The following is a 48,734-nucleotide window of genomic DNA, read 5'->3' as shown; positions in this document are numbered from 1 at the left end:
TAATTTAAGTATTACAACGGGTGACGGTAATGACTCATACAATATCAATACATCAAGTGGTGCTGGAGATATAAATCTTACTTCTGGAAATGGTAGTGATACGTATAACGTAATAGATAACTCTGGCAATTTGAATATTACATCAGGTGACGGTAATGACTCATACAATATCAATACATCAAGTGGCGTAGGAGATATAAATCTTACTTCTGGAAATGGTAGTAATACGTACAATGTTACAGATAACTCTGGCAATTTGAATATTACATCAGGTGACGGTAATGACTCATACAATATCAATACATCAAGTGGCGCTGGAGATATAAATCTTACTTCTGGAAATGGTAGTAATACGTTCAATGTTACAGATAACTCTGGTAATTTGAATATCGTAACTGGTAGTGGTAATGATACCTTCTACATAAATACTGCTAGTGGTGTTGGGCAAGTAAATATTACCGTTGGCGATGGAAACGATATATTTAACTTTAATTCTAGTGCGAATTTAAATGTGAGTTTGGTAGATACTCATTCAGGAAATGATTTGTTTAATATTTCTCAAAATAGTCATATAGATATTAATAATTTTTCTACAACAAATCATGATCAGTTATCTTTGGCAAACATAATATCTGGTTCAGTAGATACTGGACATGTTCAAAATTGGATAGAAATTGTAGACAATGGTAATGGTGGAAATAGTAAAAACTCTGGCTCCTATGAATTGTTTGTAAATGAAAATCATAATTGGGTTGATATAGCCACTCTTAATTTGGATAGCAATGCTAATTCTAATAAGCCTAATTTTTATTATGATTCACAAAACCATACTATTCACTATGAATCCACGACATCATCCTCATCCGATGTTCATTTGAGTATTACGCCAAAAAATCATGATTAAAAAATATGTTGATTTTATTTTGGATAAGTCTGAAATTATTAGGTGTATGTTATTCATATAAGTCCTTTATCATTGAATTTTAAAAACTGTTATATTATTAAGAGTTTTAAGTATATAAATATATAACTAAGCTTATATGTTGTTAGGCTAGGAAGAAAAGAGAATTGAAAATATAAACTTTTAATAAAGTAGAATATGTGAATATGAGCATCTTCATACAAAATGATTTAGAATTTAATTGATTAATTTAATTTTTATTAATTAACAATTTTTTATAGCAATTTATGAACTGGTTTTGTATGAATTTACTATTTAGCACACAGTTGTTAGAGATTTGGTTGATTATTATTTTATAGCTTGATGAACTAATGTTTTCAAACAATTGAAGACTCTCTACTTTACTATATATGTAATTATCGTCGTAACCTATTAGATTGTACCTTTTAGCATCCAAGCGAGAAAGCCAACTTATATTATTAGGATCAGTTTCTTCCATTTTTTTTAAAAGTGAAGTATCTATATTCATTTCTTTTAGGTAAGAATTAATTCTTTTATATATTATCAAACTATAATCAGAAGATGCTTTTGACAAATATACTGGTATATTTTTTTTTGATTTTACATCATAACTATTTATAGAAAATCTGTGTATTCCTAAGCTTAATTCTGGCGCGTCTCTAACTACACCACTAGCGAATATCAGAACGCAAGCGCTCGCACATTTTTTAGTAACAAAAATTTGAGCGTTAAAGTTACGTAAAATTTTACCCATTTTCATTGCAATATCAACATCACCGCCTGGGCTATCGAGAAACACAATAAGACCAGCGGGTATTGCACTAAAATCATTTGATAAATTAAGTTTTAAAAATCTCTGATATAAAGTTTCATCAATACTACCGCTGATAGTAATAATTTTTATTTGAACAGAGTTCGCATTCAGTGTGTATAGTGAAAGTAATAGAGTAAACAAAATTAAAAAAATTTTATTTATCATTGGTTATCTCAATTAATAGCTTACTTAAGATCGATATGTCGCCATTTAATACATATTTTTTTAAATTTGTTGAGTGTTTTTTGGTTTTATAATCTGAAATTGAGTCACATTCATGTAGTAGTTTTAATGTTGCGTTTATGTATTCACTAACTGTATTTGTTATTGTCCAATCAGGGAACCCAATTCGTCTAAATAATCCTTCGTCAATGTGTTCATGAACTTGTTCGCCAGTTTTGCAAATACCAATTTTTTCTACTAAAACTGTATCTATGAGTCCATTAGTATTTCCAAACGGAAAGGGATTAATAAATAAGTCAGAATCAGCAATTTTTGACAGATAGTCAGAATAACTTTGTTGTCCATGGATAATATAACTGCAATTAAGTAATGTATTAAAAACTTTACTTATATATTTGTGTGAAATTCCTCTTACGTTACCTATAAGGAAATTAAAATTAATTTTTTTTACTGATTTTTTACTAATTTCATTACATGTATTTAAAAATACATAATTAATTTTCATGGACGTAGCACAAACTGTTATATTTTTATTTTTTAAATTAGTTTTATTTCTTTTAAATAGAAATTTCTCATTGAAATCTGGGGGATATCTATAAGGCATAGCATTTTTCGGTAAACGGAGAAGTTTCTCTGAAAACACTTCTTCTTTCCCAATAAAATCTTCCTCAACTACAACATAATCAATATGTGAGGAAAAGGTTGTTGCGGGATGTCCTAAACCTATAAATTGAAATTTAGCAATTCTTAGATTTGATAACCAGACTGTTAATGGAAACATGCCAACACTTGGCATATAAATAAAAATTGGATTCTCTTGTAAAGCCAAACCTTTTATAAACTTTATTTGGTTTAGTACTGTCGTTTTAGGTATTGATATATATTTATTAAAAGATTTAATGGTTGTTTTATCAACCATTTCTGAATAACCGATTCCAATAACCTCAAATTTATCTTTTAAGCCTTCGATGGATTTTGAATGTGTTCTATAAATAGAATGTGAGCTTGTGAACCATTCAACAATTACGAAAATTTTTCTTTTATTTGAATTAGTGAAATTTTGAATATCAGTAATGTTGTTTTTATGTAATAGGTTAAGAATAATTTTATTAATTATTTTTTTTACCCCATGTTTTTTTGGAGTAAAAGCGTAACTACAATGCATATAAACATCATGTAAAATAGATTGAGGTATTAAATCAATATTAAAATTTTCTTCATGTTTTGAATCCAAATACTCAAGAATTTTTTCTCTTTTTAAAAAACCCTCCTTAGTGATAATTATTCTATTACTGAGTATAGAGAAACACCAGGATAGGGTTAATTCTTTATTAATAAGCCATAGCTCATCTAAAGAAAAATCATGACTAGAATCTGGAAAACATAATAAAAGTATTGAATAAAATTGTTCTTTTTTTATAGATATTGAGTTGGTATTTTTTTTTGTGATTAAATTTATTAAATGATCTGCATTTTTTAAATCACTTGCACCATATAATATTGCAAGCCATCTTTGTAGTGATAGCAGTTGAATTTTTTGATTATTTGTTATGAAATCTGTTTCTGATATGAATAAATAGTTTAAACTTCCTAAAATTCTTGAAATAATGTAATTTTGTATTAAATCTTTATTTGGTAAATTTAACTTAATAGAAGTATTTACTATTGGCCAGTTGCCATGTGTTTTATCAAAATTCGATAATAAATCTATTAAAATACTAACAGCAGTACTTTTATTGTAAATACAGTCATGTTCAAATTGTTCAATATTGAAAGTATCCATATTTTTAATTTGATTCTGGATTGAAAATTATTTCTTTTAAAATTTCCGCCACTTTTTTATTTTTAAGAATTATTCTGTTTTCATCAGTATCTACTAAATTTGTGTTTTTTAGCTCATCAATCGAATCACTTATGTTACTCAGATAAACAATTCTTTTATGTGCAAGTCGATAAAGTATTTCAAGTGACTTGGCTGTTAAGGATGAAATTATCCTAGATAGTTCTGAATGGTAGTGTTGAATATTCTTATTATACTGATTAATTTTAAAAGAATAGGATTTGGTATTATCCCATTCGTTGTTTTGAAATTCAAAATATTTTATTTTTATTTTGCCTTTTATATTTATATTAATTTCAGACATAATCAAACAAAAACCCAAACTCTTGTCATCTTTAATATCAATATTTTCTAATATTTTATTGGCTTCATATTCTGAGTTGAAGCCTACTAAATTAAGGATTAATTTATTTGTTTTATTTATTGCTTTTAAAAGGAATATAACCTTTTCTTTTTCTGATAATTCTGCTTTTTTAATTATTGAAATTACTGAACTATTTTCTATGATTTTATTATTAAGAAGTATCTGACCTAATAATGATTTATAAAATAATTCTTCATTTTTAAAATGTGGAAGTGATATACGAAGAGCAATTAAATTTTCATTATTTGAGATATTTTGAATCAAATCTTGAATTAATACAATTTCCGTATGATCAAGACAAAATATTTTGATTTGTAAATATTGGGTTGTTTTTATTTTTTCAAAAAGTATAGATACGTAATTATAGTAATTATGATTTTTGTATTTAGTTACGTCGTTTGTTAGATCTCTATATATAGTTCTATCTTTATCGTTAGTGATTTTTTGTTCTGAATAATAAAAAAGTGACTTGGTAAATTGATAGGTAATTTCATTTACAGAAATTTGATAAAGTTTTGATAATTTTGCTAATTTTATAGAATTCTCAATAGATTCTGTTTTAAATACTATATTTTTATCTTCAAGATAAACTTCTGGTAATGTAACTATTCCGAATTTTATTGGAATAGTAATATTGTTTTTCGACCATCTAGTAAGATATTGAGCTGCAATTACTGATCTATGACAGTCATCAGAGTGATCTTGCGGAAAACCAAATAGCATCACAATACCTACTCCTGGTATTGTTATTAGATTTCCATCAAATATTGAACATATTGTTTCAGCTTCACTTTTGAGTTGGTTTATTTGGTTATTTATTTTTATTATTGATGAAGTATTTTTGTCTATTTTTTCTAATTCTGGTACAAGCGATAATGACGAAATTAGCCTCCATGTAAATTTGTTATTTAAGACTTTGGTTTTCGGATTTTTAGTTACACTATCAGAGCTTGTTAAGCTATTTTGATACTTTATTAAAGCTTGAGTCCTGTTTTTTACATTTAGTTTTTTATATAGTTGAAATAGATGTTGTTTAACAGTACCCTCAGAAATTGTTAAAGTATTACCAATTTCAAAATTGGATTTTCCTTCCTTGATCAGGTTTAATATTTGCACTTGTCTTTTAGAGAGTTTCATATTATCTCTCCTTCATGCCTTCTTTAAAGGCAATATATATAGGACGAAGCACATATTCCAATACGGTTTGATTGTAAGTAACTATATCAGCCTGCAATGTCATACCAGGCTGTATAGGTAATTGTCTTGTTTTATCTCCAAGGTATTTTATTGGTACTGTTGCATAACATAAAAAGTAGGGAAGGTTTGTTTTGTCATCGATACTACTATATGCAGAGACAACTGAAATTTTTCCATTAATTACTCCATAACGCATAAAATCATACGTATCAAGTTTGAGCCTTACATTTTGTCCAACATTAATATGTCCAATATCATTGGTTGAAACATGGAGTTCAGCACGCAATGTGTCGTTTGAGGGTACTACATTCATCACAGTAGCGCCTGGCGGTATTACTCCCCCAATGGTTCTATATTTTAGATCCTGTACAATTCCATTTGAAGGAGATCTTATTTCAGTACGTGACAACCGATCTTCTAGTTTATTAATTTCAAATACTGTGCTTTCATAATCACCTTCTGTTTGTGCTAAAGATTTTTCTGCATCTAGTGAGCTTGTTTTGGGAACAAGATTTTGTTTTGCAAGTGTTGATCTTATATTGGCTAGCTCACTTAAGTACTTAACCTCGCTTTTTAATTTTTCACTTTTTGCTTTTAATGATTCTAAATCTGATTTGGCCGCAGTATCGTCCAGTAAAATTAACATGTCTCCTTTCTTTACAATGCTTCCTTCATCCACAAATATTTTGTTTATTCTTCCGCCATCTTGATGTTGTATCACTTGTACCGAGTCGCTTGGTACAATTTTTCCAATAGCTTTGGCTACTACATCAAGTCTTGCAAATGATGCCCAAATAATCGTAACTAAAATTAAGAATGAAATAAATAAGATTGTTCCTCTTAAATAGAATGGAGAAATAGCTTCTTCCAGTAAGATGCTTTTAGCTAGATAGTTTTCAGAATCATTGCCAAATATAATCTTTTTAATATTATTTCTTTTTTTCATGATTAGGCAGCCGGTTGTACTTTTAATAGAGCTTCTGGTGAGCCTGCAGCACGGATATATCCTTGTTGCATTACGATTAACGTATCTGCTAGACGCATGTGGCTTGGTCTATGTGTGATAAATATTACGGTTTTTCTTCCTTTGAAATAACTAATAGTTTCTATAAATTTATTATTACCAATTTCATCCAATCCAGCACCGGGTTCATCAAAGAGCATGATGGGTGCATCGGTTATATATGCTCTTGCTAATATTAGTTTTTGTCTTAAACTTGCTGGTAACTGTTCAGAGGTATTGTCTCCAATTCTGTAATTAAGACCATTAGGCAGTTTTTCTACTTGTTCTAATGCTCCAGCCCACTCTAAAACTTGTTTGATTTCATAATCAGTCGCATCAGGTTTTGCTAGACGTAGATTTTGACTTATTGTGGCTCTAAAAAATTGAGTATCTTGAGGAGCGTATCCAAAAAATCTTCTGAGTTCCAGAGGATCAAGTTGTCTGATATCTACACCATCGATAAGTATAGCTCCAGCTTGAGGTGGATACATTCCTAACAATAGTTTTAAAATTGTGGATTTTCCACCCCCGTTGGGCCCTGAAATTGCAACAACTTCTCCAGGTTTTACTGTGAAATCTGCTCCAATAAGTGCGGGATCAACATTTAAAGAATATCTAAAGGAAACGCGTGAGAATTGTACTTGTCCTTTTAAATCACGTGATATTGGCGATGTGGTTGTCTCAAATCGTTCTGCTTGTATATTCATCAGTGATTCAAGTTGTTTCCCAGCAGTTTTAATTCGGTCTATTCTTGGCATATTTACAAATAGAATTTGTAAAGGATTTAATACGCGCCACATAAAAAACATAGAAGCAACTAATACGCCTGGACCAAGGGTCTTATCTAAAGTATATGGAACTGTAATAGTGATGATAGAAAGACCTGATACCATCATAATAAGATAAGATAAACCTACTAGTGTGGCAGAAAGCTTTTCTGTTTTATAAGCAGATATTGTTGCTTCAGCAGAAATTTCCTTAAAACGTTTAAACCAAATGAAATCGCCTCCAGATTCTTTTATCGATCTCATTTTAGTAATCATTTCAATTGTGAATTGGTTTCTTTTAGTAGAATTTATACCACTTTCAAAAACAAGTTTTGAGCTGTAGGGCTCTAATGTCCAATATAATATAAAATAAGTTAATACAGTCACTACCAGAACAATCAATGCATAGTGATTAATTATTCCAAGAGCAATAGCTACGACTATTGTCGCAGGTATTTCTAACATGGTACTTGCTAGTGGACCGGTAAAAAGATCTCTTATTGCTTCAAAACCACTGATACGAGCTAATTGCGAGCCAACCGAGGCTCTTTCGCTTAGTATTGGTGATAAGCTAAAAATATGCCTGATTATTGCTGTGCCAAATAAATATTCTATTCTAGCTGCAATGTAAGATAGTATTTTAGCCCTGTGAACAATCAATATGGTTGAGCTTAAAAGAGCGAGTAATACTCCGAAAGCCAAATTGAATAAAATACCTATTGAACCTGCAGGAATAATATTATTATAAATGCTCATCATAAATAATGAACTAACGACTAGTACTAATCCAGATAATATTGAAGAAATTCCTGAATAAAGAATTAATGATCTAAATCTTAATGTTGATGTTTTAATCCATGTTGAGAATTTATTATTACTGTCAACTAATTTATTTTTTGTGAAAAAGTAAGCAATACCTGATTCGTCATAATTTGTAAGAATTTCAAAGCCTGAATTTATATTACGTTTTATTTTGATTTTGTTATCGTTAATCTCATAGATCACATAGGCTTCATTACTATTAGTAATGAATAAACAGGGAGTTTGTCTGCCATCTATTTCACTTATATTGCAATTGATTTTGTGTGGTAAAAACCCTAGTTGCGCCATTGAATTTTCGAACATAGGGATTGTGAAACTATCTTGAAAGTAGGGCAGAGATTCTACTAATTCTCTTGCAGACCTTCTCCAACCAAGTGCCTTTAATAATTCGGGTAACGAACTTGAAAGTGAGTTTGATTTTCTAAAAGTTGATTGAATTGATAAATCTATTCTTTTCCAATCTTCTATCGTGATTGGTTGGTGTATGGTTTCATTTGAAAACAAATGAGAGTTAACTATATTAGATACATTACTATCATTTTGATTAACCTTGCCTGGAATCAATTTTCCATTTATCAAGGTATAGTGAATATCAGCTAAGTTTTGAATAGACGGACGTTGTGTGACTATGATAATTGATTTTGTTTTTTTAGCAGATTGTAAATATTCTATTACTAGTTTTTCTCCTTCAGCATCAATAGATGAAGTTGCATCATCAAATAAGATTATTTCAGGATCATTGGTTAAACCTTTTACTAGAGATATTCTCTGACGAAAGCCAGGAGGCATCCCTTCAACAGCAGTATCTCCAACTTTGGAATCCCATCCTTTTGGAAGTTTTGAAACAAACTCACCTAATTTTAAAGTATTTGCTTTTTCTAGTGCGATACCAATTTTTTTATCGTCATAAAGACTTATGTTTTCTATTAATGTTCCTTCAAATAGTTGTGATCTCTGTGGTAAGTAACTAATAATATTTTGAAGGTTTGTAGCACCAATATTCTCAAGTGGTATGTTCTCGTATGTTACTGTTCCCGATGTAGGTTTGATTAATCCTGCAATTATCTGCATTAAGGTTGTTCTTCCACTTCCAGTAACACCATGTATACAGATTGTTTCCCCGTATGATATTTTTAACGAGATATTTTCAAAGATGGGTTTATCTGATTTTGGAAATATATAAGAAATATTTTTAAGTTCTAGTTGACCATGTAATACCTCTGGTTTAACTAGATCTAATGAATTAGGTAATGGCTTTTTACTTAATACTTGGTTTAACTCATCTCGCATTATTTTTTCTTGCTTATGTTTTGTCCATATACCTCCCAATCGTTGTATAGGTGAAATCGATCGACCACTAAGTAATAAGCACGCGGCTAAATCGCCAGTAGTCATCTTGGTTGTTATGACAAAATATGCGCCTAATGTAATAACGAGCATATTAAGTAGAGGGGAAAAAACTGTTCCAAGATTTAAAGCAATATCCATAGCAAAAGATAGGTTTTGCATACTTTTGGCACTTGTTTCTTGTAATTTTTCATAGCGTCTTAACATTAAAATTTCCATACCCATAGATTTTAATGTATGAATGTTTCCAAGAGTTTCTGCTAAAAAATTGGTTCTTCGTAAATCAATTTGGTTTTTGTCTTTTACTGTTTGATCATATTTAAAATTTGTTTTCCAAACTACAATGAAAAATATAAGATAGCCAAATAACACTAATAGCCCCATATAAACATTTATCAAAGCCATTACTAAAATATATAAAAATGTAAAGGGTACATCTATTAAGTTTTGAAACGTTTGGCCCGAGTAATAGGATTTTAAAGATTGAACTGCTTTGTAATATTCATTATGTACACCTATCCCTACCATTTCAAAATCATGGAGAGGCATTGCTAATAATCTTGATGTGATTGCAGTCATAGCTCTATGTTCAAATCTAGCTGCAATCCAAGATGAAATATGTGAACGAATAATTTTAATTAAAGACTCAAAGACTACTGCAATGATTGTCCCCGACATTAAAATTTTGAGTGTTTCTAAAGAACCATTAGCTAAGATACGATCATATACTTGTAACATGATCAGAGGAGTTGCTAATGCTAATATTGAAATAATTAAACTAGATAAAATAATCCAGACTCTGTCTTCTTTAAGAGGTGACATAGTATCTAGTATTAAAGTTGTTGGATTGTTTTTTGTATTGTTTTTTTTCATTGACTACTTCCAACAACATTTTTGTTTTTTAATGTACAGGTGTCGTTTTTAGATGTTAATCCACCACCTAATGCCTTGAATAAATTAACTGTAGATCTTAATTGATCAAATCTTGATTTGGCTTCGGCATCCTGCGAATTAAACACATCTCGTTGTACTACTTGTAATGAAACATAATCCATTGCACCTGATTGGTAAACTAGTGTGCTGAGTTTTAAAAGATTCTTTGTTTTATTTAAAGCTTTTTCTAGCTCCGCTCTCTCAATTGAGGTGATTTTGATCGCAGCTAAAGCATCTTGTACATCACGAAGTGCATTAATTATTGTGTTCGAATATTGAGCAATGAGTTCTCTGTTTTTCGCTTTTTCTAAATCAAGTTGATTTACCAGTTTTCCCCCGTCAAAAACTGTAGCAAAAGCGTTTATTGAAAATGAATACAACAAACTGTATGGACTCATGATTTGTGTAAGATTTTGTGATGCTTGACCATATTCATCTGTTAGGCTGAATGTCGGTAATAAGTTAGCTCTAGCAGCCTTAACATTTTCATTACTTGACTTTAATTGATACTCAATAAGTCTGATATCAGGACGGCGACATAATAAATCTGAAGGTATACCTAATTTTATTTTAGGAGGAATAATTCCCTGAAGTGTGTCTTTTTTTATATTGATATTATCAACAGATGTACCTAAAAGAATTGCCAAGTGATCTTCAGCTGTTTGTTTTTGTAGTTCTAGTGTAGCGATGGCGTTTTCTACTAAAACTATAGTAACCTCTTGTTGCTGAAGTTCAAGTTCTGTTGCTTCACCTGATTTTAATCTTGTTTGGATAGCTTGTTGAACACTATTGGCAATTTTTAAGTTATTGTTTGCAATTAAAATTCTTTCTCTTAATGAGAGAACCTCAAAATAGGTGGTTACAACATCTGATATTAAAGTAAGGGCTACCACATCCCTATTTTCTTTACTGGCTTTTAACAGTTCTAAGGCTGAATTTCTTTGGTAATGAAGTTTATTCCATAAATCTACTTCGTATGTAGCTCTAAACCCAAACTCATAAACATTTAGATTGTTATAATTTGAAAGAGATGTTGCTGTACCTGCACCTAGAGCAGGACCGCTTGTGGTTTCTCCAGCAAAAATTCCAATTGTAGGCATTAAATATGATTTTGCAATATTGGCATTTTTTTCAGCCTGATCAATTCTCGTAATCGCAATTTGTAGATCAAAATTTTTAGAAATAGCAGTTTCGACTAAATCATTTAATTCTGTTGAATTAAACTCTTTCCACCATAAGTCTTTCATTTTTGGAAACTTAGGGTTTGTTTGAACGATTTTATCGTCTTCTGATGGGGTTACTGTTAATTTACTCTCGTAGGTTTGATCTTTGTAAACTCTAGGTACCCATTGGACAAAATCATCGGGATTATCATTCTTTTTAAAGGCGTAAGCAAACGGAGTTGTACTATTACAACCGGTCAACATTACTATCTCTAAAAGTGAAATAAATAAGAAAAACTTTTTTTGCATTGCACCAAATAAAAAAAATGATATTAATTATGACATTATCAACTAAAAGTTATAAATTTAAAATAAACTTACTGTTCTAAGATTAGATCTGTAATTGATTAGTTCATAAGTTTTCTTTCTTATACCAATAGTTCTAACTGAAATTAATATAAATTTTGAAGTAATGAATTTTAACTAATTGATTTTATTGATTTTTTAAACAAAAATAATAAATTTTAATTAATAATAGATGACTTCAGATAAATGCTGATTTTTGTTGTAATTTTACAACGCATTATACTGTCTAAATTTTATTTACTTGTATATCTTTACAGTCTAAATGTAATAGTTGTAAATTCAAGTAAGTTATTTTTGAAAAAATTAATTTATGATTACAAGTAAACAGTTACTTGAATTAACAGGTATTTCAAGGGCTACTCTCAATAACTACATTTCACTTGGCTTTATTCCTAAGCCTCAAGTTATGTCGCCATTAGAAAACAATAATAGTTCAACAAAAAGAATAGGTTTTTTCCAAGATGAAGTTATAGAACGTATAAATGAAATAAAACATTTAAAAAAAAATGGACTCGGAATATCTGAACTTATAAATTATTTCAAAACAAAAGGATTATTAGTTTATAAAAATGAGGAAAAAATCCATATAGATACTGTTAATAATGTCACCATGTCGTTAGACAGTATAAATTGTCCAAGTTTAATGATTAATTATAACTTTGAGGTTGTTTGGTTAAACGACTCTGTTAAAAAACTTATATGGAACAATAAGTTAAAATTAGATGATAATACAAAATTAAGAAATATTTTCGATGTAATTAGCCAGGCAAATTTTTTTTTAAAAGAAGATACATATTTAAGCTTAATTGAATTATTTGTTTTTTTGGCAAAAACAAAATACAACAAGTCTCAAATAGAGTCAACTATTGTAAGTAAAACAAGTACTATTCTAAATATAATTTCAAATGCTTACGATAAAGATAGTGATTTTGATTCGGTGAGAGGGGTTTTACTGAAAGAAATTTTCATTGAAACTAATGAGAGTACTTCTAATATTTATAATATTGCAATTACTACTTTTCGTGAAGGTATTTTATTAGTATTTGTACCTATTGCTGAGTATTCAGATTCTATAATTAATTACCTTAGCCGCCGTGATCTCGTTATCAAAGAGTTATTGAAAAATAAAATCCCTACATTAACTTCTTTTGCTGTATTAGTGACAGACTTGCAGTCATCTACAAGAATTTGTGCAGAATTACCCGCAAATGAATATTTTGAATTAATTAATGAAATTTGGACATCATTAGACCCTATATTTAGACAGTTTTACGGTACCCATGGGAAGCATGTAGGAGATGGTTTAGTTTATTATTTCTTTCCCAAACCCGACTCCTCATATACGTTCAATGCAGTTCAGTGTGCAATGATGATTAAGAATGAGATGAGGAAAATTAATGAACGATGGAAGATAAAAAAGGGTTGGCTTAGAGACCTTTATTTAAATACGTCTATTCATGAAGGACAAGAATGGTTGGGTACATTTCAGACTTCAACTTCTATCGAATTCACGGTATTAGGTGATACTATAAATCAGGCTTCAAGAATTTGTGATTTTGCTAGATTTGGAGCAATATGGGCTAGTAAAAAATTAATGAGTCAATTAACTTTTGATGAGTTAAGTAAAGTACATTATGGTGTTTATAGGTTAAACAATCAAAATCAGCAAACTTTCATAAGTAATACTTACGCTCAAGTAGACACTTTAATTGATCTAAACACCCCAAAACACGACAAGTTAAAAGAGATAGCAACGTTAAGTATTACGGAAATACAATCAATCAGTTTATAAATCACCTTATACAGATTTAAATTAATACATAAAACTATAAGATAAAAATTGAGTGAAGGTAAATTATTTTAGGGTTTTCTTATAATAAAAGAGATAGTCAATTTGATTACTTAGAAACAGAAATCAGTTTTTATTATTAAAATAACTTCCTTCAAGTAAATAGCATTCATGTGATTTGAAAAAACCCATCAATTTCTCTGAATTGATACCTCCAATAATTAAGTTTGTGCTCACCATTTTTGCTAATTGTATAAATAGTATTAGAGAATGTATACTTTTCTCATTGGTGTAATCTTGTTGTTTTATATGTTTTTCAGAAATTTTTATTGCAAATAAGGGAACAGAGTTAATCGTCATTATCGTTATGGAGCTTTGTTCAAAATTATCTAGAATTATTTTTACTCCTAATTTACTGATATGCATAATGACAGGTAATAATAAATCCTGATTTTCATGAAATTCTTCATTACATATTGAAATGGCAAGTTTTGATGTGTTTAAAGAATAAATATTAATTAAATCTTCTAAGAAATTTCTAAATTCTGGATGCAATAAGCTTTTAGATGATAATTCAACTGAATAAATTACAGGCTCTTCATGAGGAGTGTTTGAAATTTTTCTAATTACTTGTTCCAGTAACCACTTCTGGATATCAATAATAATACCATTTTGTTTTGCTACATCATAAAAATCGTCAATAGTTATTAATTCATTAATATTTCGCTGCCAAAATAATTTAGTTTCAAGCAAATAAATTGAGTTATTTAGAGTGTTTATTACTGGTGTAAATGTAAAGTTAAATTTACTATTTACGATTGAATTTTGTAAATCTAATTCCAGTTTAGACCTTTTTGTGATTGTTTCTTGCATTTGTTTATCATAAAAGCGTATCTCGTTTCTTCCGATACTTTTTGATTCATACATAGCAAAATCGGCTTCTTTAATAATTTCTTCAGTATTGTTTTTTTGCTTTGAAAAAATACTAATTCCAATACTACAAGTTGAAAATATATCTTTTCCTTTTAGCTTGAATGGTTTGGTGAAGGATTTTTTAATGTGTTCAGCAACAATTTTTGTACTATTAATAGAGTCTATAACCGTATTTCCAGTATTTTCAATTAGAATGACAAACTCATCTCCACCAATTCTCGCTATCGTGTCAACTTCTCTAACAGTATTTTTAAATCTATTTTTAATTTGAATTAGTAAGTCGTCACCTGCATCATGACCTAGAGTATCATTAACATCTTTAAATTTATCTAAATCAATAAACATTAAAGCACTATAACAATTTAAACGATTATTCATTGCAAACGTCTGTTTAATTCTTTCGTTCAACATTCTCCTGTTTGGAAGTCCAGTTAACATATCTGTTAAAGCCATATTTTTGATATGTTCCTCATTAATTTTTCTGACGTCATCATTCCATAATATGCCATGTATTGCAGTTGGAATACCTTTTGAGTTTTTAATTAGCATTCCATGTGAAGATATATGGTGTACGGATTTATCTCTCCAAATTACTCTGAAATCAATATAGTATTTAGTACCATGCTTTTTTGATTGTTCAATCATTGTTAAATATTTACTTTTGTCATCCGGATGAATGATAGCCAATAACTCTTTTTCAGTTCCTTTGAATTGATCTTTATTAATATCTAATATTTGATATGTAGTGTCGTCATAGACCCGCAAGTTAGTCAGTAAATCTATTTTCCATGTACCCATTTGACCGGAATCAAGTGCAAATCTTAATTCTTTCTCAGAGTTTTTAAGTGCAATATTAATTCTATTTTTTCTTTCAATATAAAATATGAGTAAAGTACTCAGAAGAGAAGCTATAAATAAAATGATATAAAATTTGGTATTGTTTTTTCTTAAAATATCTTCTTTATTTGCTTTAAATACTAAAAGCCAGTTTCTTTCTCCAATATTTAGGCTTTTTTCAATTTTAAATAGATTCTGATCTTTAATATTTGTTTTGTTTAATATTGATGAATTAATGTTTTCATTTGACTGATATAAGAGTTCTTTTTTGTTTGTGTCTGTATTGTCATATAAACATAAAGACACATATTTAGGATTAATTTTATAAATTGCTCTACTAATTAGATCACCAATACGTAACACTACTAATGAAAAGCCTAATAAATCAGTTTTCCCTTGAGTTAGCGCATTTTTCTTATAAACAGGATAAAAGATTAATATACCAGTCTGAGTTTTCTGCTCTTGAACTAATTTAATACCTGCAGTTGCAATAATACTGTGACTATATTCTGATTTATTTAATGCTTTGCTTCTTTTGGGATTAGAATCCAAGCTAAAACCTAATGCATTTTCGTTTCCAACATATGGTTCTACATACAAGACAGGATAATAAATGGGTCTTTGAATATCAGTCTCTATTTTATTTTGATTTTTTCTGGTGAATCTAAAATTTGGTGAATTTTTTTTACCGATTGCTTCGTACAAAGGTCTCTCTTTATCATAAACCTTTGGAACCCATTCTAAGGCTTGAATTTCAGGGGTGTGAGAAATTAAATGTGTACTATAGTTTTTAAATTGAATATTAGATAAAGTGGGGTTAGAGTCAAAGGTACTTCCTAATAATTCGACATCGAGTAAACTATCGCTTATGTTTTTTTCAATTGAGAAGTAATCTTTATTGCTAATACTTTGAAAAGTATAATAAGCTTCATTAAGTTGATTGCGTTCTTCTTTTTGATATACAAAGAAAAGTATAGTTACAGTAACTATCAATACCAGAATACTAGGTAATGTTAATTTCATCTTAGAACTTTCTTTGTTGTACAGTTAGATAAATTTTTAAAATTGATTTGAATAAATTTTTAGTTACTTAAGTAAAGTAAATGATCAATTTTAAGATCTGTTAGTATTATTGAAAATTATAATTAATGACTCAAATCATAAAACAATATAAAGAAATAAATAAATAAGTCTATAGTAAGTCTGCAAAAAGATAAGTAGTCTTACTTCCTGCATTATATCAGATAAGTAATAATAAAATCTCTGTTTATGTTAATGATTAATATATGTTTTTCTTTATAAAATGACGTAATAAGGTATTTATTGATTTTATAAGCGTTTTAGTTACTGGTATTGTTACATTTTATTGGAATAATAGATATTTAACTTTACAAGAGCAGAATATGATTTAATTTTATTGTAAATTTAGATAAATTTGTTAATAAGGCATTATTCTAAATCTTGGTTAATTAATATCTTGTACTAAAGATAGTAACGTATCTACAACTATTGAGTCATATAAAATCCCTTTACCTTTTATTAGTTCTTCAAGGGCTTTTTCATGGCCAACTTTTTGTCTATAAGGTCTATTAGTAGCCATAGATTCATATACATCAGCCACAGCAATTATTTTAGCTTCAATGAGTATATCTCCTGAATGTTTTCCTTCAGGGTAGCCACTACCATTTAATCGTTCATGGTGTTGATAAACGATATCTGCAATAGGCCAGGGAAAGCTAATATTTTTTAAAATATTGTAACCTGCATTTACATGAGATTTTAAAATGTCTCTTTCTTCGTTTGAAATTTTCCCCGATTTATTCAAAAGTTCTTGTGGAACAGTGATTTTACCAATATCGTGCAATAAAGCAGATATTTTGATTGCCATTATTGTATCTTTATCTAAGTTTAATTTTTTCGCAATGTCGATAGCAATGTTTGAGACTCTACTTTCATGCCCCACTGTATATTGATCGTGAAATTCGTTTATTGTAGATATGAGGTTAACAATTTCAAGAAATAATTTATCTTGCTTTGCATTTTGCAGTTCATTTTCAAGAATATACCAGGATTCATTTGCTAATAATTTGGCTGTTTCAAGATCTAAATCTGTATACTTTTCTTCCTTATTTAATACTCCAAAGTATGTGACCATATCTTTGGATTCTACCATTGGAACAATTATAATTCTTTCGTTCTTGGAGTTTTGAAAATGTATATTTTGTTCTTTTTTATAAGTTTTAAGTTCATTGATTATTATTGCATTATCTTCGATTGTAAAATTTTTAATTAATGAGAATTCTTTCAAAAATTCATCACTTTCGTGGTTTCTAATAGTATCCCTTTGTTTAATATAATCAAGATAATAATCAAATTGATTGTTTGATTTATTATGAATTACTATAAATGCGGATTTACTCTTAGTTAATGTAATAAATTTTTCTTTTATATAGTTTATAAACAATTCAATATTATTAAATTCTTTTTTCTTTTTTGATAGTTCTAATACTAGTTGGTCACGTTTTGTTTTAAAAAGTAATGTTTCTTCTATTAATTGTTTGTGTGATAACTCTTTTATTAAAGTTAATGCATTAATAGAAAAAAAGTCATACATTGATAATATAATTTTAATTAATATTTCTTTTTCACTATTTGTTTTCTTATCAGCATTAATTTTGGCTTCTTCAATTGTAAGCCCACACTGTATTCCATATACTATATATGACAACTCTCTATCATGTTCTAGTATATGTTCAACTAGCCAGTTTGTGAGATAACCCAATAAATCGTTGATTATGTTTTCAGTTGGAGTATTGTCAGCATGAAGTTTTATAGCGTTAATTTTTTCAATAAATCTATCATGTGATTTTTTATGTAAGATCGCACTACTGTCGTTTTTTAAATACTTTTCCCACAGTGATTCCTCTGTTTTAAAATGATATTGGGTGTAATCAACTAATTTTTCAATAATGTCTTGTAATTCTGGTAGTTTTGAATTAAATGAGACATGTGTGGCGACTTCATTAAGAATTCCAACTAATTTTTCATGTTGTTTATCTATTTCTTCAATACCAATTTTAAAATATTCATTCCAAGGAAAAATATCAACAGATTTTTTTGTGTTTATAGGTTTCTTGGTATTTATCAATTGATTTTTATACATGTTTAAATCGCAATTAATATTTAAGATATGTAAGAGTTGATGATAACAATTTTTGCTAATAGGCTTAATTTAGTTAGCATCATTGCTCGTTCTATTACACATTTATTCTTTTTTCGATAAACTTTATAACTCATTATTAAGAATGTTTTAGAGGTTAATCTATTTTTAACTATAATAAACTAGTTATCTTGAAAATAATGAAATTTTTAGAATTTAGTGCTTTTCCTTTAACCTTTGACACTTTTTAATTTGTTTGTTAATTCTAAACGTATTAAGGATACTACTGATTCCCAATCATCATGCTTAGGTTGTCTAAATAATCTTACAGTTGGATACCAAGGCGAGTCATATCTATTTAGTAACCAACGAAAATCAGGAAAATAAGTGATCATTAGCCATACAGGCTTACCCATAGCTCCTGCTAAGTGTGCGACGCTTGTGTCCACACAAATTATAAGATCAAGACTTTCTATTAATGCAGCTGTATCTGAAAAATCCTTAAGCTCATGCTGATGTTGATGAATCTCTGGATATTGTTTAAGTAATTCAATATCAGATTCACGATACTCTTTTTGTAGCGAGTGCCATTCAATAGGTAATTTTAAAAGAGGAGTTAGTCGATTAAATGGAATACTTCTTTTTATATCATTATTATTTAATTTACTACCTGACCATACCAAACCCACTTTAAGTCGTTTATTATTATTTTTATCTTCCCAATATTTGGTTTTACTTTTAATTGAATATAAATAAGGATTTTTTGATGGAATTGTCTCAATAGTTGTCTTGAAAACATGTGGCAAACTCATAAGAGGGCAATAAGCATCAAAATTTGGTATTGGCTTTCCTTTGATAATTACAGTCATAGGACAATCTAGAGTGGCGATGACTGGTGCTAACGATGAAGGAACTAAAAAATTTATATTAGCTCCTAGCTCTTTTACTAGTGGTAAATAACGGCAAAATTGAATCGTATCACCAAATCCTTGTTCGTGATAAATCAATATTGTCTTTCCGTTAATATTCTCCTTACCTTTCCAATTAATTTTTTCCTTAGGGAAAGTGTAATAATTAGCTTTTAATTCATCTTTTTGAAATCGCCATTCGTATAACTCCCAACCTTGTAAATAGTAACCATATAAAAGTAGCAATAATGATTTGTTCCAGTTTGCTTTAATTGTATTAGGTTTGATATTTATAATATTGTTATAGTTTTCAAGAGCATTATCAAAAATTAAGTTTTTGTGAAACAAAACACCTTTATTAAAATATGCGTCTATATAGTCCCGTTTGAATTCTATAGCTTTGTCAAAATTATGGAGTGCCTCTTTTTCACGATTAATATCTTGATATACTGTACCTAAATTGTTATAAGCTGAAGAGAAGTTTGGTTTATAGTTAATCGCTTTTTGATAATCTATTATCGCTTCTTTAAATCGTTTTAGCCTAGCAAGTACTACTCCACGATTGTTATGTAACTCTGCACGATTTGGTTTTAATTTTATTATCTCATCGTAGTGAGCTAACGCTTCATCCAACCGATTAAGATTTATCAGTAAATTACCTTTGTTTTTATATGGATCTAAATTTTTTGGCTTGAGTTCAATCGCTTTATTAAAGTTATTGAGAGCCTCTTCGTTACAATTAAGACTAGAAAGAACCACACCCATGTTGTTATAAGCGTCTGCATAATCTGGCTTATACTCAATTGTCTTTGCATAATAGGTTAAAGCTTCTTCGAATCGTCCAATCTCTCTAAATATGTTGCCACAGTTGTAATGCGCGATAATATAATCTGGTTGTAGTGCTATTACTTTGTTATAACTAATAATCGCTTCTTCTAATCGATTGAGTAGTTTGAGTGTATTAGCTCGGTGAAAAATTGCTTCAACATAATTTGGTTTAAGTTCAATCGCTTTGTCATAACTCGCGAGTGCTTCATCTAATCGTTTTAGATCTTTAAGAGTATTACCACGATTATCATAAGCTTCAAAATAATTAGATTTGATTGTAATTGCTTTATCGTAAGAATTTAGTGCGTTATAAAATTGCTTTTGTGCATAATAAGCAACACCTAAATTATTATAAGCAGCAGCATTATTAGGGTTTATAGATAAGGACTTTTTCAGATATTCAACAGACCTGGATAAGTCATTAACTTGATTAAAGGCTGTACCTAATAGATATAATAAATTATCGTCTAAAGGGTTATTTTTTAAAATACTTAAATAAGCATTAATTGCATCTATAAAATGACCTGATTGGTGTAATTCATAGGCTTGCTTAAAATTCTGTTCCATTTTTTTTTAATATAAAACACGATAATCAAAAAACATCAATCTGTAACCTACGGTGAAAACTTACATTTAATAATATTAATATAAATAGCATAACTTACTTTTTAAAGTTAATCTCTCACTCAAATTAATTATGTTTTAATTGTTACATATTATCGATACGACTCTTATATAATTATATTTTTGTAATTAATTCCTTAAATTATGATTGTAAGACCTCGTCTAAATTGGTTCAGGATGTTGTTTGTAATTCGAGGTTCTGTCTTACCTAGAATACTTTTTCAATTAATAATAATGGCATTAATTTCAACAGCAGTCACATTTTCACAAGGTGACTTGTTTGGTTGGAAAGTAGGGCTTAATTTTGTTCCATTTACACTTATTGGTGTGGCGCTTGCTATATTTTTAGGTTTTCGTAACACGGCTAGTTATGATCGTTATTGGGAAGCCAGAAAAATTTGGGGATCTATTCTTAATGTAACCAGATCTTTGGCTAGACAGCATTTAATCTGGATTAAGAATAAGGAGAAAAATCAAATATTTGTGTATCATTTAATTGCTTTTGTTCATGGCCTACGCCATCAATTAAGGGGTACTAATGAAACTAATGAGTTAGAGCCTTTAATTAACAAGGAACTGTATACCAAACTAAAAGAAGCCCATTTTCGGCCAAATTTAATTTTATTGACATTGGGTGAAATGTTGGCGGATTCAGTAGAAAGAAAAATAATACACCCACAGCTAGCGGCTAATATTGATCAAAGCCTTAACCAATTAACTGCTGATCTTGGCGGTTGCGAGCGTATTGCAAACACTCCTATACCTTTTACTTATTCTGTAATTATTCATCGAACAGTTTATATCTATTGTTTTTTACTACCATTTGCACTTGTTAGTAGCATAGGTATACTAACACCGTTGGTAGTAACGTTTGTTGCTTACACTTTTCTTGCTTTAGATGCGCTCAATGATGAATTAGAGGATCCTTTTGGGTCAATGCCAAATGATTTACCTTTGGAGTCTCTTTCAAATGGTATCGAAATCAGTTTACGTGAAATGCTTGGAGAAACGGTTCTTCCAAAACCAATATGGCCTGAGAATTACGTTTTACACTAACTAAACAAATTTTGAATTAGATTTCTATCGATAATTTAACAATATGTAACATTTGAACAAAAAACTTATTGTTAGATTATCGGTACTAATAGAGTATATGTTTAAGTAAATTGTTATTAGTTGTCTACTGAATTCATAATTTAACTGATCTTGTCTTTACAACTTATATTTATAGGTGAAGTTATGACAAAAAAACTCATACTATGTTTAATAACTCTCGGACTTTTGTTTAGCTATAGTGCTTTTGCAGATGGTTGGCGAGGTGGTGAGGGCTGGCGCGGTGGCGAGGGCTGGCGCGGTGGCGAGGGTTGGGGTGGTGGAGAGGGTGGTTTTGAGGGTGCGGTAGGTGTGGGTGCTGCTGTGTTAGGTGGTTTGGTTGGCGGTATGTTGGCACAACAACCAGTTTACGCAGCTCCAGTAGCGCCAGCTCCTGTATATGCTCCTCCACCAGGATATTCTTATCCAGCTCCTCCAGGCTATGTTCAACAGCCAACTTATGCTTACCCTGTACAACCAGCTTATGTACAGCCAGTATATCCAGCGCCAAGTTATGGTGGATATTATGGTGATGATGATTGATTTATTTCAGTAATACATAATTGGTAAGCTAGATTTGGTTCAATAACCAAAGTTGAAATTCACTACAACTAAAACCACGAAATATAATTGTGGTGCCGGGAAGAGGACTCGAACCTCCACAGTGTTGCCACCGCCAGGACCTGAACCTGGTGCGTCTACCAATTCCGCCATCTCGGCTTAATCGTTATTATTTCATATTATTGTGAGATAATCTAAACATAATAAAAAAATAAGTACATCATTTTAAAAGGCACCTAAATTTTGTCAAACAATAAATCGATTTTAAGATCACAAGATCCTTTTTTAGATCGTGAGAAAAATCAATATGACTCCCCTTTACCTAGTAGAGAGTTTATTCTGCAAATTCTCGAAAAAGAAGGGGTTCCTATAACTGTTGAAAAAATAGAGAGAATGTTATCTATCAAGTCTCATGAACGAGACCTGTTTGCAAAACGTTTGCGTGCGATGGAGCGTGACGGACAGCTCATGAGAAATCGCAAAAATGCTTTATGTTTGCCAGAAAAAATTGATTTAATCCCAGCTCGTATTGAAGGTCATCCAGAAGGATATGGTTTTGCAATTCGTGATGATGGTGGCGGGGATATTTTCATAGGTGCTCGTGAGATGCATAAAGTACTGCATGGTGATCGAGTAATGGTGAGAACCATAGGCCTTGATAACCGTGGACGCCCAGAGGGTGCAGTGGTAGAAGTCCTGCAGCATGTTAACTCACGTTTAGTGGCGAGACTTCACGAGAATCAAGGTGTGCTCTTTGCCGTAGCAGAAAACAGACGCATAAATCAAGATTTATTGGTTGCACCAGGTCAAACTAACGGTGCCAGACCTGGTCAGGTAGTGATGATAGAAATCATGTCACAACCTAGCCGTAATTCTGAGCCTATTGCCAAAGTTGTTGAAATTATTGGTAATTATTTAGATCCAGGTATGGAAATAGAGATTGCTCTTAGAAAACATGAATTACCTTATGTGTTTTCTAAAGAAGTTGAGGAACAAACTCATGCTCTTCCAGATTCGTTAAGAAATACTGACTATCACGATCGTGAAGATATCCGACATTTACCATTAGTAACTATTGATGGGGAGACGGCAAAAGATTTTGATGATGCTGTTTACGCTGAAAAACTTACTCATGGTGGTTACAGATTGATTGTTGCCATCGCTGATGTATCTCACTATGTTAGAGAAGGTGATGCCCTGGACAAGGAAGCCTTTGAGAGGGGTAATAGTGTTTATTTTCCTCGACGAGTGATTCCCATGTTGCCTGAAAAATTAAGTAACGGGTTATGTTCGCTTAATCCCGAAGTGGATCGATTATGTATGGTGTGTGATATGACGTTGTCCCATGAAGGCACTATTAAGGACTATCGTTTTTATCCCGGTGTTATGCATTCAAAAGCACGATTAACTTACACAGAAGTAGCTCAAGCCTTGTTGGCTCCTCAGCGTGTTGATAATAAATTACGTTCATTGTTACCTCATTTACAGGATTTAGAGTCTGTTTACCGCTTATTTTTATCATTAAGAGAGAATAGAGGAGCGATTGATTTCTCTAGTAGTGAAACAAGAATGATTTTTGATGATAGAGGTAAGATAGAAACAATTCAGCCAGTGGAAAGGAATGAAGCTCATCGTATTATTGAAGAGTGCATGTTAGCGGCAAATGTCTGTGCAGCTAATTATTTGTTAAACCATCAACAATCTACTTTGTTTAGAATTCATCCACCACCAACAGTGGAAAGATTAAAAGCGTTAAGAGACTTTTTAGGTGAATTTGGCTTACATTTAGCTGGTGGGGATAAGCCAAAAGCTAAAGATTACGCTGAATTATTAAAAAAAATACAACAACGACCTGATCAGCATCTTTTAGAAACGGTATTGTTAAGATCTCTTCAGCAGGCTATGTATAGTCCAGATAATGAGGGTCATTTTGGACTGGCTTATGAAGCTTATACACACTTTACCTCTCCTATTAGGCGTTATCCTGATCTATTAGTACATCGTGCCATAAGGGCTGTATTGAAAGGAGATAAATCTAAGTCTGATAACTTAACTGCAATTGGTGAACATTGTTCACTTACAGAAAGACGAGCCGACGAAGCAACACGTGATGTGGAGTCTTGGTTGAAATGTTTTTACATGAAAGACAGAGTAGGTGAAGAGTTTAATGGTACGGTGAGCTCAGTAACAAGTTTTGGGTTATTTGTAGCCCTAGATGATGTATTTGTAGAAGGTTTGGTTCATATTTCAGAATTAGGTGCTGATTATTATCGTTACGATGCAAATAGACATCAATTATTAGGTGAACGAACTGGAATGCGATATCGATTAGGTGATCGTGTATTGGTACAATTAGTTCGTGTTGATATGGAAAATAATAAAATTGATTTTGTATTGAAAACACACCGTTCAAAAAATGCAAGAAAGAAAAAAACTTCATGAAGAAAACAGCTATTATTTACGGCTTTCATGCTATTAAAAGTCGATTAAGGCATTATCCTGATACGCTACAAGAAATTTATGTTGACCAAGAAAGGCATGATCAACGAATGCAAGACATCAAAGCCCTTTTGGAAGAAAAGAGCATTGAATTTAAGCATGTTGATGTACAACGCTTACATGGTCTAACGGGTACAAGAAGGCATCAAGGGATTGTTGCCATTGCTAGTGCTGTACCTTTAATAAATGATATTGATCATTTAGTAGATACTTACCAGAATAACTTATTACTTCTTGTGTTAGATGGCATACAAGACCCCCATAATCTAGGTGCGTGTCTACGTGTAGCAGATGCAATGGGGGTTCATGCCATTATTGCCCCCAAAGACAGATCAGTTGCTCTATCTCCTACTGTAGCAAAGGTTGCATCAGGGGCGATGGATATGGTGCCCTATATTCCAGTGACTAACTTAGCAAGAACACTAAGAGATCTAAAAGATCAACAGGTATGGGTTATTGGAACAGATGATCAAGCAAAAGACGATATTATGAACGCAAGTTTCAGTCAACCACTGGCATGGGTGCTTGGGGCTGAAGGCGAAGGATTACGTCGTTTGACACGTGAAACGTGCGATCAATTAGTGAGAATTCCTATGTTTGGCTCGGTAGAATCATTGAATGTCTCTGTTGCTGCTGGGGTATGTTTATATGAGACTAAAAGACGCGAAAAGAGTGTTGTCTAGACAAATTTGCTAACTATATGATTTTTAGTTAAAATAAAGAGCTTTTCTCAACCTTGCTAGCTTTTATTGCCACAAAGCTGGCTTTGCCAATTTTGGCTTAACCATAAGGAGTAATTATGCGGCATTATGAAATAGTATTTATTGTTCATCCCGATCAAAGTGAACAAGTTGGCGCCATGGTAGAGCGTTACAAAAACATGGTAACCCAAGGCGGTGGTCAGGTTCATCGTTTTGAAGACTGGGGTCGTCGTCAACTTGCCTACCCAATTCAAAAGATTCACAAAGCTCATTATGTTTTAATGAATGTTGAATGTACCAGTGAAGTTCTCGCGGAGATTGAAAACGCTTTCCGTTTCAATGATGCGGTTCTTCGTCATTTGACTATTCAAATGAAAGGGCCTGTTACCGAAATGTCACCTATGATGCGCGAAGAAAAACGTGCTCCTCGCGAAGATTTAATAATGCGTGATGGTGATAGTACGGAGCCCGTTTCTGCATAGTAATGCGTAATGAAGTTGTGTTAGAGGGGGTTCTTCAGTCTCAAGAATCTCTTAGATATACCCCAGCAGGTGTGGCAAGTTTTGTGGGTGTTTTATTACACAAAATAGGGGATAGAGAAACTGAATACTCGAACGCTTCTCTAAACGTAATCGTTACGGCTTATGCTGAACAGGCGCTTGCATTGAGTCAATTGGTTTTTCCTACAACGGTTGTTGTAAAGGGTCAGTTGATTAAAAAGCATGCAAACAGTAAAGAATTAGTCATAAAAGTGAATCAATTTAAATTGAGTAATGGAGTATAAAAATGCCTAGAAAAGATATGAAGAAGGAACCACGCAACAATCAGGCAAAAAATGCCAGTATGTTTCGTCGTCGTAAATTTTGTCGTTTTACAGCCGAAAAAATTGAATGGGTAGATTATAAAGACGTAGATCTATTAAAGGATTTTATCAACGAGAATGGTAAGATTATTCCAGCAAGAATTACTGGTACCAAAGCTCGTTACCAACGTCAATTAGGTGTTGCTGTTAAGCGCGCCCGTTTCTTGGCATTATTGCCTTACACAGACTTGCACTAAGGAGAAAACCATGGAAGTGATCCTCATGGAAAAAGTTGTTAACCTAGGTCAATTAGGTGACATCGTAAAAGTAAAAGAAGGTTATGCTAGAAACTTTTTAATTCCTCAGGGCAAGGCAAAACGTGCTACTGATGCTAATAAAAAAGAGTTTGAAGCTCGCCGTGCTGAGTTAGAAAAACAGCAAGCAGAAGAGTTGAATCAAGCTAAAGTTCGTGCTGAAAAATTAGCTGGTATGACAGTAACCGTTACACAAAAAGCAGGGGTAGATGGACGATTATTTGGTTCTGTAACCAACCATGATATTGTGGATGCGTTAAAAGCCAAAGGTGTTGAAGCTGCTAAATCAGAAATTCGTTTACCAAACGGCCCATTGAAGACAGTTGGCGATTATACAATTACTGTGGCCCTCCATAGTGATGTAATGGCTGATATTTCTGTTTCAGTGGTTGCCGAATAGTTCTTAAGCTGTATATGGCTGACGATTTTCGTTCTGCCAATCTTCGTGTTCCGCCTCATAATATTGAGGCGGAACAGTCTGTTCTTGGAGGGTTGCTTCTTGATAATCACGCTTGGGATAAAGTGGGTGATTTAATTAATGAAGCAGATTTCTATCGTGAAGACCATCGTAAAATTTACCGTGCTATTCTCTCCTTAGTTGATAAAGGTAAGCCCGCTGATGTATTAACATTGTGTGATGAATTGTCATTACGTGGTGAATTAGAAGGCCTTGGCGGTTTAGCTTATATTGGCTCCATAGCTCAATCTGTGCCCAGTTCTGCTAATATTCGTCGTTATGCTGAGATTGTACGTGAACGCTCCATTATGCGTGCGCTCGTTCAAGTGGGTTCTGATATTACTGAGTCTGCTTTTAATCCGTCAGGACGAGATGCTAGGGCATTATTAGATGAAGCTGAAGCAAAAGTATTTAATATCGCAGAAAAAGGAGCTAAACACGCCCAAGGTTTTGTGGTGTTGAAAGAACCTTTAGCTCAGGTGGTTGAACAAGTTGATGAGCTGTACCGAGCGGGAAATCATGACCCTGTAACAGGAATACCTACAGGCTTTGTTGACTTGGATGAGAAAACGTCTGGTTTTCAAAAAGGCGATTTAATTATCGTTGCTGGTCGTCCTTCTATGGGAAAAACAGCTTTTGCTTTGAATATTGCAGGCCATGTCGGTATTGAATCAAAATTACCTGTTGCCGTATTTAGTATGGAGATGTCGTCTAATCAACTTGCCATGAGGATTTTAAGTTTTCATGGTCGTTTAGATGCTCATCAATTACGTACTGGTCGTTTAAAAGAAGAAGATTTTAGACGTGTATCACGCGCGCTTGAAGAACTTAATGACGTGCCCATTCACATTGATGAAACCCCAGCATTAAATCCTCTCGACTTACGAGCACGGTCACGTCGCTTACATCGTCAATATGGCGGTTTAGGATTAATCGTTGTGGATTATTTGCAATTAATGTCCTCAACCTCTGGCGGTGAAAATAGAGCCACTGAAATTTCTGAAATTTCACGTTCATTAAAAGCGTTAGCAAAAGAATTAAATGTTCCGGTTGTTGCATTGTCTCAGCTTAATCGCGGTTTGGAACAAAGGCCAAATAAGAGACCCGTAATGTCTGATTTACGTGAATCAGGTGCTATTGAGCAAGATGCTGACGTTATTTTATTTATATACCGCGATGAGGTCTATAATCCAGATTCACCTGATAAAGGCATGGCTGAAATCATAATTGGTAAACAACGTAATGGTCCTATTGGGACAGTACCTTTAACCTTTTTGGGTCATTACACTCGTTTTGAAAACTATGCTTCAGCAACTAATTTTCAGTCAAACGATTATTAATACTTGTGGCGAAAAGTAAAACTCTATATACCTGTACTGAGTGTGGTGGACAAAGCCCCAAATGGCAGGGCCAATGCCCTCATTGTCAGGTGTGGAACTCTTTAGTAGAAACAGTCATAGAATCTTCTCCCTCTCGTTTTAAACCTCTTAATGAAACTCAAAAACCGCAACGCTTGAGTGATGTAAGTCAACAAAGTATTGAGCGTATTTCATCTGGTATGGCAGAGTTAAATAGAGTACTTGGGGGGGGATTTGTCAGGGGTGGAGTAATACTTTTAGGGGGTGACCCTGGTATTGGAAAATCCACGTTATTACTACAAACACTGACTCAGGTTGGTTTGAATGGTTTACAGGTTTTATATGTAACAGGAGAGGAATCCCCTGAACAAGTAGCGGGGCGTGCTGAAAGATTAAGATTGAAAACAGGAGAGGCAGAAATTCTCTCTGAAATTCAATTAGAGAAAATTATTCGAGTAATTGAAGAGGGTCAGCCAAATTTAGTGGTGATTGACTCTATTCAAACTGTATACAGTGAAGCTCTTAATTCTGCTCCCGGTTCTGTTAGCCAAGTACGTGAGTGTGCTGCACAGTTAACCCGTGTTGCCAAATCATTAGGAGTCATGATGGTGATGGTGGGGCACGTTACCAAAGAAGGGACCATAGCAGGGCCAAGAGTATTAGAGCATATTGTAGATACGGTGTTGTATTTTGAAGGTGAAGGCAGTTCCAGCTTTAGATTAATACGCGCCATAAAAAATCGTTTTGGTGCCGTTAATGAGCTTGGTGTATTTGCCATGACAGAGACAGGACTTAAAGAAGTAACAAATCCTTCAGCGCTTTTTTTATCACACTATGACCATCCCGTGCCTGGATCGTCAATTACTGTAACACTTGAAGGTACAAGACCAATGGCGGTAGAAATACAAGCCTTAGTTGCTGAGTCTCATCAATCTGTCCCGAGGCGATTAACAGTAGGCTTGGAGCAAAATAGATTAGCTATGTTACTTGCTGTTTTAACCCGTCACGCAGGTATCTATTGTCATAATCAGGATGTATTTATTAATGCCGTTGCAGGGGTGAAAATTACAGAACCTGCTGCAGATTTGGCGATTGTAGCTGCAGCGGTAAGTAGTTTTAGAGGGGTACCTCTACCACCGCAATGGGTCATTTTTGGAGAGATTGGTCTGTCAGGTGAGATTCGTCCAGTACAAAAAGGTCAGGAGAGATTAAAGGAAGCGGCAAAATTAGGTTTCACCCATGCACTTATCCCAAAAGCCAATCGTGCTAAACAATCTATTGAAGGAATCACCCTCTATACAGTAGATAGAGTTGATGAGGCGTTGACACTCTTACGTGATCACGCCCCTTCAGTATAGTTATTTAACTCTATAATTTCCCCAGTTCTGCCACGACTGGCATCACTCATCCAATAAAGAAAAGGTTCTATTAATAAGCTTGCAGGACGTTGATCTTGATTGATTTCTCCTGGATGTGTCCTGATACGCATAGGGGTTGCTATGGGGCCTGGAGCAATTAGGTTAAACCTGATAGATAGGTTATTTTGATATTCTCTAGCAAATAATTGCATAAGGTTTAACACGGTATTTTGTGTTAAACCAAATCCTCCCCATAATGGAGGAAGTGTTAAGCCGTGATGCTCAATGGTAAAAATAACAGAAGCATCATGAGCTTGTTCAAGTATGTGTATTAAACCTTTCGTTAGTGCAAATGCACCAAATACATTACAGTTGAAAGCATTTTTCCATTGGTCTACATGTTGACTTGATAATGGCCCGAGTGGAACAAAGCGACTTGCGCAGTGTAGAATTCCATTAAGACCTGAACATTGATTCTCAATAATTAAAGCAAGTTCGGTTACTTGAGATTCAGTTAAGGTCTCAAGATTAAGAGGAACAATAACCGGAGTGATATAGCCTTTTTCTACAATTTGGTCATATGTTTGATTAAGTTTATCTAGGCTTTTACCCAAAAGTAGAACTGTTGCACCTTGTTTAGCATAGGCAATGGACATCTCTTTTCCAAGGCCAGATCCAGCGCCTGTAACAAGTATTGTCTTATTTTCTAATAACAAAGGCATGATAATTATGGCGAATAATTGATAAGGTTGTTAGAATAACATCTTATGCCGCGGTGGCGAAATTGGTAGACGCAGCAGGTTTAGGTCCTGCCGCCGAGAGGTGTGGGGGTTCGAGTCCCTTCCGCGGCACCATCCCCCCTTTTTAACTTTTTCACTTTTTTCCTTCAAAACTAAATTGGTTCGGTTTTTTGAATCTTTTAGACAAGGATGTGCGCACTGTCAATGAGCACATACAAATTTGTATACCGGTAAGGAAGTCAACCGTGAGCCAAGTATCCGGAAATTCCGGATAGTTTAACAGGACGGTTCTCGGTAGGTTAAGCGAGTATTTGAGCACTACAATCTAGATGTGTGGGATTCCCTCAATAAAACGGATACTTTCCTTAAGGGCGTAATAAGAAAGAAGTTTGAATTGATGTTGCAACAGAACATGATTTGAATGGCATTTTGGCTCTTCAAAGCGTTAATCATTTTTCGAATGTTGGAAGTTTGTCTGCTTTAATATCTCATGCACAATTGATTTTAATGATGGATGCATTGCCACAGATAGTGGCAAGACGAAATCGGTTGGTGGTTGGGTTTTATTCAGTTCAACGGTTGAAATGTGCGGAGATATTCCAGTACTACAGTCGATGCTCAAAGCGTATCCTGAGCGTACTCATGATGCATATGCCTATGGTCCAATTTGTGTTGTGGCAAGTGAGCGTGGCAAGGGTCTTGCACAAGATTAGAACGACTCTCTTTCCTGTGGAAGAACGTCACCCCGTCCTTGTGCCATGAAATGTTCTGTAGAACAAAGTAACGATGATCTGTCACAATTTTAGTTTATTATTGTTTTGTATTTTATTTTTTTGATAAATCTTAGTAATTTATACATTAAATATTCTATTAATGGATAAATTCACTACAATTAATATCTACTAGAATGAGAGTAAACCATGATCACAATTTATCATAATCCATCTTGTGGCACTTCACGCAATACATTAGCAATGATTAGAAATAGTGGAGTAGAGCCATTAGTTATCGAGTATCTTATTAATCCTCCAACTCGTAACGAACTATTAACGATGATAAAAGAGGCTAATTTATCGGTTCGCGAGGCAATCCGAATTAAAGGAACTCCTTATTATGATCTTGGTCTTGATAATACTTCTTTAACGGATGAGCAATTATTAGACGCCATGATAGCTAATCCTATTCTGATCAATAGACCGTTTGTCATTACTCCTTTGGGTACTCGATTATGCAGACCCTCAGAGACAGTTTTAGAAATACTCACTCAGCCACAGAGGGAAACTTTTTATAAGGAAGACGGTGAGCTGGTTATAAAAAAAGAGGAATAACATGTTTCAATCTGATAATATTTTACCTAATATCCAATTTGAATGTTTTAAAAAGACCAGTCTTACTGATTTTGCTCATATAGACTTTTCTACACATCCTCCTAAATTCTTGATGTTGTACGGATCTTTACGGGAGCGTTCATACAGTAAGCTATTAACATTAGAGGCTGCAAAGATATTAGAGGCGCTAGGTGGAGAGGTAAAAATCTTTGATCCTCGGGGTTTACCCTTACCTGATAGTGAACCTGAAGCTAATGAAAAGGTAGTAGAACTCAGAGAGCTTGCTAATTGGTCAGAGGGTATGGTGTGGTGTTCACCTGAGAGACATGGGGCCATGACTGGTATCCTGAAGTCACAAATAGATTGGATACCTCTAACTCAAGGTGCAATCCGTCCAACACAGGGTAAAACTCTGGCGTTAATGCAAGTATCCGGAGGATCGCAGTCATTTAACGCGGTTAACCAAATGCGGATTTTAGGAAGGTGGATGCGTATGCTAACCATTCCTAATCAATCTTCAGTGGCTAAGGCATTTCAGGAATTTGATGAACTAGGTCGAATGAAACCATCCTCTTATTACGATCGTGTGGTTGATGTGATGGAGGAGTTATACAAGTTCACCTTGTTAACTCGGGATATTTCTTCATTTTTAACTGATAGATACAGCGAACGTTTGGAACTAAAAAATAAGTAACTTTACGGTGTGTTTACAGACAAACTCAATTATTTCTTAATGATGAGTCAATTTTTTTAAAAATATTTAAAGGTAAAGCTAACATACCCAAGAGACGATTCACCTGATTTGGATCACGAAGAGCTTCCAAGCCAATTGTCATACCTAAGTGACCAAGTTTTGGATTCTTTTTATATGTACCAAATAATCTATCCCACCATGGTAGATTGAAACCGAAGTTACTGTTCATCTCTGATTTGATTGTTGAATGGTGAATTCGGTGCATGTCTGGGGTCACTAAAAATAATCTTATTATTCTGTCTACAGGAGAGGGTAGATCAATATTGCTATGATTAAACAGTGCCGTGGCATTTAGAATAACTTCAAAGCCAATGATGGCAAGGGCAGGTATACCAAAGGAAATTATAGAAAACCATTTGATCAGCATTGAGAGGATAATTTCTATAGGATGGAAACGTATACCAGTGGTTACGTCTATCTCTAAATCAGCATGATGAACACAATGTAATCTCCATAAAAATGATACTTTGTGAAACATCACATGTTGAATATATATAACCAAATCCAAAAATATAATCGATATTAGAATTTTTAAAGTAGTGGGAAGACTGATGTTATTAAGTAGTCCCCATCCATGATAATAAGCATAAAATGCAAGGCCAACTGTGCTAAGTGGGAATAGAACACGTAATAGAATTGTATTAATAACAACTATGCCAAGATTATTAGATTGTCTAGACACTAAAGAAACCAGTAGTTTTCTGCGTGGTTTGACTGTCTGCCAGGCATACATCAATACAAAAATACCAATAAAAGCAGATAGTCTGATAATAAGTTCATGGGAATAAATATAATTTGTCATTTTTTTTAATATCCCTTGATTTTAGTTTTAAAAATCATCTCAAACTATTAGGCCAATAATACATCAATAATTTCTTTATACTCTGTATTCAAGGTACTCAGCTCTGTGACAATAGCATTTTTAAGTGAGTGATGTGCTTTGGTAGCAGGTAGAGTTGTATGTATATTATGAATAGATTCTTGGATAATAATTTTCGCCAAGTGTATGTTTTTATGTAGGTTTTCAATGGCGAGCGATACGCTTACATTTTCTTCTTTTGGGTGCCAGCAATCAAAATCCGTCACAAACGCTATTGAGCAATAAGCCATTTGTGCTTCCAAAGCTAATTTTGCTTCTGGCATATTAGTCATACCAATGACATCTGCATTGATTAGTCGGTAATAATTGGATTCTGCAACTGTAGAAAACTGTGGACCTTCAATACAAATATATGTTTTATTATCATGTACTTGAAGTGTTTGTTCTTTAATTACGTTCTCAATGGACTTTTTTACTATGGAAGATAATGTAGTGCAAACGGGTTCAGCCATCGAAATATGAGCAACAACGCCTTCGTCAAAAAAGGTGCTAACTCTATTTTTTGTGAAATCTAAATATTGGCTAGGTAGAACGATATCCAATGGTTTGATACTCTCACGTAGTGAACCGACTGCAGAAACAGAAAGTAAGTATTTGACTCCAAGTGTTTTTAGTGCATAAACATTTGCTCTAAAAGGAATTTTGGAAGGTATTAATCGATGCCCCTTGCCATGTCTTGATAAAAAGGCCACAGGAATACCATCAATTGTTCCAGTAATTATAGGATCTGAAGGAACACCAAAAGGTGTATTAATAATATGTTCCTGAAAATTGGATAAATTATCCAAATCATACAATCCGCTTCCACCAATAATTCCGATACTAAATGTTTTCATAAATGTGTTAATAAAAGGTAAGTATAATATTAGACGTAAGAAGTCATAATTTATTACATAAGTTTTAAATAAGACTTAATAAAATGTTGATTTTTTACTTTAATCATATTAAGGTCAATACATAATGAGTTGTTGTACTAAGGATCAGACAAAAAACAATAGTACAAAAAAAATTAAATGTCCTAGCTGTGACAATGACAGCCATTTAGTAAATCACAAAACTATTCTTTATCAATTAAAAAAACCTTGGTTATTTGATTTTTCTGATAAAAACTTTTATTTCTGCTCTTCATCTAAATGCTCCGTTATCTATTTTTGTGAAGATAATACGACAATTGGTTTTGATGAATTAAAAATTCAAAGCGAAAGCATGAAAAACACACTGTGTTTTTGTTTTAACATCTCGAAATTAGATTTCCAACTACAGCCCAATCTTAAAGAATTTGTATCAAATCAAACAAAAAAAGGACTATGTGCCTGTGAGATAAACAATCCATCGGGTAAGTGTTGTCTTAAAAATCTTAAATCTTAACTATCACTCCTTGAAATTTTTTCTAAAAATGTAATTTTTTAGACTCTCATTCGACTACTGAGAAAGGAGTTAATTATGCTAGAGACATTACCATATTTACAAAATACAGATTTTCCGTCAATTAAGAGAAGTCAGCTGACCACATTACAGGTTAATTTAGGTTACAAATGTAATCAGTCCTGCGTTCATTGTCATGTTAATGCAGGTCCAAATCGAAAAGAAATGATGACCGAAGAAACACTGTCATATCTTATAGAGCATCTTAGTAATCCTTTAGTAGAGACCTTGGATTTAACAGGTGGGGCACCAGAATTGCATCCAAAGTTCCGAGAATTGGTAAAAACTGCTAGGAAAAATAACAAAAAAGTCATTGATAGATGTAACTTAACTATATTGTTTGAGGATGATCAAAGTGATCTCGCTGCTTTTTTGGCAGATCAAAAGGTGGAAATTGTCGCCTCTATGCCATGTTATAGCCTCAAAAACGTTAACCAACAAAGAGGTGAGGGCGTTTTTGAAAAGAGTATTGCTGCTATTAAATTATTAAATCAATTGGGTTATGGATCAGATAATTCTGAACTTAAATTACATCTTGTCTATAATCCACAAGGTCCTGTTTTACCTCCCCCCCAAAAGAAATTAGAAAGTGATTATAAACGTGTCTTAATGGATGAATTTGGAATTTATTTCAACAGTCTTTACACGATCACAAACATGCCCATTCAGCGATTTGGCTCCACGTTATTATCCAAAAAATTATTTAATCAGTATCTGACTTTACTAAAGGATAATTTTAATAGCATAAATTTAGATCATTTAATGTGTAAATCGTTAATTAGTATCGATTGGCAGGGTTACGTTTATGATTGTGATTTTAACCAACAGTTAAATATTCCGTGTAAATCCTCAAATGAAAAAATGCATATCAAAAACATCAATTTATTTAACTTAAATAACCAGAATATTTCTGTTGCCGAGCATTGCTATGGATGCACTGCTGGAAGTGGAAGCAGTTGTGGTGGTTCATTTGAGGAAAATATATCTATATGAAAAAAATTCTTATTTTTTTATTCTTAATAATCCTACTTTCTATACTTTATCATTTTAATGTTACACAGTATTTGAGTCTGCGTTATTTATTGGAAAACAAAGAAAAATTACAAAACTATACTAATACACACCAATTAACCTCTGGTATTTATTTTTTCATTATTTATATCATAGCGGTTGCTTTGTCTTTGCCTGGTGCCACTATATTAACGCTTGCAGCAGGTGCTTTATTTGGTTTTATAAAAGGAACCATAATGGTTTCTTTTGCTTCAACCATTGGAGCAACCATGGCGATGTTTATTTCAAGAATATTTATTAGAGATTGGGTGAAAAATAAATTTTCAAGTTTTATGACTGAAATAGACAAAGGTATAAGTACTGATGGAGTTATGTATCTTTTTTCATTGAGATTAATTCCAATTTTCCCATTTTTTGTTATTAATCTCATTATGGGTGTAACAAAAATGTCTTTAAGTACCTTTTTCTTGGTCAGTCAACTAGGTATGCTTCCAGGCACATTAGTATATGTCAACGCAGGTACTGAAATTAACAAAATCCACGCCTTATCTGATATAACTTCTCCTACTTTAATTTTATCTTTTGTATTTATTGGAATTCTTCCTTGGATTAGTAAACTAGTACTTAATAAATATAAGTTATCAAAACTTTACTCTAAGTGGAATAAGCCAGTTAAATTTGACAATAATCTAATCGTAATTGGTGCAGGCGCTGCTGGGTTAGTTACTTCTTATATTGCCGCAGCAGTAAAAGCTAAAGTGACCTTAATCGAAGCTAATAAAATGGGAGGGGATTGTCTTAACTATGGTTGTGTTCCAAGCAAAGCATTAATAAAAAACGCAAAGATTACTTATCAAACCAAGAAGAATCTTCCTCAAGATCTTACTCAAACTTTTGTTAAAGAAACATGGATTAAGACATTTCAAAAGGTTAACGATGCAATAACAACTGTTGCTCCCCATGACAGTAAGGAAAGATACGAGGGATTAGGGGTAATTGTAAAACAAGGATATGCAAAATTAATTGATCCTTGGACAGTTGAGATAAAAGACAATTTAAATAACACCAGTAGAGTAACAGGGAAAAATATAGTACTGGCTACCGGTGCAAGACCCATAGTTCCAACCATTGCAGGTATTGAATCTAGTGGTTACTTGACTTCAGATACATTGTGGGATCATTTTCATCAACTAAAAACACCACCCAATCACGTATTAATACTAGGAGGTGGACCAATTGGTTGTGAGCTCTCTCAAGCTATTGCAAGACTTGGGGTAAAGGTAACACTGATTGAAAAGGCTCAACGTGTTTTAATGCGTGAGGATGAAGATATCTCAAGTATCGCTCAAGATTCTCTAATCAATTCTGGTGTGGAATTACTTTTAGAGCACGAAGCATTACGTTTTGAAAAATCATCATCCAATCAAAAAACATTAGTGGTTAAACATGGTTCGATAGAAAAAAATATAGATTACGATGAAGTGATAGTTGCATTAGGCAGAACTGCTAGATTGTCTGGTTTTGGATTAGAGAATATTGGTATAAATACAAATAACAAAATTCATACAAATGACTATTTAGAGACCCTTTATCCAAATATATTTGTAGCAGGTGATGTTGTTGGCACCTATCAATTCACGCATACTGCCGCTCATCAAGCTTGGTATGCTGCTGTTAATGCTTTATTCGGAAAATTTAAAAAGTTTAAGGTTGATTATTCGGTTATTCCTTGGGTTACATTCCTTGATCCGGAAATTGCAAGAGTTGGCTTGAATGAAAATGAAGCCAAAAGTAAGGGTATAGCTTATGAAGTGACACGCTTTGAGATGAAAGAGTTAGATCGTGCTATTACTGAATTTGATACTGGTGGTTTTATTAAGGTCTTAACTGTCCCAGGAAAAGATAGAGTTCTTGGGGTTACTATTGTTAGCGCTCATGCAGGGGAGCAGCTTTCTGAATTTGTTCTAGCTATGAAATACAAATTAGGCTTGAATAAAATTCTTGCAACAATTCATCCTTATCCAACTTGGAATGAAGCCAACAAATATGTTGCAGGTGAATGGAAAAGAAATCATTCTCCTAAAAAACTCTTAGAGTTTCTTAGATTATTCCATAGATGGAGTATTAGTTAATATGAAAAATATAATTAAATTTTTATTATCAATCTTATTACTCTCAACAGTTAAACTTGCCTATACAAATACATTTAATCATGAAATTTGGGATTCATTGTTACATCAATCAGTTGTTATAAGTAATGATGGTTTTTCTTCAAAGGTAAATTATCAATTATTTAAAAACAATGTTACACAATTAGATCAATATCTTGATCAAACTGCGAAAGTTACTAAAGCAGAGTTTGACTCATGGAATAAAAATGATCAGCTTTCCTTTTTGATTAATGTTTATAACGCAAATACGGTAAAGTTAATTTTATCTAAATATCCAAATCTAACATCTATCAAAGATCTTGGTAGTTTGTTTTCCTCTCCCTGGAAAAAGGAAATTGTGAATTTATTTGGTCAAACCATTTCATTAGATGATTTGGAACATGGATTAATACGTGGCTCACATCGTTATAACGATCCACGAGTTCATTTTGCAGTTAATTGCGCCTCTATCGGCTGTCCTATGTTGAGAAATGAGGCTTATATAGGTTACAAACTGGATGGTCAGTTAGAAGACCAAGCCAAACGATTTTTATCAGATAAATCAAGAAATTATTTAAATAAAGACACCTTAAACGTATCTTCAATATTTAAATGGTATAGATCTGATTTTGAAAGTGGATGGAGAAATGCATATTCTCTAAATGAATTCTTTTATTTATATGCCAAGGAATTAGGTATACCTAATAAGAGTAATAACTCGTATAACACTACTCAAATAAAAATTGATTTTCTTGATTACAATTGGAAATTAAATTCCTTTAACTAAAATGAAAAGTGAAATATTGATTATTATTCCAATCCTTAATGAGTCAACACAAATTAATGACTTAATTAACCATTTGTTATGGATTAAAAAATTTAATTTAGATGTTATTGTAGTTGACGGCGGTAGTACCGATGGATGTACTAAGAAAATTATAGATTCAAAGATTCCTCTAATTTCTTCCTCAAAAGGGCGTTCGATTCAAATGAATGCTGGTGTAACTTTAGAATGCTATAAGTTACTAATTTTTCTTCACGCTGATACTCGTTTAACAGAACACGCTGTAATGGATTTATTAAAATTAAACGTAAAGGAAGATAGTTGGGGTAGATTTGATGTCGAAATAATAGGTAGTTACTCTTTTTTTAAAATTATCTCTTTTTTTATCAATTTGCGCTCGAGATTATCAGGAATTGCAACAGGAGATCAGACTATATTTATATCCTACAAACTCTTTAGACGGATTGGCGGATTTCCAGAGCAACCTCTCATGGAGGATATTGAAATTTCTAGATGTTTAAAATCCATTTCAAAACCTATTTGTTTTACCTCTAAAGTACTTACATCAGGAAGACGCTGGGAAGATTACGGAATAATTAAAACCATATTACTTATGTGGTATTTACGTTTTCTTTATTGGATTGGTGTTAACCCAGTATATTTAAAAAGTCTCTATAAATGAAAAATAAGCTCATTATGTTTGCTAAGGCACCCATACGGGGATTTGCAAAAACACGGTTAATTCCACATTTGGGTCTAGATAATACTGCCTACTTAGCTAAAAATTTAATTTTACATAATTTGAATACTCTAAATTCATGTGATTTTATTGACTCAGTTGAACTGATTGTCACATCCAATAATCTTTTTTTTGATTGGAGTGAATTAATTAACAACCCTAAAGTTAGAATAACTCAGCAATGTGATGGATCACTAGGAGATCGCCTTATTCATGCTGCACAACAGTTTTATGACAATAACACCAAATTGTTAATTATTGGCACAGATTGTATTGAAATTGATAAACATATCTTATTAGATGCATTTAATACTTTAGATAATTTTGATACTGTTATATGTCCTGCTTATGATGGGGGTTTCACATTATTAGGATTAAAAAAATTTGATCCTCACATATTTAAAAACATTATGTGGAGTACAGAAAAAGTTGCTAATCAAACCATGGATAATATATTAGAGCTTGGTTATTCGTTAAAACAGTTAAAAACGCTTCATGATATTGATGATATTTCAGACCTTGTACGAATACCCAGTAGCTTTTATATAAAAGAATGATTCTATGACCCGTAAGTCAATCTTATGTTTTTTTCTCTTTTTTTTATTAAATTTAGATATTTCTTACGCAACTAGTAATAACAATATTGTAGAACTTAATTTTTTATCTAGTGTAAGTTCACAGGAAAATCCGTGGAAGATAATTCGATTTAATGACAGTATTCCTCCAACAATATTTAATGTTAGAAGTTGGGATAATAAAGTTGCACTTGAAGCTATTGCCGACTCCAGTATGGCTGTATATTCCAGAACCCTAAGTTTTGATTTAAAAAAGACTCCTTATCTCTGCTGGTATTGGCGAATTGATAAATCAGTAGAAAAAGCAATAATGGGTAGTAAATCTGGAGATGATTATGCAGCTCGCATTTATGTTACTTTTACAAATACCCAGTCTTCTATATTCTCCCTAACAAAATCTACTTTATTGGGACTGGTTGGTTATCAAACACCTGACGTTGCTATAGATTATGTATGGGATAATAAGAATCCTATTAATTATCAATTATTTAGCCCTTATGTAAGCCAAGATAGCATGATAGTTGTGGAAAGTGGTGACTTGAAAAGTCATCAGTGGATATTAGAAAAAAGAAATCTTTTGGCAGATTTACAAAAATCTTTTGGAACTTCTGACTTTAATATTTCGTCAATTGGTTTTGCTTCAGATGCGGATAATACCCACTCTCAGGCACATGCAGGGTTTGCAGATGTGAAATTTGTAAATAACCCTAATTTATGTCACTAATTTGTAATAAATATATATAGTTTACGACTAATAACTTATTTTCAAAACTAATCTATTAAGGATCAACTTTATGCATGAAATTGTTAAGGATTATTATGGAAAAAAACTTCAGTCATCTTTAGATTTAAGAACCTCTGCATGTTGTGATCCTACACAAATACCTGACTATATAAAGCCCTTAATTGGGAATATCCATGACGATGTTCTTAGTCGTTATTATGGTTGCGGCTTAGTGGCACCTGAGAAACTAAAAGGTTGTCGTGTCTTAGACTTAGGCTGTGGAACTGGTCGTGATGTTTATTTATTATCCCAGCTTGTGGGTCCCGAGGGTGAGGTTGTTGGGGTTGATATGACAGAAGAGCAATTACATATTGCTGAGTCTTATATAAGTTATCACGCGAATAAGTTTGGCTATAACAATGTCAGCTTCGTCAAAGGGTTTCTAGAAAATCTTGACGAAATTGGTTTAAAGGAAAATAGCTTTGATATCATTATTTCTAATTGCGTGATTAATCTTACTTTAGATAAAAAATCTGTTTTATCGAGTATTTACAAATTACTAAAGAATGGTGGGGAATTTTACTTTTCTGATGTTTATGCCGATCGTCGTTTACCTCAACATTTAGTAAATGACCCTATTCTTTATGGAGAGTGTTTGGGTGGGGCTTTATATTGGAACGATTTTCGACGATTTGCACAGCAAAGTGGTTTCTTGGATCCCAGGCTTGTCAGTGACCATCCAATAGAAGTGACAGACTCACTGTTAAAACAATCTATTGGTGAAATACAGTTTTACTCTGCTACTTATCGTTTATTTAAAATTATAGGACTAGAGGATTCCTGTGAAGATCATGGGCAAGCTGTTATTTATCATGGGACAATCGAAAATCTTCCTCATAGCTTTACTCTTGATAAGCATCATCAAATTGGTTCACATAAGGTTTTTCCAGTATGTGGAAACACTTTTAGAATGCTGAATGAATCACGCTTTAAGAATGATTTTACATTTATCGGTGATTTTGATCATCATTATGGTGTTTTTGAAGGGTGCGGTAGTACTATTCCTTACAGCACTGAGATTAGGATAAACTCATCTCAAAGCTGTTGTTAAAGACGACACAATATTCTTTCTTTGACCAATAATTAAGTAACAATGTTTGTAATAAAAACGTAATAAAGCCGACAAATAGAAATCTGATAAATGGGTTTTTTATATGTTGGTCATTGTGGTCGTATTTGTTTTTGCTTGTTTGGTTTCATTATTTAACGGCGCTAATGATAACTTCAAAGGATTCGCAACTGTTTGGGGTTCCGGTCTTATATCTTATCGAAAAGCCCTTATTCTCAGTACTACTGCTACGGTATTAGGTGGGTTGTTATCGATTTTAGTGTCTAAACATATTCTGTCAGAATTTACAGGATATGGATTTATAGTTCTCAATAATAAGTTTCATTATAACTTTGTATTAGCTATTGCAGTTGGTGCTTCAATTACATTACTGATTGCGACTAAATTTGGTTTCCCTGTTTCAACGACACATGCTCTTTTAGGTGCGTTGGTTGGAAGCGCAATTGCTATCCCAAGTACTACTTTTTATTGGGACAAGATCATCAAAACCTTTGTTTTTCCGTTGCTCTTTAGCCCTTTAGTGTCGTTAATTATTTCATATTTATTCAACAAGAAGGCTCTTGTAACCGGCATTCTTTCTAAAAGAGACCAAAATGACTCGGTTGACCTTTTAAAAAAAATTGACTATTCAGTAGTTCAAAACAAAAAACAAAACCTTCTTCATCTATTATCTGCATTTCTAATATCATTATCACGAGGAATTAACGATACGCCAAAAATTGCCTCTTTACTGTTAGTATTACCTTTTTTTTCGTCAATAACTTGTCTTTTGACTGTAATAAGTTTGATGGCTGCGGGTGGTTTCTTGTTTGCCAAACCTGTTGCCATGACAATGAGTAAAAGAATAACTACACTTGATTACTCAAGTGGTATTAAAGCCAATCTTACTACTACTTTTTTAGTATTAATTGCCAGTAATTTTGGTTTACCTGTTTCCACAACTCATGTCTCTGTTGGCTCAATTACTGGTATTGGATATAGTAATAGTGAGTTTTTTGATAAAAAAATGTTTTATTCTATCCTCCTATCATGGATTATTACTCTTCCACTCTCGGGTATAATTGCCTTTATGTTATCTTTCAATTTAAATCAATAATAATCTCATAGCCAATTAGTTGAATTGATTTTTTTGAAATTAATAGTAATTTGTTTAAATTAAATACAATGATAAATCAGTCAGGATATAATAATCCGGTTAATTTATAACTCTAACAACTTAATACATCCCTATGCTATTAGGTTTTATGATTGATTACTGAATCATTTCTGTAACCATCGGGGTATGGTTGGCTTTACGAGTTCATAACACTTCAGATTATGCTGCTGGTCACAGCATGCCTTTACCAGTAGTTACTGCGGCAGTATTTGCTACCTGTTTCTGTTCGGAAACAGTTCTTGGTATTCCAGCTATATTTATAAAAGAAGGACTTCATGGGATTGTTGCTAATCCCTTTGGCTATTCACAGTGTCTTATTTTAGTGGGTATCTTCTTTGCGGTTTAACTCTATCGCAAAAAGCTATTAACCATTGCTGACTTTTACCGTAGGGGGAAGTGGATGGCAAGGTGATTGCTGACACATAACTCTTTTGTGGGAGAACAATTAAGTTATGCATCAGCAAGTGCTTCGTAGTTAAAATTGGAATTGTGTTCCTAATATAAATCCACTTGATGCGGAACTACCTGCTTGTACTGTACTTGTGTAAGCTGCAGTTAACTTTGCGTCATAACCTTTAATTACGTAATTAACACCTAATTCGTTTTGGATAGTTCTTACTGTTTGACCTAAACTGATTCCTGTATCAAAGGCATCTGGCTTAAAATCTTGATGTTGAAAATATGGTTGTATCTTTCCATAACCAAGTTTTTTAGGGAATAAAAAAGCAATTGAGGCCACATACGATCTACCTTGGTAAGTTGGTCCTCCCCAACAACCCCCAGCTGCACCCCCTACCTGGGTTGTATCACATCCGCTCCAATTAGAAAGTGTATTAGAGGTATCAACTTTATATGCAGCACCAGAAATTGTTAACGCTCCACCGTTTAACATTTTTTTCTCCATTAACATATCAATGTTATATGCTGAGTATCCTGCTGTACCTGTACTAGTTAACGTGCCGCTGTTCTGAGCCATGCCCGCTAATCCAACAGCCAGTACATCGTGAGTTCCCCAATACGTACTGCTAGCAAAATACGCCGGATCAACTTTCGTATCCCAGAAATTGTAATTTAACCTTGCAGTGTACATAAGATCGCTACTGCCACCACCACCTTGATATTGATTACCAGTTGAAGAATTTTTCCCCATTCCTTGATATGCGCCTATCGCGTAGGTTAAACGATCGTTAGCAACAACGCCCCAGAATGTCGCACCTTGGTCTCTGCCATCAAGATATTGTTCTTTATAAACAGAAGAAACACCTGGATACAGCCAAGTTGTAATATAGAAAGGTCCTTCCATATCTGCTCTATCTGCAGCTGGTAACAATCTACCTAACCAAATGTTATAAGATTGATTAGGCTCAAATTGAACGTATGCATCTAAGAGTGATACAGAATTTAATGAACTATTATATTCTGTGTTAAATGTGGCTTTTATAACATCAGAAAATTTAAAATTTGTATAGAGACGTAAATTATCTACATTAAACGATTTGCTATTTGGTTGGTTCGGAATATTGTTGCTGTCAAAGGAAGTTCTTATCCCTAAACCAATATCCACTGATTGATTATCACCAAAGTTAATAGTTGCACCGGCGTTCGCATTGAGAGAAACAATTGAAGCAAGAGACAAAGTTCCAATTGCACAAACGTGTTTAAATCTATTTTTTTTGTTAAGCATTATATTCTCCATTACTAGTTGATGATGAAGAAAAGAATAAAAAAAAAGTAGAAAAAAACACATACGTAATCTTACGATTAGTTACAAAAAACTTAATTTGTATTTTTAATCGCTTAAAAATGGTGAGTTCTACATACGTATAAGTAAGTAAAAAAGCGTATTTAATAAAACCCTTTAGAAAAATAAGATTGAATCACGACGTATTCATTTTTTATTCAAAGGGGAAATAAATGTACAAATTCACGAGAAAGTCTAGTTCTATTAACAGATTCTCTAAATCTCTTTTAGGAATCTGTTTGGCATCATTAGGGTTGTCTACCTTTAATGCAACAGCGGCATCTCAAATTGCAGTTACAGATAAAGAAGTAACAATTGGTATTTTACATTCCTCTTCTGGAACAATGGCTATTTCAGAAACAGGTGCTCGTGAAGCTGAAATTTTAGCTATTGAACAAATCAATGCCTCAGGAGGAGTGCTTGGAAGAAAAATTAAATACATATATGAAGATGGTGCATCGGATTGGCCAACTTTTGCAGAAAAAGCAAAAAAATTGTTGGAATCGGATCATGTTGCTGCAATTATGGGTTGTTGGACATCTGCTTCAAGGAAAGCAGTATTACCAGTATTAGAGAGAGACAACGGTCTTCTTTATTATCCAACTTTTTACGAAGGTTTAGAACAATCAAAAAACGTAGTGTACACAGGACAGGAAGCAACTCAACAAGTATTTGCTAGTCTTGACTGGCTATCAAAATCTAAAGGAGCTAAAACCTTTTATTTGGTTGGTTCTGACTATATTTGGCCAAGAACCACTATGAAATTAGCAAGAAAATATATTGAAACTGTTCTACACGGAAAAGTTGTTGGTGAAGAGTATGCTGCTTTAGGTAGCACTCAATTTGGATCAACTATCAATAAGATTAAATTAAAAAAACCTGATGTTATCTATGCTGCTGTTGTAGGTGGATCTAATGTTTCTTTTTATAAACAATTAAAAGCTTCAGGTGTTACTGGTGATAAGCAAAAACTACTTACTTTATCCACATCAGAAGATGAAGTATATGGAATTGGTGGTGAGAACGTTGCAGGTTTTTACTCTGCTTTTAAATATTTTGAAACTCTTGATACACCTGAAAATAAAAAATTTGTATCTGAATTCCATAAACGCTGGGGTGAAAATGCTCCAATTGGTGACGTGACACAGGCTGCCTATGAAGGACCATGGTTATGGAAAAAAGCTGTTGAAATGGCTGGAAGTTTTGATACAGACAAAGTAGTTAAGGCAGAAGAGTCTGGAAAAATCTCCTTAGATGCACCAGAAGGCATGGTTTATTTGATGCCAAATCATCATTTGAAATCTAAGTTAAGAATTGGTCAGTGGAGAAAAGATGGTCAGGCAGATATTGTTTATACGTCTGACTACATTACTCCAAACCCTTTCCCTAAAGGTTACTAGTGAGCGAGTAGGGCTAGCAAAGGATGTATAAGAAACCTTATACATCCTCTTGTTAGATTCAAATAAATAAGGAGATTGTGATGGGTGGTTACTCTTTGAATGACTTAATGTCCATTTTAGTAATGCAAGGATTTTCTGGCTTAAGTATGTTTAGTGTGTTGCTATTAATGGCTTTAGGTCTCGCAATTATTTTTGGTCAAATGGGTGTAATTAATATGGCTCATGGTGAGTTTATGACTATTGGAGCCTACACAATTTATATCACTTCGTCACTAACAAATACATATTTCCCTAGTTTAAAACCATTTTATTTTGTGTTTGCCATTGGTATCGCCTTTGTCTTCGCATTTGCAGTAGGTTATTTAACAGAGTTTTTATTAATTAGGCATTTATATAAAAGGCCACTTGATACATTGCTTGCTACATGGGGATTAAGTTTAATAATGCAGCAAATTTTTAGATCTGTTTTTGGCGGCAGAGAAGTTAGTGCAGATTTACCTGACTGGTTAATGGGGTCTTGGAAACCGACAGAGTCTATAGATATTCCATTAAATGGCATTTTTGTTCTCGTAATGGCTCTACTTGTTTGCGGCTTTGTCGCTCTACTGTTGTTTAAATCACAGTGGGGACTAAAAGTAAGAGCTACTACACAAAATAGAATTATGGCAGGTGCCGTTGGTATAAATACTAAATTAGTTGATCGCATTACCTTTGCAACTGGATGTGGAATTGCAGGTATAGCAGGAGCTTGTTTTACGACCATCGCTTCAACAAGTCCGACTAGTGGATCTTTATATATTGTTGATACTTTCTTGGTTGTGGTTTTTGGTGGTGCAGCGAGCTTAATTGGAACTATTACATCTGCTTTTTCAATTGCTCAAGCACAGTCAATTTTGACTTTCTTTTTAACAAGCGCTATGGGTAAGGTTGTTACCTTATTGACAATCATTGTCATTTTAATGATTAAGCCGGAAGGGTTGATGAAAAACAAAGTTAGACGTTAATTGAGGAATCTGAAATGAATAAATACTTAATAAATATATTTAAAAACAAATCAAGTATAGATTTGTTAATTATATCCTTAATTATCTTAGTCGTATTTCCAATTTCAATGGATATATTTCGATTAAATCTTGTTGGTAAATACCTTACTTTCGCATTTACTGCTGTTGGGTTGGTTATGTTATGGGGTTATGGTGGCATATTAAGTCTAGGACAAGGTATATTTTTTGGTATTGGCGGATATTGTATGGCAATGTTTTTAAAGCTAGAAGCCTCTGATCCAGTTAGTACTGTTCATCAAACAACCCCAGGTATCCCTGACTTTATGGACTGGAATCAATTGACGGAACTTCCAACCTTTTGGATTCCTTTTCATAGTTTCACTTTTACACTAATAGCAATTATTGGGATTCCAATAATAGTAGCTTACATCATTGGTATTTCCATGTTTAAGAGAAGGGTTAGTGGAGTGTATTTTTCAATAATTACTCAAGCTATTGCTGCCATCATCACAATTTTAGTAGTAGGACAGCAGGGTTTTACCGGCGGAATTAACGGTATTACTGACTTAAAAACTTTGCATGGATGGAATATTAATACTGATTCTGCAAAATATATACTTTATTACATAAACGGTGGACTTTTAATACTTACAGTTGTTATTTGTAAGTATATTGCATCAACAAAATTAGGAAGGTTGCTACTTGCAATACGTGATAAAGAAGATCGAGTAAGGTTTTCTGGTTACGATGTAGCGAATTTTAAAGTGTTTGCATTTGCCTTATCGGCAGTTGTTTCATCAATAGGTGGGGCAATGTTTACTCTACAAGTTGGTTTCATGTCACCATCAATTATAGGTATTGTCCCTTCAATTGAAATGGTTATATTTGCAGCTATTGGTGGACGTATGTCTCTGATTGGCGCTATTTACGGTGCTCTTCTAGTTAATTACGGAAAAACTGCTTTTTCAGAATCATTTCCTACATTATGGTTATTTTTCATGGGGGCAATGTTTATTGGTGTCGTGATGTTTTTCCCAGATGGATTGTCCGGTCTTTATATTTCCTATGTACCAAGATTGAAAAACTGGTTTGTAAAGAAATTCATTAAAGATAAATCCTTATCTAATTCTTCTGTTAAACGGGCGGGTTAATCATGGCACAAATTTTACTGGCAATAGAAGGTTTAACTGTTTCATTTGATGGGTTTAAAGCTGTTGATGACCTTAATTTATATATTGAGGAAAAAGAGTTA

The 48,734-nt window shown here is 32.9% G+C and carries 40 protein-coding genes, 2 tRNA genes and 2 pseudogenes (1 of these 44 running past the window's edge); 30 read left to right on the top strand and 14 right to left on the bottom strand.

What is annotated here, in order from left to right; genetic code table 11:
• A pseudogene (locus tag FV185_RS09675) lies at positions 1-904 on the top strand (hypothetical protein); the annotation flags it as partial.
• A gap of 247 nt (positions 905-1,151) precedes the next feature.
• On the opposite strand, the gene FV185_RS04665 reads toward FV185_RS09675, so the two are convergent.
• Genes FV185_RS04665 through FV185_RS04640 form a run of 6 tightly spaced genes read right to left on the bottom strand, consistent with a single transcriptional unit; the run spans position 1,152 to position 11,664 of the window.
• Positions 1,152-1,901: a hypothetical protein gene (locus FV185_RS04665; RefSeq protein WP_067494111.1), complete on the bottom strand. Its 750-nt coding sequence runs from the start codon at positions 1,899-1,901 to the stop codon at positions 1,152-1,154.
• On the bottom strand, positions 1,891-3,702 hold the full coding sequence (locus FV185_RS04660) for a hypothetical protein (RefSeq protein ID WP_067494108.1): 1,812 nt from the start codon (positions 3,700-3,702) through the stop codon (positions 1,891-1,893). The genes FV185_RS04665 and FV185_RS04660 overlap by 11 nt, the downstream gene beginning before the upstream one ends.
• Positions 3,703-3,706: 4 nt before the next feature.
• Entirely contained in the window at positions 3,707-5,260 is a 1,554-nt protein-coding gene (locus tag FV185_RS04655; RefSeq protein ID WP_067494105.1) for a response regulator transcription factor, read from the bottom strand.
• A 1-nt stretch (position 5,261) separates the two neighbouring features.
• Complete coding sequence (locus tag FV185_RS04650; RefSeq protein WP_067494103.1) at positions 5,262-6,266, bottom strand: HlyD family efflux transporter periplasmic adaptor subunit; 1,005 nt, start codon at positions 6,264-6,266, stop codon at positions 5,262-5,264.
• 2 nt (positions 6,267-6,268) lie between these two features.
• Positions 6,269-10,132, bottom strand: coding sequence for a peptidase domain-containing ABC transporter (locus FV185_RS04645; protein WP_067494100.1), 3,864 nt, complete (start codon positions 10,130-10,132; stop codon positions 6,269-6,271).
• Complete coding sequence (locus FV185_RS04640; protein ID WP_082787023.1) at positions 10,129-11,664, bottom strand: efflux transporter outer membrane subunit; 1,536 nt, start codon at positions 11,662-11,664, stop codon at positions 10,129-10,131. Before FV185_RS04640 ends, FV185_RS04645 begins: the two co-directional genes overlap by 4 nt.
• 367 nt (positions 11,665-12,031) lie before the next feature.
• On the opposite strand from FV185_RS04640, the gene FV185_RS04635 reads away from it, so the two are divergent.
• Entirely contained in the window at positions 12,032-13,513 is a 1,482-nt protein-coding gene (locus FV185_RS04635) for an adenylate/guanylate cyclase domain-containing protein (RefSeq protein ID WP_067494090.1), read from the top strand.
• Between the two features lie 123 nt (positions 13,514-13,636).
• On the opposite strand, the gene FV185_RS04630 is transcribed toward FV185_RS04635, so the two are convergent.
• From FV185_RS04630 to FV185_RS04620, 3 genes are all read right to left on the bottom strand, one after another.
• Positions 13,637-16,303 carry a diguanylate cyclase domain-containing protein gene (locus FV185_RS04630; protein WP_067494087.1) on the bottom strand — a complete coding sequence of 889 codons (2,667 nt, stop codon included), beginning with the start codon at positions 16,301-16,303 and terminating at the stop codon, positions 13,637-13,639.
• 442 nt (positions 16,304-16,745) lie between these two features.
• Complete coding sequence (locus FV185_RS04625) at positions 16,746-18,443, bottom strand: bacteriohemerythrin (RefSeq protein WP_067494084.1); 1,698 nt, start codon at positions 18,441-18,443, stop codon at positions 16,746-16,748.
• A 227-nt stretch (positions 18,444-18,670) separates the two neighbouring features.
• Positions 18,671-20,743 carry a tetratricopeptide repeat protein gene (locus FV185_RS04620; protein ID WP_067494082.1) on the bottom strand — a complete coding sequence of 691 codons (2,073 nt, stop codon included), beginning with the start codon at positions 20,741-20,743 and terminating at the stop codon, positions 18,671-18,673.
• 201 nt (positions 20,744-20,944) lie between these two features.
• Here FV185_RS04620 and FV185_RS04615 point away from each other — a divergent pair, with 201 nt between their 5' ends.
• Positions 20,945-21,856, top strand: coding sequence for a bestrophin family protein (locus tag FV185_RS04615; protein WP_067494079.1), 912 nt, complete (start codon positions 20,945-20,947; stop codon positions 21,854-21,856).
• Between the two features lie 183 nt (positions 21,857-22,039).
• Positions 22,040-22,435: a hypothetical protein gene (locus tag FV185_RS04610; RefSeq protein WP_067494076.1), complete on the top strand. Its 396-nt coding sequence runs from the start codon at positions 22,040-22,042 to the stop codon at positions 22,433-22,435.
• 90 nt (positions 22,436-22,525) lie between these two features.
• Here the strand turns inward: FV185_RS04610 and FV185_RS04605 are convergent.
• Positions 22,526-22,612, bottom strand: a tRNA-Leu gene (locus FV185_RS04605).
• An 84-nt stretch (positions 22,613-22,696) separates the two neighbouring features.
• Here FV185_RS04605 and rnr point away from each other — a divergent pair.
• The 8 genes from rnr to radA all read left to right on the top strand — a co-directional run bounded on the left by rnr (position 22,697) and on the right by radA (position 29,942).
• Positions 22,697-24,895 carry a ribonuclease R gene (gene rnr, locus FV185_RS04600; protein ID WP_067494073.1) on the top strand — a complete coding sequence of 733 codons (2,199 nt, stop codon included), beginning with the start codon at positions 22,697-22,699 and terminating at the stop codon, positions 24,893-24,895.
• The gene (rlmB, locus tag FV185_RS04595) at positions 24,892-25,635 is read left to right on the top strand and encodes a 23S rRNA (guanosine(2251)-2'-O)-methyltransferase RlmB (protein WP_067494070.1); all 744 of its coding nucleotides are present in this window, start codon (positions 24,892-24,894) and stop codon (positions 25,633-25,635) included. Before rnr ends, rlmB begins: the two co-directional genes overlap by 4 nt.
• Positions 25,636-25,751: 116 nt before the next feature.
• Complete coding sequence (gene rpsF, locus FV185_RS04590; protein WP_067494067.1) at positions 25,752-26,135, top strand: 30S ribosomal protein S6; 384 nt, start codon at positions 25,752-25,754, stop codon at positions 26,133-26,135.
• 2 nt (positions 26,136-26,137) lie between these two features.
• Positions 26,138-26,437 (top strand): hypothetical protein, encoded by a 300-nt coding sequence (locus FV185_RS04585; RefSeq protein ID WP_067494063.1) that lies wholly within the window; start codon positions 26,138-26,140, stop codon positions 26,435-26,437.
• Between the two features lie 2 nt (positions 26,438-26,439).
• On the top strand, positions 26,440-26,712 hold the full coding sequence (rpsR, locus tag FV185_RS04580) for a 30S ribosomal protein S18 (RefSeq protein WP_197457748.1): 273 nt from the start codon (positions 26,440-26,442) through the stop codon (positions 26,710-26,712).
• A gap of 10 nt (positions 26,713-26,722) precedes the next feature.
• A complete protein-coding gene (gene rplI / locus FV185_RS04575) occupies positions 26,723-27,169 on the top strand; it encodes a 50S ribosomal protein L9 (RefSeq protein ID WP_067494060.1) in 447 nt (148 codons plus the stop codon).
• A gap of 14 nt (positions 27,170-27,183) precedes the next feature.
• Complete coding sequence (gene dnaB, locus FV185_RS04570) at positions 27,184-28,566, top strand: replicative DNA helicase (protein WP_067494057.1); 1,383 nt, start codon at positions 27,184-27,186, stop codon at positions 28,564-28,566.
• Positions 28,567-28,571: 5 nt separating this feature from the next.
• Positions 28,572-29,942 carry a DNA repair protein RadA gene (gene radA, locus FV185_RS04565; protein ID WP_067494055.1) on the top strand — a complete coding sequence of 457 codons (1,371 nt, stop codon included), beginning with the start codon at positions 28,572-28,574 and terminating at the stop codon, positions 29,940-29,942.
• Here the strand turns inward: radA and FV185_RS04560 are convergent.
• Complete coding sequence (locus FV185_RS04560; protein ID WP_067494052.1) at positions 29,924-30,664, bottom strand: SDR family NAD(P)-dependent oxidoreductase; 741 nt, start codon at positions 30,662-30,664, stop codon at positions 29,924-29,926. The two genes, radA and FV185_RS04560, sit on opposite strands and share 19 nt — an antisense overlap.
• Before the next feature lie 47 nt (positions 30,665-30,711).
• Here FV185_RS04560 and FV185_RS04555 point away from each other — a divergent pair.
• From FV185_RS04555 to arsH, 4 genes are all read left to right on the top strand, one after another.
• A tRNA-Leu gene (locus FV185_RS04555) sits at positions 30,712-30,796 on the top strand.
• Between the two features lie 470 nt (positions 30,797-31,266).
• Positions 31,267-31,395, top strand: coding sequence for a hypothetical protein (locus FV185_RS09785; RefSeq protein ID WP_267865440.1), 129 nt, complete (start codon positions 31,267-31,269; stop codon positions 31,393-31,395).
• A gap of 207 nt (positions 31,396-31,602) precedes the next feature.
• Complete coding sequence (gene arsC, locus FV185_RS04550) at positions 31,603-32,010, top strand: arsenate reductase (glutaredoxin) (RefSeq protein WP_067494049.1); 408 nt, start codon at positions 31,603-31,605, stop codon at positions 32,008-32,010.
• Position 32,011: 1 nt separating this feature from the next.
• Complete coding sequence (gene arsH / locus FV185_RS04545) at positions 32,012-32,704, top strand: arsenical resistance protein ArsH (protein WP_067494047.1); 693 nt, start codon at positions 32,012-32,014, stop codon at positions 32,702-32,704.
• A 25-nt stretch (positions 32,705-32,729) separates the two neighbouring features.
• Here the strand turns inward: arsH and FV185_RS04540 are convergent, their stop codons facing one another.
• Both FV185_RS04540 and mtnP read right to left on the bottom strand, forming a co-directional pair.
• Complete coding sequence (locus tag FV185_RS04540) at positions 32,730-33,566, bottom strand: sterol desaturase family protein (RefSeq protein ID WP_067494044.1); 837 nt, start codon at positions 33,564-33,566, stop codon at positions 32,730-32,732.
• 47 nt (positions 33,567-33,613) lie between these two features.
• Positions 33,614-34,480: an S-methyl-5'-thioadenosine phosphorylase gene (gene mtnP / locus FV185_RS04535; RefSeq protein WP_067494043.1), complete on the bottom strand. Its 867-nt coding sequence runs from the start codon at positions 34,478-34,480 to the stop codon at positions 33,614-33,616.
• A gap of 124 nt (positions 34,481-34,604) precedes the next feature.
• On the opposite strand from mtnP, the gene FV185_RS09870 reads away from it, so the two are divergent.
• From FV185_RS09870 to FV185_RS04490, 10 genes and pseudogenes are all read left to right on the top strand, one after another.
• Positions 34,605-35,012 carry a putative iron-sulfur cluster-binding metallochaperone gene (locus FV185_RS09870; protein ID WP_197457747.1) on the top strand — a complete coding sequence of 136 codons (408 nt, stop codon included), beginning with the start codon at positions 34,605-34,607 and terminating at the stop codon, positions 35,010-35,012.
• 75 nt (positions 35,013-35,087) lie between these two features.
• Entirely contained in the window at positions 35,088-36,062 is a 975-nt protein-coding gene (gene arsS / locus FV185_RS04530) for an arsenosugar biosynthesis radical SAM (seleno)protein ArsS (protein ID WP_067494041.1), read from the top strand.
• The gene (locus FV185_RS04525) at positions 36,059-38,212 is read left to right on the top strand and encodes an FAD-dependent oxidoreductase (RefSeq protein WP_067494039.1); all 2,154 of its coding nucleotides are present in this window, start codon (positions 36,059-36,061) and stop codon (positions 38,210-38,212) included. Before arsS ends, FV185_RS04525 begins: the two co-directional genes overlap by 4 nt.
• A gap of 1 nt (position 38,213) precedes the next feature.
• A complete protein-coding gene (locus FV185_RS04520) occupies positions 38,214-39,017 on the top strand; it encodes a DUF547 domain-containing protein (protein WP_067494038.1) in 804 nt (267 codons plus the stop codon).
• 1 nt (position 39,018) lies between these two features.
• Positions 39,019-39,696 (top strand): TIGR04283 family arsenosugar biosynthesis glycosyltransferase, encoded by a 678-nt coding sequence (locus FV185_RS04515; RefSeq protein WP_067494035.1) that lies wholly within the window; start codon positions 39,019-39,021, stop codon positions 39,694-39,696.
• Positions 39,693-40,310, top strand: coding sequence for a TIGR04282 family arsenosugar biosynthesis glycosyltransferase (locus FV185_RS04510; protein WP_067494020.1), 618 nt, complete (start codon positions 39,693-39,695; stop codon positions 40,308-40,310). The genes FV185_RS04515 and FV185_RS04510 overlap by 4 nt, the downstream gene beginning before the upstream one ends.
• A gap of 4 nt (positions 40,311-40,314) precedes the next feature.
• The gene (locus tag FV185_RS04505; protein WP_067494018.1) at positions 40,315-41,052 is read left to right on the top strand and encodes a DUF3047 domain-containing protein; all 738 of its coding nucleotides are present in this window, start codon (positions 40,315-40,317) and stop codon (positions 41,050-41,052) included.
• 70 nt (positions 41,053-41,122) lie between these two features.
• Positions 41,123-42,163: a methyltransferase domain-containing protein gene (locus tag FV185_RS04500; RefSeq protein WP_067494016.1), complete on the top strand. Its 1,041-nt coding sequence runs from the start codon at positions 41,123-41,125 to the stop codon at positions 42,161-42,163.
• Between the two features lie 103 nt (positions 42,164-42,266).
• Positions 42,267-43,277 (top strand): inorganic phosphate transporter, encoded by a 1,011-nt coding sequence (locus FV185_RS04495; RefSeq protein ID WP_067494012.1) that lies wholly within the window; start codon positions 42,267-42,269, stop codon positions 43,275-43,277.
• A gap of 163 nt (positions 43,278-43,440) precedes the next feature.
• A pseudogene (locus FV185_RS04490) lies at positions 43,441-43,680 on the top strand (sodium:solute symporter); the annotation flags it as partial.
• 132 nt (positions 43,681-43,812) lie between these two features.
• Here the strand turns inward: FV185_RS04490 and FV185_RS04485 are convergent.
• A complete protein-coding gene (locus FV185_RS04485) occupies positions 43,813-45,021 on the bottom strand; it encodes a hypothetical protein (RefSeq protein ID WP_067494008.1) in 1,209 nt (402 codons plus the stop codon).
• A gap of 230 nt (positions 45,022-45,251) precedes the next feature.
• Here FV185_RS04485 and FV185_RS04480 point away from each other — a divergent pair, with 230 nt between their 5' ends.
• The 4 genes from FV185_RS04480 to urtD form a co-directional block, all read left to right on the top strand.
• A complete protein-coding gene (locus tag FV185_RS04480) occupies positions 45,252-46,478 on the top strand; it encodes a transporter substrate-binding protein (RefSeq protein WP_067494005.1) in 1,227 nt (408 codons plus the stop codon).
• A gap of 80 nt (positions 46,479-46,558) precedes the next feature.
• Positions 46,559-47,482, top strand: a complete 924-nt coding sequence (urtB, locus tag FV185_RS04475; protein ID WP_067494003.1) for an urea ABC transporter permease subunit UrtB — start codon at positions 46,559-46,561, stop codon at positions 47,480-47,482.
• 14 nt (positions 47,483-47,496) lie between these two features.
• Positions 47,497-48,633, top strand: coding sequence for an urea ABC transporter permease subunit UrtC (gene urtC / locus FV185_RS04470; protein WP_067494000.1), 1,137 nt, complete (start codon positions 47,497-47,499; stop codon positions 48,631-48,633).
• Positions 48,634-48,635: 2 nt separating this feature from the next.
• A protein-coding gene (gene urtD / locus FV185_RS04465; protein ID WP_067493997.1) for an urea ABC transporter ATP-binding protein UrtD crosses the window boundary here: on the top strand, positions 48,636-48,734 show its beginning. Its footprint extends 639 nt past the window's final position; only the first 99 of its 738 coding nucleotides appear in the window; the start codon lies at positions 48,636-48,638; its stop codon lies off the right edge, out of view.

The sequence above is a fragment of the Ferrovum sp. PN-J185 genome, from assembly GCF_001581925.1.
GTDB lineage: Bacteria > Pseudomonadota > Gammaproteobacteria > Burkholderiales > Ferrovaceae > PN-J185.
The sequence above is the reverse complement of the archived record's forward strand: the minus strand, read 5'-3'. Positions and strand labels throughout refer to the sequence as shown.

What these genes read in the sequence shown, in the direction of transcription:
- mtnP (WP_067494043.1), bottom strand. Translation starts at nt 34,480, where the DNA reads ATGAAAACATTTAGTATCGGAATTATTGGTGGAAGCGGATTGTATGAT.
- FV185_RS04635 (WP_067494090.1), top strand. Translation starts at nt 12,032, where the DNA reads ATGATTACAAGTAAACAGTTACTTGAATTAACAGGTATTTCAAGGGCT.
- FV185_RS04505 (WP_067494018.1), top strand. Translation starts at nt 40,315, where the DNA reads ATGACCCGTAAGTCAATCTTATGTTTTTTTCTCTTTTTTTTATTAAAT.
- FV185_RS09870 (WP_197457747.1), top strand. Translation starts at nt 34,605, where the DNA reads ATGAGTTGTTGTACTAAGGATCAGACAAAAAACAATAGTACAAAAAAA.
- FV185_RS04610 (WP_067494076.1), top strand. Translation starts at nt 22,040, where the DNA reads ATGACAAAAAAACTCATACTATGTTTAATAACTCTCGGACTTTTGTTT.
- arsS (WP_067494041.1), top strand. Translation starts at nt 35,088, where the DNA reads ATGCTAGAGACATTACCATATTTACAAAATACAGATTTTCCGTCAATT.
- FV185_RS04520 (WP_067494038.1), top strand. Translation starts at nt 38,214, where the DNA reads ATGAAAAATATAATTAAATTTTTATTATCAATCTTATTACTCTCAACA.
- rplI (WP_067494060.1), top strand. Translation starts at nt 26,723, where the DNA reads ATGGAAGTGATCCTCATGGAAAAAGTTGTTAACCTAGGTCAATTAGGT.
- FV185_RS04615 (WP_067494079.1), top strand. Translation starts at nt 20,945, where the DNA reads ATGATTGTAAGACCTCGTCTAAATTGGTTCAGGATGTTGTTTGTAATT.
- FV185_RS04655 (WP_067494105.1), bottom strand. Translation starts at nt 5,260, where the DNA reads ATGAAACTCTCTAAAAGACAAGTGCAAATATTAAACCTGATCAAGGAA.
- FV185_RS04495 (WP_067494012.1), top strand. Translation starts at nt 42,267, where the DNA reads ATGTTGGTCATTGTGGTCGTATTTGTTTTTGCTTGTTTGGTTTCATTA.
- FV185_RS04640 (WP_082787023.1), bottom strand. Translation starts at nt 11,664, where the DNA reads ATGCAAAAAAAGTTTTTCTTATTTATTTCACTTTTAGAGATAGTAATG.
- FV185_RS09785 (WP_267865440.1), top strand. Translation starts at nt 31,267, where the DNA reads ATGTGCGGAGATATTCCAGTACTACAGTCGATGCTCAAAGCGTATCCT.
- FV185_RS04630 (WP_067494087.1), bottom strand. Translation starts at nt 16,303, where the DNA reads ATGAAATTAACATTACCTAGTATTCTGGTATTGATAGTTACTGTAACT.
- FV185_RS04540 (WP_067494044.1), bottom strand. Translation starts at nt 33,566, where the DNA reads ATGACAAATTATATTTATTCCCATGAACTTATTATCAGACTATCTGCT.
- FV185_RS04525 (WP_067494039.1), top strand. Translation starts at nt 36,059, where the DNA reads ATGAAAAAAATTCTTATTTTTTTATTCTTAATAATCCTACTTTCTATA.
- arsH (WP_067494047.1), top strand. Translation starts at nt 32,012, where the DNA reads ATGTTTCAATCTGATAATATTTTACCTAATATCCAATTTGAATGTTTT.
- dnaB (WP_067494057.1), top strand. Translation starts at nt 27,184, where the DNA reads ATGGCTGACGATTTTCGTTCTGCCAATCTTCGTGTTCCGCCTCATAAT.
- FV185_RS04500 (WP_067494016.1), top strand. Translation starts at nt 41,123, where the DNA reads ATGCATGAAATTGTTAAGGATTATTATGGAAAAAAACTTCAGTCATCT.
- FV185_RS04560 (WP_067494052.1), bottom strand. Translation starts at nt 30,664, where the DNA reads ATGCCTTTGTTATTAGAAAATAAGACAATACTTGTTACAGGCGCTGGA.
- FV185_RS04515 (WP_067494035.1), top strand. Translation starts at nt 39,019, where the DNA reads ATGAAAAGTGAAATATTGATTATTATTCCAATCCTTAATGAGTCAACA.
- urtB (WP_067494003.1), top strand. Translation starts at nt 46,559, where the DNA reads ATGGGTGGTTACTCTTTGAATGACTTAATGTCCATTTTAGTAATGCAA.
- rpsF (WP_067494067.1), top strand. Translation starts at nt 25,752, where the DNA reads ATGCGGCATTATGAAATAGTATTTATTGTTCATCCCGATCAAAGTGAA.
- FV185_RS04660 (WP_067494108.1), bottom strand. Translation starts at nt 3,702, where the DNA reads ATGGATACTTTCAATATTGAACAATTTGAACATGACTGTATTTACAAT.
- rpsR (WP_197457748.1), top strand. Translation starts at nt 26,440, where the DNA reads ATGCCTAGAAAAGATATGAAGAAGGAACCACGCAACAATCAGGCAAAA.
- FV185_RS04620 (WP_067494082.1), bottom strand. Translation starts at nt 20,743, where the DNA reads ATGGAACAGAATTTTAAGCAAGCCTATGAATTACACCAATCAGGTCAT.
- FV185_RS04665 (WP_067494111.1), bottom strand. Translation starts at nt 1,901, where the DNA reads ATGATAAATAAAATTTTTTTAATTTTGTTTACTCTATTACTTTCACTA.
- FV185_RS04650 (WP_067494103.1), bottom strand. Translation starts at nt 6,266, where the DNA reads ATGAAAAAAAGAAATAATATTAAAAAGATTATATTTGGCAATGATTCT.
- FV185_RS04510 (WP_067494020.1), top strand. Translation starts at nt 39,693, where the DNA reads ATGAAAAATAAGCTCATTATGTTTGCTAAGGCACCCATACGGGGATTT.
- FV185_RS04645 (WP_067494100.1), bottom strand. Translation starts at nt 10,132, where the DNA reads ATGAAAAAAAACAATACAAAAAACAATCCAACAACTTTAATACTAGAT.
- FV185_RS04625 (WP_067494084.1), bottom strand. Translation starts at nt 18,443, where the DNA reads ATGTATAAAAATCAATTGATAAATACCAAGAAACCTATAAACACAAAA.
- FV185_RS04480 (WP_067494005.1), top strand. Translation starts at nt 45,252, where the DNA reads ATGTACAAATTCACGAGAAAGTCTAGTTCTATTAACAGATTCTCTAAA.
- FV185_RS04585 (WP_067494063.1), top strand. Translation starts at nt 26,138, where the DNA reads ATGCGTAATGAAGTTGTGTTAGAGGGGGTTCTTCAGTCTCAAGAATCT.
- rlmB (WP_067494070.1), top strand. Translation starts at nt 24,892, where the DNA reads ATGAAGAAAACAGCTATTATTTACGGCTTTCATGCTATTAAAAGTCGA.
- arsC (WP_067494049.1), top strand. Translation starts at nt 31,603, where the DNA reads ATGATCACAATTTATCATAATCCATCTTGTGGCACTTCACGCAATACA.
- FV185_RS04485 (WP_067494008.1), bottom strand. Translation starts at nt 45,021, where the DNA reads ATGCTTAACAAAAAAAATAGATTTAAACACGTTTGTGCAATTGGAACT.
- urtC (WP_067494000.1), top strand. Translation starts at nt 47,497, where the DNA reads ATGAATAAATACTTAATAAATATATTTAAAAACAAATCAAGTATAGAT.